Annotated in this window: 49 protein-coding genes (2 of these 49 only partly in view); 22 read left to right on the top strand and 27 right to left on the bottom strand. The window is 72.8% G+C overall.

Annotated elements, in window-relative coordinates; translation table 11 throughout:
- The 3 genes from C4T42_RS08115 to C4T42_RS08105 all read left to right on the top strand — a co-directional run.
- Nucleotides 1-1932, top strand: partial view of an AI-2E family transporter gene (locus C4T42_RS08115; protein WP_042674354.1) — the 3' portion only. It extends 42 nt beyond the left edge of the window; only the last 1932 of its 1974 coding nucleotides appear in the window; its start codon lies beyond the left edge, outside the window; the stop codon is at nucleotides 1930-1932.
- A gap of 132 nt (nucleotides 1933-2064) precedes the next feature.
- The gene (locus tag C4T42_RS08110) at nucleotides 2065-3684 is read left to right on the top strand and encodes a hybrid sensor histidine kinase/response regulator (protein WP_020092559.1); all 1620 of its coding nucleotides are present in this window, start codon (nucleotides 2065-2067) and stop codon (nucleotides 3682-3684) included.
- Between the two features lie 17 nt (nucleotides 3685-3701).
- The gene (locus C4T42_RS08105; protein WP_020092560.1) at nucleotides 3702-4016 is read left to right on the top strand and encodes a hypothetical protein; all 315 of its coding nucleotides are present in this window, start codon (nucleotides 3702-3704) and stop codon (nucleotides 4014-4016) included.
- Nucleotides 4017-4067: 51 nt separating this feature from the next.
- Here C4T42_RS08105 and C4T42_RS08100 read toward each other — a convergent pair whose 3' ends face one another.
- Nucleotides 4068-4958: a 2-dehydropantoate 2-reductase gene (locus C4T42_RS08100; protein ID WP_026604834.1), complete on the bottom strand. Its 891-nt coding sequence runs from the start codon at nucleotides 4956-4958 to the stop codon at nucleotides 4068-4070.
- A gap of 20 nt (nucleotides 4959-4978) precedes the next feature.
- Complete coding sequence (locus C4T42_RS08095) at nucleotides 4979-8062, bottom strand: FAD-binding and (Fe-S)-binding domain-containing protein (RefSeq protein WP_020092562.1); 3084 nt, start codon at nucleotides 8060-8062, stop codon at nucleotides 4979-4981.
- A 124-nt stretch (nucleotides 8063-8186) separates the two neighbouring features.
- Here C4T42_RS08095 and C4T42_RS08090 point away from each other — a divergent pair, with 124 nt between their 5' ends.
- The 6 genes from C4T42_RS08090 (at nucleotide 8187) to rpmG (ending at nucleotide 13627) form a co-directional block, all read left to right on the top strand.
- Nucleotides 8187-8525, top strand: coding sequence for a hypothetical protein (locus tag C4T42_RS08090; protein WP_020092563.1), 339 nt, complete (start codon nucleotides 8187-8189; stop codon nucleotides 8523-8525).
- Nucleotides 8526-8662: 137 nt separating this feature from the next.
- Complete coding sequence (gene rnr, locus C4T42_RS08085; RefSeq protein WP_103984974.1) at nucleotides 8663-10984, top strand: ribonuclease R; 2322 nt, start codon at nucleotides 8663-8665, stop codon at nucleotides 10982-10984.
- Nucleotides 10985-11007: 23 nt separating this feature from the next.
- Complete coding sequence (locus C4T42_RS08080) at nucleotides 11008-11472, top strand: DUF983 domain-containing protein (RefSeq protein ID WP_042674345.1); 465 nt, start codon at nucleotides 11008-11010, stop codon at nucleotides 11470-11472.
- Nucleotides 11429-12172, top strand: coding sequence for an NUDIX domain-containing protein (locus C4T42_RS08075; RefSeq protein ID WP_042674347.1), 744 nt, complete (start codon nucleotides 11429-11431; stop codon nucleotides 12170-12172). Before C4T42_RS08080 ends, C4T42_RS08075 begins: the two co-directional genes overlap by 44 nt.
- The gene (locus C4T42_RS08070) at nucleotides 12169-13353 is read left to right on the top strand and encodes an MFS transporter (protein WP_244603186.1); all 1185 of its coding nucleotides are present in this window, start codon (nucleotides 12169-12171) and stop codon (nucleotides 13351-13353) included. The genes C4T42_RS08075 and C4T42_RS08070 overlap by 4 nt, the downstream gene beginning before the upstream one ends.
- 106 nt (nucleotides 13354-13459) lie before the next feature.
- The gene (rpmG, locus tag C4T42_RS08065) at nucleotides 13460-13627 is read left to right on the top strand and encodes a 50S ribosomal protein L33 (RefSeq protein ID WP_020092568.1); all 168 of its coding nucleotides are present in this window, start codon (nucleotides 13460-13462) and stop codon (nucleotides 13625-13627) included.
- A 390-nt stretch (nucleotides 13628-14017) separates the two neighbouring features.
- Here the strand turns inward: rpmG and C4T42_RS08060 are convergent, their stop codons facing one another.
- From C4T42_RS08060 to C4T42_RS08040, 5 genes are all read right to left on the bottom strand, one after another.
- Nucleotides 14018-14935 (bottom strand): LysR family transcriptional regulator, encoded by a 918-nt coding sequence (locus C4T42_RS08060; RefSeq protein ID WP_020092569.1) that lies wholly within the window; start codon nucleotides 14933-14935, stop codon nucleotides 14018-14020.
- 76 nt (nucleotides 14936-15011) lie between these two features.
- Nucleotides 15012-16673, bottom strand: coding sequence for an OFA family MFS transporter (locus tag C4T42_RS08055; RefSeq protein WP_051123735.1), 1662 nt, complete (start codon nucleotides 16671-16673; stop codon nucleotides 15012-15014).
- A gap of 217 nt (nucleotides 16674-16890) precedes the next feature.
- Nucleotides 16891-17577, bottom strand: coding sequence for a hypothetical protein (locus tag C4T42_RS08050; RefSeq protein WP_020092571.1), 687 nt, complete (start codon nucleotides 17575-17577; stop codon nucleotides 16891-16893).
- 311 nt (nucleotides 17578-17888) lie between these two features.
- Nucleotides 17889-20588 carry an aconitate hydratase AcnA gene (gene acnA / locus C4T42_RS08045; RefSeq protein WP_103984973.1) on the bottom strand — a complete coding sequence of 900 codons (2700 nt, stop codon included), beginning with the start codon at nucleotides 20586-20588 and terminating at the stop codon, nucleotides 17889-17891.
- A 436-nt stretch (nucleotides 20589-21024) separates the two neighbouring features.
- Nucleotides 21025-21846, bottom strand: coding sequence for a hypothetical protein (locus C4T42_RS08040; protein WP_103984986.1), 822 nt, complete (start codon nucleotides 21844-21846; stop codon nucleotides 21025-21027).
- Nucleotides 21847-21972: 126 nt separating this feature from the next.
- Between C4T42_RS08040 and C4T42_RS08035 the strand changes: the two genes are divergently transcribed.
- Entirely contained in the window at nucleotides 21973-23373 is a 1401-nt protein-coding gene (locus C4T42_RS08035; RefSeq protein WP_020092574.1) for a leucyl aminopeptidase family protein, read from the top strand.
- A 107-nt stretch (nucleotides 23374-23480) separates the two neighbouring features.
- On the opposite strand, the gene C4T42_RS08030 is transcribed toward C4T42_RS08035, so the two are convergent.
- The 3 genes from C4T42_RS08030 to C4T42_RS08020 form a co-directional block, all read right to left on the bottom strand.
- Nucleotides 23481-24653, bottom strand: coding sequence for a M20 aminoacylase family protein (locus C4T42_RS08030; RefSeq protein ID WP_020092575.1), 1173 nt, complete (start codon nucleotides 24651-24653; stop codon nucleotides 23481-23483).
- Between the two features lie 99 nt (nucleotides 24654-24752).
- Complete coding sequence (cueR, locus tag C4T42_RS08025) at nucleotides 24753-25214, bottom strand: Cu(I)-responsive transcriptional regulator (protein ID WP_020092576.1); 462 nt, start codon at nucleotides 25212-25214, stop codon at nucleotides 24753-24755.
- Nucleotides 25211-27685, bottom strand: a complete 2475-nt coding sequence (locus C4T42_RS08020; RefSeq protein ID WP_103984972.1) for a heavy metal translocating P-type ATPase — start codon at nucleotides 27683-27685, stop codon at nucleotides 25211-25213. Before C4T42_RS08020 ends, cueR begins: the two co-directional genes overlap by 4 nt.
- 174 nt (nucleotides 27686-27859) lie before the next feature.
- On the opposite strand from C4T42_RS08020, the gene C4T42_RS08015 reads away from it, so the two are divergent.
- Nucleotides 27860-28471, top strand: a complete 612-nt coding sequence (locus C4T42_RS08015) for a glutathione S-transferase family protein (RefSeq protein ID WP_020092578.1) — start codon at nucleotides 27860-27862, stop codon at nucleotides 28469-28471.
- Here C4T42_RS08015 and C4T42_RS08010 read toward each other — a convergent pair.
- The 11 genes from C4T42_RS08010 to C4T42_RS07955 all read right to left on the bottom strand — a co-directional run bounded on the left by C4T42_RS08010 (nucleotide 28453) and on the right by C4T42_RS07955 (nucleotide 40798).
- Nucleotides 28453-29724 (bottom strand): ATP-binding protein, encoded by a 1272-nt coding sequence (locus tag C4T42_RS08010; RefSeq protein ID WP_020092579.1) that lies wholly within the window; start codon nucleotides 29722-29724, stop codon nucleotides 28453-28455. The genes C4T42_RS08015 and C4T42_RS08010 overlap by 19 nt on opposite strands.
- Before the next feature lie 19 nt (nucleotides 29725-29743).
- Entirely contained in the window at nucleotides 29744-30832 is a 1089-nt protein-coding gene (locus tag C4T42_RS08005) for a lysylphosphatidylglycerol synthase domain-containing protein (protein ID WP_103984971.1), read from the bottom strand.
- 152 nt (nucleotides 30833-30984) lie between these two features.
- Entirely contained in the window at nucleotides 30985-31614 is a 630-nt protein-coding gene (locus C4T42_RS08000) for a uracil-DNA glycosylase (protein ID WP_020092581.1), read from the bottom strand.
- Nucleotides 31604-32362, bottom strand: coding sequence for a PIG-L family deacetylase (locus C4T42_RS07995; RefSeq protein WP_020092582.1), 759 nt, complete (start codon nucleotides 32360-32362; stop codon nucleotides 31604-31606). The genes C4T42_RS08000 and C4T42_RS07995 overlap by 11 nt, the downstream gene beginning before the upstream one ends.
- Before the next feature lie 40 nt (nucleotides 32363-32402).
- Entirely contained in the window at nucleotides 32403-33641 is a 1239-nt protein-coding gene (locus C4T42_RS07990) for a glycosyltransferase family 4 protein (protein ID WP_026604838.1), read from the bottom strand.
- Nucleotides 33642-33726: 85 nt separating this feature from the next.
- The gene (locus tag C4T42_RS07985; protein WP_020092584.1) at nucleotides 33727-34599 is read right to left on the bottom strand and encodes a sugar phosphate isomerase/epimerase family protein; all 873 of its coding nucleotides are present in this window, start codon (nucleotides 34597-34599) and stop codon (nucleotides 33727-33729) included.
- Complete coding sequence (locus C4T42_RS07980) at nucleotides 34596-36197, bottom strand: YcaO-like family protein (RefSeq protein WP_020092585.1); 1602 nt, start codon at nucleotides 36195-36197, stop codon at nucleotides 34596-34598. Before C4T42_RS07980 ends, C4T42_RS07985 begins: the two co-directional genes overlap by 4 nt.
- Nucleotides 36198-36416: 219 nt before the next feature.
- Nucleotides 36417-37412 carry a Gfo/Idh/MocA family oxidoreductase gene (locus C4T42_RS07970; protein WP_020092586.1) on the bottom strand — a complete coding sequence of 332 codons (996 nt, stop codon included), beginning with the start codon at nucleotides 37410-37412 and terminating at the stop codon, nucleotides 36417-36419.
- Complete coding sequence (locus tag C4T42_RS07965) at nucleotides 37412-38593, bottom strand: methyltransferase domain-containing protein (protein ID WP_103984970.1); 1182 nt, start codon at nucleotides 38591-38593, stop codon at nucleotides 37412-37414. The genes C4T42_RS07970 and C4T42_RS07965 overlap by 1 nt, the downstream gene beginning before the upstream one ends.
- Nucleotides 38594-38637: 44 nt before the next feature.
- A complete protein-coding gene (locus tag C4T42_RS07960; RefSeq protein WP_020092588.1) occupies nucleotides 38638-39567 on the bottom strand; it encodes a hypothetical protein in 930 nt (309 codons plus the stop codon).
- A 40-nt stretch (nucleotides 39568-39607) separates the two neighbouring features.
- On the bottom strand, nucleotides 39608-40798 hold the full coding sequence (locus C4T42_RS07955; protein ID WP_020092589.1) for an inositol-3-phosphate synthase: 1191 nt from the start codon (nucleotides 40796-40798) through the stop codon (nucleotides 39608-39610).
- Between the two features lie 349 nt (nucleotides 40799-41147).
- Here C4T42_RS07955 and C4T42_RS07950 point away from each other — a divergent pair, with 349 nt between their 5' ends.
- From C4T42_RS07950 to C4T42_RS07920, 7 genes are all read left to right on the top strand, one after another.
- A complete protein-coding gene (locus C4T42_RS07950) occupies nucleotides 41148-42404 on the top strand; it encodes a transglycosylase SLT domain-containing protein (RefSeq protein WP_103984985.1) in 1257 nt (418 codons plus the stop codon).
- 294 nt (nucleotides 42405-42698) lie between these two features.
- Nucleotides 42699-42935, top strand: a complete 237-nt coding sequence (locus tag C4T42_RS07945; RefSeq protein WP_020092591.1) for a hypothetical protein — start codon at nucleotides 42699-42701, stop codon at nucleotides 42933-42935.
- A 141-nt stretch (nucleotides 42936-43076) separates the two neighbouring features.
- On the top strand, nucleotides 43077-44138 hold the full coding sequence (locus C4T42_RS07940) for an MBL fold metallo-hydrolase (RefSeq protein ID WP_103984969.1): 1062 nt from the start codon (nucleotides 43077-43079) through the stop codon (nucleotides 44136-44138).
- Nucleotides 44139-44291: 153 nt separating this feature from the next.
- On the top strand, nucleotides 44292-45911 hold the full coding sequence (locus tag C4T42_RS07935; RefSeq protein WP_042675622.1) for an ABC transporter substrate-binding protein: 1620 nt from the start codon (nucleotides 44292-44294) through the stop codon (nucleotides 45909-45911).
- Between the two features lie 98 nt (nucleotides 45912-46009).
- Nucleotides 46010-46255 carry a hypothetical protein gene (locus C4T42_RS07930; RefSeq protein ID WP_042675621.1) on the top strand — a complete coding sequence of 82 codons (246 nt, stop codon included), beginning with the start codon at nucleotides 46010-46012 and terminating at the stop codon, nucleotides 46253-46255.
- Nucleotides 46256-46449: 194 nt separating this feature from the next.
- Entirely contained in the window at nucleotides 46450-46863 is a 414-nt protein-coding gene (locus C4T42_RS07925) for a histidine kinase (protein WP_042675620.1), read from the top strand.
- Nucleotides 46864-47213: 350 nt separating this feature from the next.
- Nucleotides 47214-47528, top strand: a complete 315-nt coding sequence (locus tag C4T42_RS07920; protein ID WP_020092596.1) for a hypothetical protein — start codon at nucleotides 47214-47216, stop codon at nucleotides 47526-47528.
- A 58-nt stretch (nucleotides 47529-47586) separates the two neighbouring features.
- Here the strand turns inward: C4T42_RS07920 and pcaD are convergent, their stop codons facing one another.
- Both pcaD and C4T42_RS07910 read right to left on the bottom strand, forming a co-directional pair.
- A complete protein-coding gene (gene pcaD, locus C4T42_RS07915) occupies nucleotides 47587-48384 on the bottom strand; it encodes a 3-oxoadipate enol-lactonase (RefSeq protein ID WP_020092597.1) in 798 nt (265 codons plus the stop codon).
- A gap of 89 nt (nucleotides 48385-48473) precedes the next feature.
- Nucleotides 48474-48746 (bottom strand): DUF2061 domain-containing protein, encoded by a 273-nt coding sequence (locus C4T42_RS07910; protein ID WP_020092598.1) that lies wholly within the window; start codon nucleotides 48744-48746, stop codon nucleotides 48474-48476.
- Between the two features lie 206 nt (nucleotides 48747-48952).
- Here C4T42_RS07910 and C4T42_RS07905 point away from each other — a divergent pair, with 206 nt between their 5' ends.
- A complete protein-coding gene (locus tag C4T42_RS07905) occupies nucleotides 48953-49222 on the top strand; it encodes a hypothetical protein (RefSeq protein ID WP_026604840.1) in 270 nt (89 codons plus the stop codon).
- On the opposite strand, the gene C4T42_RS07900 is transcribed toward C4T42_RS07905, so the two are convergent.
- Complete coding sequence (locus C4T42_RS07900; RefSeq protein ID WP_020092600.1) at nucleotides 49209-49589, bottom strand: hypothetical protein; 381 nt, start codon at nucleotides 49587-49589, stop codon at nucleotides 49209-49211. The genes C4T42_RS07905 and C4T42_RS07900 overlap by 14 nt on opposite strands.
- Nucleotides 49590-49702: 113 nt before the next feature.
- Between C4T42_RS07900 and C4T42_RS07895 the strand changes: the two genes are divergently transcribed.
- Nucleotides 49703-50131, top strand: coding sequence for a DUF1810 domain-containing protein (locus tag C4T42_RS07895; RefSeq protein WP_020092601.1), 429 nt, complete (start codon nucleotides 49703-49705; stop codon nucleotides 50129-50131).
- 4 nt (nucleotides 50132-50135) lie between these two features.
- On the opposite strand, the gene C4T42_RS07890 is transcribed toward C4T42_RS07895, so the two are convergent.
- Together C4T42_RS07890 and C4T42_RS07885 are read right to left on the bottom strand one after the other, a co-directional pair.
- On the bottom strand, nucleotides 50136-52595 hold the full coding sequence (locus C4T42_RS07890; RefSeq protein WP_103984968.1) for a PBP1A family penicillin-binding protein: 2460 nt from the start codon (nucleotides 52593-52595) through the stop codon (nucleotides 50136-50138).
- Between the two features lie 160 nt (nucleotides 52596-52755).
- Entirely contained in the window at nucleotides 52756-53418 is a 663-nt protein-coding gene (locus C4T42_RS07885) for a DUF308 domain-containing protein (protein ID WP_020092603.1), read from the bottom strand.
- Between the two features lie 194 nt (nucleotides 53419-53612).
- Between C4T42_RS07885 and C4T42_RS07880 the strand changes: the two genes are divergently transcribed.
- Together C4T42_RS07880 and C4T42_RS07875 are read left to right on the top strand one after the other, a co-directional pair.
- The gene (locus C4T42_RS07880) at nucleotides 53613-54890 is read left to right on the top strand and encodes an HlyD family secretion protein (protein ID WP_020092604.1); all 1278 of its coding nucleotides are present in this window, start codon (nucleotides 53613-53615) and stop codon (nucleotides 54888-54890) included.
- Nucleotides 54891-54895: 5 nt separating this feature from the next.
- On the top strand, nucleotides 54896-56566 hold the full coding sequence (locus tag C4T42_RS07875) for a DHA2 family efflux MFS transporter permease subunit (protein WP_103984984.1): 1671 nt from the start codon (nucleotides 54896-54898) through the stop codon (nucleotides 56564-56566).
- Nucleotides 56567-56632: 66 nt separating this feature from the next.
- On the opposite strand, the gene rimM is transcribed toward C4T42_RS07875, so the two are convergent.
- Nucleotides 56633-56840 carry the final stretch of a ribosome maturation factor RimM gene (rimM, locus tag C4T42_RS07870; RefSeq protein ID WP_020092606.1) on the bottom strand. The gene runs 488 nt beyond the window's last position, so the window shows 208 of its 696 coding nt (coding positions 489-696); its start codon lies off the right edge, out of view; it ends in the stop codon at nucleotides 56633-56635.

Raw genomic sequence — 56840 nt, 5'->3', positions numbered from 1 at the left:
CTGCCGATCTTCGTGGCGCTGGCGTCGCTCCTCCTCGTGGTCGCCACGATGGCGGCCCTCTACCTCGGGCGCGAGATCCTCGTGCCGGTGACGCTGGCGATCCTCCTGAGCTTCGTCCTCGTGCCGGCGGTGCGGATGCTGCGGCGGCTGCGCGTGCCCCGCGCGCCCGCGGTCCTGCTGGTCGTGGTGATCGTCTTCGGCGCCCTGTTCGGCATCGGCAGCCTGATCGCCAGCGAGGCGTCCCAGCTCGCCTCCGACCTGCCGCGCTACACCCAGGTGATGCGCACCAAGATCAAGGATCTGCGCGGGGCGACGGCCGGGACCGGCACGCTCTCGCGGATCGTCGACATGGTGCAGGATCTCAGCGCCACCCTGCAGCCGCCGCCGGCCGCCGAGGTCCGCGGCGAGCCGGGATCGCGCACGCACCCGCTCACGGTCGAGCTCACCCCCGCCCGCGCGAGCGTCGTCGACACGCTCCAGACCTTCGCGGGCCCGATCCTGCACCCGCTGGCGACGACCGGCCTGATCCTGATCTTCACGATCTTCATCCTGCTCCAGCGCGAGGACCTGCGGAACCGGGCGATCCGGCTCGCCGGCGGCTCGGGCGATCTGCGGCGCACGACGGCGGCGATCGACGACGCCACGAGCCGGCTGAGCCGGTTCTTCCTGGCCCAGCTCGCCCTCAACATCGCCTTCGGGCTGGTGATCGGCATCGGCCTCTGGCTGATCGGCGTGCCGAGCCCGACCCTGTTCGGCGTCCTCGCCGCGATCCTGCGGTTCGTGCCCTATATCGGCGCGGCGATCAGCGCCCTGCTGCCGCTGATCCTCGCGGCCGCCGTCGATCCCGGCTGGAGCATGGTGATCGCCACCGCGGCCCTGTTCCTCGTGGTCGAGCCGATCTGCGGCCACGTCATCGAGCCGCTGCTCTACGGGCACTCCACCGGCCTCTCGCCGGTCGCCGTCATCCTGGCCGCGACGATCTGGACGTTCCTGTGGGGCCCGATCGGCCTCGTGCTGGCCACGCCCCTCACCGTCTGCCTCGTGGTGCTCGGCCGGCACGTGGAGCGGCTCTGGTACCTCGACGTGCTGCTCGGCGATCAGCCCGCCCTGTCGCCGCCCGAGATCTTCTACCAGCGCATGCTGGCCGGCGACCCGGTCGAGGCGATCGACCAGGGCTGGCAGTTCCTGAAGGAGCGCGCCCTCGTCACCTACTACGACGAGGTCGCCCTCGCGGGCCTCCTGCTGGCGCAGGAGGACCTGTCCCGCGGCACCCTGGATCGGGAACGGCAGGCGGAGGTCGGTGCCGCGATCGGGACGGTGGTGGACCGCCTCGGCACGGCGCCGGTCGGGCGCCGCGCCCGGCGGGGATCCGGCCGCGGCCCCGACACCGAGACCGCGGCGGCGCTCGCCGCCGTCGGGCCCGACCGGCAGGTGGCCGGCATCGTCCTCGAGCGCGAGGATCTCGCGCCCAACTGGCGCGGCGAGACGCCGGTCCTGTGCGTGTCGAGCCGCGGCCCGTTCGACGAGGCGGCGACGCTGATGCTGAGCCAGATCCTCGCGCGCCACGGGCTGGCCTCGCAGATCCTGTCCATGGCGGCGATCCGCGCCGGCGAGCGGCCGCAGAACCCGGACGGCCTCGCGCTGATCTGCTTCTCCTACCTGGAGCCGGTGAGCCTGTCGCAGATCCGGTTCACCGTCCGGCAGGCCCGGGCCGCGGTGCCGGGTGTCCGCATCCTGGTCGGCTTCTGGCGCGAGCGCGATCCCGCGACCCTGGAGCGGCTGCGCCGGGCGACCTCGGCGGACTTCCTGGTGACGTCGCTGAACGAGGCGCTGTCGGCGGTGCTGGGCGCCTGCCGTGAGGCCGCGCCGCCCCGGCTCGTCCCGGCCCCCGTGGGCGCGCCTTCCGAGGCGGCGCGGCCGGCCGCGGCATGAGCCCTTCGCGCGACACCGCCGCTGGGGATACAAGGTCGACTTCGGCCGTCCGGCCGCTAGTCTCGCGCACGCCTCGCGTGATCGACCGGGCGCAGAGGTCTTTCCCGGCCAGGAAGGTGACGACCGCCTCGCATGTCTGAGACGCCAGAAACACCGCCCTCCGGGCCGAGTCCCCCGATCCGGGACGGCGCCCCGAGCGACATCACCGATCGCAAGAGCGACATCTTCTTCGCGGCCGTCGAGACGACGCGGATGCCGATGATCGTCACCGATCCGCGCCAGCCCGACAACCCGATCATCTTCGCCAACCGGGCGTTCCTGGCGATGACCGGCTACACGCCGGAAGAGCTGATCGGGCGCAACTGCCGCTTCCTCCAGGGTCCCGACACCGACCGCGAGAGCGTCGCGCAGGTCCGCGCGGCGATCGCCGAGAAGCGCGAGTTCGCCACCGAGATCCTGAACTACCGCAAGAACGGCTCGACTTTCTGGAACGCCCTGTTCGTCTCGCCGGTCTACAATGCCGACGGCGAGCTCGTGTACTACTTCGGCTCGCAGCTCGACGTCTCGCGCCGCCGCGACGCCGAGGAGGCGCTGGGCCAGGCCCAGAAGATGGAGGCGCTCGGCCAGCTCACCGGCGGCATCGCGCACGATTTCAACAACCTGCTGCAGGTGATCGTCGGCTACGTCGACATCCTGGCGGCCGGCCTGGAGAAGCCCGACGCCGACCGCGCGCGGCTCGGCCGCGCCACCGAGAACATCCGGCAGGCGGCCGAGCGCGCCACGACGCTGACGCAGCAATTGCTGGCCTTCGCCCGCAAGCAGCGGCTGGACGGCCGCGCGGTCAATCTCAACACCCTGATCGAGGGGATGGGCGAGATGGTCGCCCGCTCGGTGGGCGAGGCCGTGAAGGTCGAACTCGACCTCGCGCCCGATCTCTGGAACTGCCGCGTCGACCCGACCCAGGCCGAGGTCGCGATCTTGAACGTGCTGATCAACGCTCGCGACGCGATGCCGGAGGGCGGCACCGTCCGGATCTCCACCGAGAACAGCGAGATCGCCGCGCGCGGCCGGGAGATCGGGCCGCTGCGCGACGGCCGCTACGTCAGCATCGCCATCAGGGACAGCGGCACCGGCATCCCGCCCGCCGTGCTCGCCCGGGTGATGGACCCGTTCTTCACCACCAAGGAGGAGGGCAAGGGGACGGGTCTCGGCCTGTCGATGGTCTACGGCTTCGCCAAGCAGTCGGGCGGCGCCGCGCAGATCGAGTCGGCGGTGGGGTCCGGCACGACGGTGCGCCTGTCGTTCCCAGCGACCGACGGCGACGTCAACGCCCCCGCGAAGGTCTCGCTGCGGGCCGTGGACCGCCAGGGCACCGAGACGATCCTGATCGTCGACGACCGCGAGGACGTGGCCGAACTCGCCCGCACCATCCTGCGGGACTTCGGCTACACGACGCTGGTCGCGAGCAATGCCCGCGAGGCGCTGGAGATCCTGGACTCGAGCGGGAAGGTCGATCTGCTCTTCACCGACCTGATCATGCCGGGGGGCATGAACGGTGTGCTCCTGGCCCGCGAGGCCCGGCGCCGCCAGCCCAAGCTCAAGGTGCTGCTCGCCACGGGCTACGCGGAGGCGAGCCTGGAGCGAACCGATATCGGCGGCTCGGAGTTTGATCTCCTGAACAAGCCCTACCGGCGCACGGAGCTGGTCCGCCGCGTGCGCGCGATCCTCGACGGTCCGACCGGGGTGGGCTGAGCTTCGGGAGACGGCCCATGTCCCAGGGCGACAAGTCGAAATACACCGACAAGCAGAAGCGCAAGGCCGAGCACATCGCCGACTCGTACGAGTCCCGCGGCGTGCCGGAGAAGGAGGCGGAGGCCCGGGCCTGGGCCACCGTCAACAAGGACGACGGCGGCGGCAAGAAGCCGGGCGGCTCGGGCCGCGGCAAGGCCACCGGTCACCCGGCCGCCCACAAGGGCGGCGCGTCCGGCGGCAAGGCCTCGGCCGGACGCACGGCCGCGGAGCGCTCCGCCTCCGCCAAGAAGGCCGCCGCGACCCGCAAGGCCAACGCCGCCGCGCGGGCCTGACCGCCCGTCGCGAGCCGGACCGCCGGCCTCCGTGCCGGTGCGGGGCCGATCTCAGTCCCGCCGCTCGGCGAGCTTGACCAGCGCGTGCAGCAGCCGGTTCGCCGGCGTCGGGATTCCGTGCGCCGCGCCCCGGCGCACGATGGTGCCGTTGAGGTGGTCGATCTCGCTCGGCCGGCCGCGGGCCAGGTCCTGGGCGGTGGACGAGCGCTGTCCGGCCATGGCGGTGCTGAGCGCCATCACGTCGTCGAGGATGCCGGGCGACACGGACACACCCTCGGCCTCCGCGACGCGCGCGCATTCCTGGACGACGTCCGCGATGACCGCGGCCACGCCCTCGCCCTCCACCAGGCGGCCGTAGGGCAGCTGCGTCAGGGCCGACAGGGCGTTGTAGGCGCAGTTGATGATCAGCTTCGCCCAGAGCGCGTCGACGGCCTTCGCCGAGACGGTGGTCGGGATGCCGGCCGCCGCGAACGCGGCGGCGACGTGCCCGCTCGTCTCGGACGCGCCGAGGATCAGGTCGCCGCGCCCGTTGTGCCGGACGTGGCCGGGGCCGGCCATCGCGGTGGCGACGTAGACCGCCACCGGCACCACCGGCCGGCCCAGCACGGCGGCGAGCCGCTCGGCGTTGTCGACGCCGTTCTGGAGGCTGAGGACCGTGGCGGCCGGATCGAGGTGGTGGGCGATCATCGCGCCCGCCGCCTCGGTGTCGCCCGACTTCACGCAGACCAGCACGAGGTCGGCGCCCGACACTCCCGCCCCCGTATCGGTCGCCCGGACGGGCACGGAGGCCGTCCCGGCCGCGCTCTCCAGCACGAGACCGTCCTTCTCGACCGCCTCGACCAGGGCGGGACGGCCGATCAGCGTCACCGCGTGGCCGGCCCGCGCCAGGAGGAACCCGTAGTAGCAGCCGACCGCGCCGGCCCCCACGACGGCGACGGTCATGGCGGGGCTCACGGCGGCGCTCACGGTGCCACCGCCGCGGCGCGCTCGGGGTGGAAGGGCGCGGCGCCCGCGTCGGCCGCGCGGACATGCTCGAGCAGCGCCTGGGCCGGGTGCCGCAGCCGCACGCCGTCGATAAGCTTGGCCTGCGAGCGGCAGGAATAGCCGTCCGCCAGCAGGGTGCAGCCGGGCGCCTCGGCGACGTGGCGGGCCCAGCTCAGGCCGTAGATCGCCTCGGAGGTGGCGCGGTGGCGCGCCTCGTGACCGTAGGTCCCCGCCATGCCGCAGCAGCCGGCGGCCGGCACCTCAAGCCGCAGGCCGAGATGGGCGAACACGACCTGCCAGTCCCGCACCGCGCCCGGCGCGTTGGTGCGCTCGGTGCAGTGGGGCAGCAGCCGCATCGTGCGCCCGCCCTGCCCCGGCGCGATCCGGTCGAGCCGGGCGGCGAGCCATTCCTGCAGGAGCTGGACCTTCGGGAGATCGCCGCCCAGCGCCTGCGCGTACTCGGACCGGTAGGTCAGCGTCATCGACGGGTCGATCCCGACCAGGGGCACGCCGTGCCCGGCGAGGTCGCGCAGCAGCGCGGCGTTCGAGCGGGCGACGGCGGCGAACCGCGCCAGGAAGCCGTGTACGTGCAGCGGCTTGCCGTTCGGCCGGTAGGGCACCAGCCAGGGCCGGAAGCCGAGGGCGGCGAGGAGGTCGCAGCTGTCGGCCACGACTTCCGCGTCGAAGTGGCTGGTGAAGGCGTCCTGCACCACCAGCACGGACCGCGCGCGCTCCTGCGGGTCCAGCCGGGCCAGGGCGTCCGGAGTCGAGACGGCGACGCCGCGTTCCGCCAGCCGCGCCGTGAGGTCGACGGGCGACAGGGCCGGGATCGCCACCAGCCCGGCCCGGGCCAGGATCAGCCGGGCCAGCGGGTTGGCGAGGACCGCGTTGCTCAAGCGCGGCGCCCGCGCCGCCAGCGGCAGCAGCGGCTCCAGCGCCGCCACGAGATGGTCCTTCAGCGGCCGCGCGTAGCGCGTGTGGTAGAGCGCCAGGAACTTCGCCCGGAAGGTCGGCACATCGACCTTGATCGGGCAGGACCCCGTGCAGGACTTGCAGGCGAGGCAGCCGTCCATCGCCTCCTTGACGGCGTGGGAGAAGTCGTCGGCCTCGGACCGGCCGCGGAGGCGGCTCCGCAGGGTCGCCGCCACGTCGGAGAGCCACCCGGCGGGCTGCCGCGCCAGCTCGGCGGCCGGGTCGATCCCGGCCTCCGCGGCGCGGCGCAGCCACTCGCGCATCAGCGAGGCGCGGCCCTTGGGGGAGTGGCGCCGCTCCCGCGTCGCCTTCCAGGACGGGCACATGGCCTCGTCCGCGTCGAAGCTGAAGCAGGCGCCGTTGCCGTTGCAGTGGAGCGCTTCGTCGAAATCCTCCCGGACCGGCGCCGGGATGGTGCGGTCCCGCTCGCCCCGGCGCGGCACGCCGTCGATCCGGGTCAGGCCCGCACCCATGGCCGAGGCGATCTTGCCCGGGTTCATCCGGTCGTCCGGGTCGAAGGCGCGCTTGACCGCCTCCAGCGCGGGCATCAGCGGCCCGAACGTCGCCGGCACGAATTCCGACCGGAAGCCCTTGCCGTGCTCGCCCCAGAGCAGGCCGCCGTACTTGGCGGTGAGCGCGACCACCCCCTCCGTGACCTCGCGGATCAGGCCGTTCTGCGCCGGGTCCTTGAGGTCGATGGCCGGCCGCACGTGCAGCACGCCGGCATCGACGTGGCCGAACATGCCGTAGCGCAGCCCCTTGCCGTCGAGGAGCGCGCGGAACTCCGCGATGTAGTCGGCGAGCCGCTCCGGCGGGACCGCCGTGTCCTCGACGAACGGGATCGGGCGCGCGTCGCCCTTGGCGGCGCCGAGCAGGCCCACCGCCTTCTTCCGCATGGTCCAGAGCCGCTCGATCGCGTCGCCCCGGGCGATGGTGAAGCCGGTGCGCCTCGTGTCGGTGCCGCGCTCGGCCTCCAGCGTCCCGGTGAGCCGCGCGAGGGCCGCCTCCACGGTCGCGGCGTCGTCGCCGACGAACTCCACGAGGTTGATGCCGTCCACCGGCCGCCCGGCCGGATCGTCGGGGAAGAAGGCCCGCACCTCGGCCCAGATCGGGTCCTTGCGGGCCAGCGCCAGGACCGTGGAATCGATCGTCTCCACCGAGGCGGCGCCGAACGGCAGCAGCGCCTGCGCGTCGCGCAGCGCCGCGTCGAAGTCGATGTACGAGAGCGCGATCAGCACGGCGGCCTTGGGGATCGGCAGCACGTTCAGCCGCGCCTCGGCGATCAGCGCCAGCGTGCCCTCGGAGCCGCAGATCACGCTCTTGAGGTCGAACCGGCCGCCCGCGTCGCGCAGATGCGCGAGGTCGTAGCCGGTGAGGCAGCGGTTGAGCTTGGGGAAGCGCTCGGCGATGAGCGCGGCGTTCTCGGTGACGACGGCGTCGACGGTGCGGTGGATGGCGCCGACGCGGTCGTCGCGGCCCTTGGCGGCGTCGAGCCCGGCCGGGTCCAAGGGCTCGGCGGTCCAGACCGTGCCGTCGGTGAGCACGCAGGTCAGCGCGAGGACGTGGTCCCGGGTCTTGCCGTAGAGGCACGAGCCCTGCCCGCAGGCATCGGTCGAGATCATCCCGCCGATCGTGGCGCGGTTCGAGGTGGAGAGCTCCGGCGCGAAGAACAGGCCGTGCTTGGCGAGCTCCCGGTTGAGCTGGTCCTTCACCACCCCCGGCTCGACCCGGACGACGCGGTTCGCGACGTCGATCTCCAGGATGCGGTTCATGTGCCGCGAGGTGTCGACCACGAGGCCGTGGCCCAGCGACTGGCCGTTGGTGCCGGTCGCCCCGCCCCGGGGCCGGATCACGATCTCGGCGAAGCGCGGATCCGCGAGGAGCTTGGCGACGCGCACGAGGTCGTCGCGGGTGCGCGGAAAGGCCACGGCCCCCGGCGCCACCTGGTAGATCGAGTTGTCGGTGGAGAAGACCGTGCGGTCGGCGTCCGAGAGCGTCAGGTCGCCCTCGAAGCCGCGCAGGCGCAGCTCGGCGCAGGCCGCGGCGTAGAGCGGCACGGCCTCGGTGTGGCGGGTCAGGACCGGGATCATCCGCGCCTTCTACACCCGGCGGATCGCGGGAGACCATCGGCGGCGGGACGGGGCGCGCTGGCATCCGGCTTGCCACGCACCCGCGACCTCCTGCGACCTCCCGCAATCTCCGGAACGGATGCCCATGAACGCGAGCCTCGAACGGGTCAGGGACGCCCTGGCCGAGCTGATCAAGGCCGCCCTCCTCTCGGACGACGGCCTGAGCGACGCCTGCCGCGCGGCCGGCCGCGCCAGGCTCGCCGCCCTCGCGGGCGATCTGCCCGAGCCCGAGAGCCTGCGGATGGACGGCGCCTGGACGCTCGCCGTCCAGGCGGCGGAGAGCCCGGAACTCGCGCCGCTAGAGGGACGGGTGAACCTGACCCTGCCGCGCGCCTGCCCCTTCACCCTGGACGAGCTCCTCGCACCCGGCCTCGACGTGGATCAGGCCGTGGCGCGCATCCGCAAGAGTGCCTCGACCGGCTGATCGCGCCTGTTGAGGAGTGCCGGCACGGCGTTGCCGCGCGCGGGCCGGACACCCATGTTAGCCTCACAGGACCGACGCCTCGGTCCCGCGCCCGCACGCGGGTCCCGTCTATCGCAGAACTCTCCGGCACCCCCCTTTTGGCACGACGCACCACCGCCCCGGCGGCCGAGCCCGCCGCTCCGCAGCCCTTCCCCACCCGTGAGCAGATCCTCGCCTTCGTGGCCGAGTCGAAGGAGCGCGTCGGCAAGCGGGAGATCGCCAAGGCCTTCGGCATCAAGGGGGCCGCCAAGATCGACCTGAAGCGCGTCCTCAAGGAGATCGAGGAGGACGGCGCCCTCGACCGCGGCCGCGGCGGCCTCGCCCCGGCGGGTCACCTGCCGCCGGTCGTGCTGGCCGACATCCGCTCCCGCGACCGTCACGGCGATTTCCTGGCGGTCCCGGTGGAGTGGACCGGCACCGGCAAGCCGCCCGCCATCGTGCTGACGCAGCCCCGCGGCCCCCGGAAGGGCAACCGCCCGGCCCCGGGCATCGGCGACCGCGCCCTGATCCGGGTCGAGCGCGACGCGGAGGGCGGCTACACCGGCCGGGTCGTCAAGGTCATCGGGAAGAACAAGGCCGAGATCATCGGTGTCTACCGGGCCGGCGCGCAGGGCGGCCGGATCGTGCCCGTCGAGAAGCGCGCGCAGGGCCGCGAGATCCTGATCCCGCCCGGCGAGGAGGGGCAGGCCCGCGACGGCGACCTCGTCAGCGTCTCGCTGGAGCGCGAGACCCGGTTCGGCCTGCCGAAGGGGCGTGTGCGGGAGCGGCTCGGCTCGCTCGGTTCCGAGAAGGCGGTGAGCCTGATCGCCCTGCACCTCCACAACATCCCGCACGTCTTCGCCGACGCGACGCTGGCGGAGGCGGATTCCGCCAAGCCCGCCACCCTGAAGGGCCGCGAGGACTGGCGCGACCGGCCGCTCGTGACCATCGACCCGCCGGACGCCAAGGACCACGACGACGCCGTCATGGCCGAGGCCGATCCCGACCCGGCCAATCCCGGCGGCTTCGTCCTCACCGTCGCCATCGCGGACGTGGCCGCCTATGTCCGGCCGGGCTCCAGCCTCGACCGGGAGGCGCTGGAGCGGGGCAACTCGGTCTACTTCCCCGACCGGGTCGTGCCGATGCTGCCCGAGCGGATCTCGAACGACCTCTGCTCGCTCCGCGAGGGCGAGGACCGGCCGGCGCTGGCGGTGCGGATGGTCATCGCCGCCGACGGCGAGAAGCGCCGCCACGGGTTCCACCGGGTGATGATGCGCTCCCGCGCCAAGCTCGCCTACGCGCAGGCGCAGGCCGCCATCGACGGGCAGCCGGACGACGCGACCGGGCCGCTGCTGGAGACGGCGCTCCGCCCCCTCTGGGCGGCCTACGCGGCCCTGCGCGCGGCCCGCGACCGCCGCGGGCCCCTGGCCCTCGACCTGCCCGAGCGCAAGGTCGTCCTGAGCCCCGAGGGCGCGGTCGACCGGGTGATCGTGCCGGAGCGCCTCGACGCCCACCGGCTGATCGAGGAGTTCATGATCCAGGCGAACGTCGCCGCCGCCGAGACCCTGGAGCAGGCGCGCCAGCCGCTGATCTACCGCGTCCACGACGAGCCCGCCCTGGAGAAGATGCGGGCGCTCGGCGAGGTCCTGGCCTCGGTCGGCATCAAGCTGCCCAAGGAGGGGGCGCTGCGCCCCGCCCTGTTCAACCGGATCCTCGCCACGGCGGCCGAGACCGAGCACGGGGTCTTCCTCAACGAGGTGATCCTGCGCAGCCAGGCCCAGGCCGTCTACGCCCCGGAGAATCTCGGGCATTTCGGCCTGAACCTGCGCCGCTACGCGCACTTCACCTCGCCGATCCGGCGCTACGCCGACCTGATCGTGCACCGGGCGCTGATCACCGCCTGCCGGCTCGGCTCGGACGGGCTCGCGAGCGACATCTCCCTCGGCGAGCTGGCGCAGATCGGCGAGCAGATCTCGGCGGCCGAGCGCCGCGCCATGGCGGCCGAGCGCGAGACGATCGACCGGCTCATCGCCCACCACCTCGCCGACCAGGTCGGCGCGACCTTCGCGGGCCAGATCGCCGGCGTCACCCGGGCCGGCCTGTTCATCAAGCTCGACGAGACCGGCGCGGACGGCTTCGTGCCGGTCTCCCAGCTCGGCGCGGACTATTTCCGCCACGAGGAGGGCCGCCACGCCCTGGTCGGCGAGCGCACCGGCGAGACGTTCCGCCTCGGGGACCGGGTCGAGGTGCGGCTCGTGGAGGCCGCGCCGGTGGCCGGGGCGCTGCGCTTCGAGCTGCTCAGCGAGGGCCGGACCCGCTCCGGCGCCCGGTCCGCCGGGCCGGGGAAGAAGTCCGGCGGGCGGCCCTTCAAGGCCGCGCCGCCCGGCCGCCCCGCCGGCATCCGCAACACCGGGTCGCGCCACCGCGGCTCGCGCCGCTGACCCGGGCGGTGTAGAGCCAGGGCATGGCCGCCGACGCGATTCCCGAGCGCACCCGCCTGATCCCCGCGATGGCCCGCGGCTTCGTCGGCCGCTGCCCGCATTGCGGCCAGGGCCGGATCTTCGGCCGCTTCCTCAAGGTGCGGCCGGAATGCGACGTCTGCGGCCTGGAGTTGCACCACCACCGGGCCGACGACCTGCCGCCCTACGTGGTGATCTTCATCGTCGCCCACATCGTCGGCTACCTGATCCTGGAGACCGAGAGCGCCTACGACGTGCCGCTCTGGGTCGAGATGGGCGTGTGGCCGGTCTTCACCCTCGTCTTCGCGCTGGCCCTGCTCCAGCCCGTGAAGGGCGCCGTCGTCGGGCTGCAATACGCCCTTGGCATGCACGGCTTCGCCACGCTACCGCGGAGCCGCCCCGCAGCGGGGCTTGAGGAGACGCGCCTTGCCGGAGCCGCAGCGGGAGCCCCCGATCGTCACAGCTCCTGAGCGGAAGCCCGCCGCGGCGCGCCTGCGGCCGCGCGACGCCGCGACCATGATCGTGATCGACCGGCGCGGACGGGGCGGCCCGAAGGTCCTGATGGGCCGGCGCAACCCCAACCTCGCCTTCATGCCGGGCAAGTTCGTCTTCCCGGGCGGCCGGATCGAGCTCGGCGACCGCCACATGCCGGTGGCCGGGGCGCTCCCGGACTACGCCGAGGCGGCGCTGACCCGGCAGGTGTCCCGGCCCCCGCACCATCTCGGCCGGGCGCTGGCGCTCGCCGCGATCCGCGAGACCTACGAGGAGACCGGTCTGCTCCTCGGCACGACCGAGCACGGTGCGCCCGAGGACGTCCCGGCGGGCTGGGAGGGGTTCGCCCGGCACGGCGTCCTGCCCGACCTCGAGGCGCTGCACCTCGTCGCCCGCGCGATCACCCCACCGAAGCGCGTTCGCCGCTTCGACACGCGCTTCTTCACCGTCGACCGCCGGATGGTGGCGGCCGAGGAGCCGGGGCGGGTCGAGGCCGACGCCGAGTTCACCGAACTTGCCTGGGTGCAGCTCGACGCGGCCCGCAAGCTCGACCTGCCCTACATCACCCGCGCGATCCTCGACGAGCTGGAGGCGCAGATCGCCGTCGATTTCGCGCCCTACCGGATGATCCCCTTCCATTACGAGCGCTACGGGCGGCGCGAACGGGTGGCCTTGTGAGCGGTCCGGACGGATTGCAGGACGGGCGGCGGGGGATCAGTTCGGAGGACGTGGCGGCGATCTCGGCGGCCGTGACCTGCGTCACCGTCGTCGGCATCGGGCTCAGCCTGTCGATCCCGCTCCTCTCGATCGAGATGGAGCGGCGCGGCGCGTCGAGCACGCTGATCGGGCTCAACACCGCGGTGGCGGGCATCGCCAGCATCTGCACGGTGCCGTTCGTGCCGCGCCTCGCCGCGCGGGTCGGCGTCGCCCCGCTGCTCGGCCTGGCGCTCCTCGTCGGGGCGATCAGCCTCGCGCTGTTCCCGATGCTGCCGGGCATCGCCCTGTGGTTCCCCCTGCGCTTCGTCTTCTCGGCAACGCTCGGGGCGCTGTTCGTCCTCTCCGAGTACTGGATCAACGCCGCCGCCCCGCCGGAGCGGCGCGGCCTGGTGATGGGCATCTACGCCACCGTGCTGGCGGCGGGCTTCGCGGTCGGACCGCTGCTGCTGGCCCTGGTCGGGACCGAGGGGCTGGCGCCCTACGCGACGGGGGCCGCCCTCATGCTGGCCGGCGGCCTGCCCATCGCGCTGGCCCGCGGCCTGTTGCCGACGATCGAGACGGGCTCCGGCCGCGGCATCCTCGGCTACGTCCGGCTCGCCCCCGGCGCCCTGGCGGCGGCCCTGGCCTACGGGGCGGTGGAGACCGGCATCTTCGCCATCCTGCCGCTCTACGGCCTGCGCCTCGGCTACGACGCGCAAGGGGCGGCCGGCCTCGTCAGCCTGATCGCGCTGGGCAACGTGCTGTTCCAGATCCCGTTCGGCTGGCTCGCCGACCGCCTCGACCGGGGCGCGGTGCTTCTCGGCGCGGGCCTCGCGGGGGCGGCGGGCTCGGCCCTGATCCCGCTCGCGGCCGGACATCCGGCGGCGTTCGGCCTGCTGCTCCTCGTCTGGGGCGGCATCGCCGGCACCCTCTACACGGTCGGCCTCGCGATGCTGGGCGACCGCACGCCGCCGAACGACCTCGCGGGCGCCAACGCGGCCTTCGTGGTGCTCTACAATGTCGGGCTGATGCTGGGGCCGCCGGTGATCGGCGGCGGGCTCGATCTGGTGCCGCCGAACGGGTTCGCGCTGGCGCTGCTCGCCCTGTTCCTGGCCTTCGCGGGCTGGCTCGCCGTCACGGAGCGCCGGCGCGTCCGCTCTTGACCTGTCGGGCCTGATCGGGCATTCACCCGCCCGTATTCGGCCGGGCTCTCCCGGCCATTTGCGTTTCGCTCACGCGGAATGCCGCACCCTGCAGGAGCGCCGCGCCATGGCCAAGGCCGTCACCGTCAAGATCAAGCTCGTCTCCACCGCCGACACGGGCTATTTCTACGTCACCAAGAAGAACTCCCGCACGCAGACCGAGAAGCTGACGATGCGCAAGTACGACCCGGTCGCGCGCAAGCACGTCGATTTCAAGGAAACCAAGATCAAGTAAGGCCGCGGGCCGCTTCGCGGCCTGACCGCCCACGGGAAGCCGCTCCGGAGACGGGGCGGCTTTTTCCTTGCCCGGCGCGTTCCCGCGCACGGCGTCGCCGGGATCTCCCGAACCGCGACCTGACCGGCCGACAGCCCGGCGCCAGCACGACTCGTTAACCGTCGCTCGTCCCGGACGCTGCCCGACCCGCCGGCCGATCACCGGCCCGCGTTCTCGGCCAGCTCGGCGGTTGGAGGGCGGGTTCGATGCAGCGGATCCTGCTGGCGATTCTCATCACCGCGGCAATCCTCGCGCTCTGGCGCGTCCTGACGCTGCCGGTGTACGCGCTCCGGGCGACCCGCGGCTTGCTCGCGGAACGCCGCGTTCCGGCCCGCGCCCGGAGCCGACCGCTCAGGAAGGGCCCGGCGCGGCCAGATCCGGATCGAGCGTCCGTGCCAGGGACCGCGCGATAGCCACGAGCGCCGTCACCATCGGCGTGGACGGCTCGCGCCGCGGGGCGACGAGGCCGATCGTGTGCTCCAGGTCGGGTGCGGTGATCGGGATCGTGCGCACGCCCTCCATGGGGCCCAGGGCGTCGACCAGGATCTCCGGCATGATCGAGGCCCAGCGCAGGGTGCGCACGTGGGTCAGCAGCACGATCATCGAGTTCGACTCGAGGGTCGCGGCGGGATCCGCACCCGCCTCGCGGATCTGCTGGTCGATGATCCGCCGGTTCTGCATGTTCGGCGTGAGCAGGCAGAGGGGCAGGCGGCTGGTCTCGGCCCAGGTGACGCTGGTGCGACCCTCGAAGGGCCCGCCGATCGCCGTCACGAGGCGGTAGCGCTCCCGGTAGAGCGGGACGGAGATCACCCGCCCGAGGGGCTCGTTGTCGAGGTAGGTCAGGCCCGCATCCGCCTCCAGGTTCTCGATCAGCGAGAAGATGTCGGCGGAGGTGGCCGATTCGACCGTCAGCCGCACGTCCGGGTGCCGCTCGCGGTAGGGCGTCGTGAGGTTCACGATCATCGGCAGCGCCGTCGGGATCGCCGCGATGCGGAGATGGCCGGTCAGGCCCCGGCGCAGGCCCGTGACCTCCTCGTGCATGGCCCGCGCGTCGGCCACGATGCGCCGCGCCCATTCGAGGACCCGCTCGCCCTCGGGGGTGAAGCCCTGGAAGCGGGAGCCGCGCAGCACGAGCTGCACGCCGAACCGGTTCTCCAGCTGCTTCACGCCGGCCGAGAGAGTCTGCTGAGTCACGCCGCAGGCTTCGGCGGCGTGCCCGAAATGCTGCTCGCGGGCGAGCGCGAGCAGGAAGTCCAGCTTGTCGATCACGACGAAGGCATCCCGGCACGGCGAGGCGCCGGAAACCTAGCGGCCCGCCGGGCCCGCCACAACCGAGCGTGCCCGCTCAGCGGAACAGGATGAACGCCTTCGACAGGGTGATGCCGATGCCCCAGACGATCGGGATGCCGACCACCGCCCAGGCCAGCGCGGCCCCCGCGCTGAAGCCGCCACGGCCGATCCCGAAGGAGCCGGACGGCCCCGAGGCCGTGGCGCCGGCGCGGACGTCCAGGGAGGCCCGCTCGGAATCGGACATGAACCAGCGTTGCGCCAGGGGCCGGACGAGCAGGTTGCAGAGGAAGCCGACCGCCAGGAAGCTCGCCAGCACGTACATGGTCCGGCCGTAGAGATCGGCCCCCTGCACGCCCGCGGCGACCTGCGCCTCGCGGATCTTGGTGATGACGAAGGGCCCGACGATGCCGGCCATCGACCAGGCGGTGAGCAGGCGCCCGTGGATGGCGCCCACGAACTGCGTGCCGAACACGTCGGCGAGATAGGCCGGCACGGTCGCGAAGCCGCCGCCGTACATGGACAGGATCACGCAGAAGATCGCGACGAACAGCGCCTGCGAGCCGATGCCGGCGGCCCAGGGTGCCGCCGCGTACAGGAGGCCGCCCAGGGCAAAGAAGATCGCGTAGGTGACCTTCCGCCCGATGCGGTCCGACATCGAGGCCCAGAAGAACCGGCCCAGGATGTTGAAGAGTGAGAGCAGGCCGACGAAGCCGGCCGCGATGGCCGCGACCTGCGCCTTCTGGCCGGCGTCGAGGGCCGAGAAGCCGGTGCCGGGCAGGCCGATCAGCTCGCCGCCGAAGATCTCTTGGAGCATCGGCGAGGCCAGCGCCAGCACGCCGATGCCGGCCGACACGTTGAGGAACAGGACGAGCCAGATCATCCAGAACTGGACGGTCTTGTGGGCGTCGCGCAGGTGGACGTGCCCCGAAGCGATCATGGCGTTCTTGGCGGTCGGGCTGGTCCAGCCGTCCGGGCGCCAGCCGGCCGGCGGCACCCGGTAGCCGAACGCGCCGCCCAGCATGAACAGGATGTACCCCACGCCCATCACCGCGAGGGTCTGCCAGACGCCGGCCGAATCGGCGGTCCGGAAGCTCTTGATCAGGCTGTCGGCCAGGGGCGAGCCGATCATCGCGCCGCCGCCGAAGCCCATGATCGCCATGCCGGTCGCCATGCCGCGCCGGTCCGGGAACCACTTGATCAGGGTCGAGACCGGCGAGATGTAGCCGAGCCCGAGGCCGATGCCGCCGATCAGGCCCATGCCGAGCCAGACCAGCCAGAGCTGGTGGATGTAGACGCCGAAGGCGCCGATCAGGAAGCCGCCGCCCCAGCAGAGGGCCGCCGCGATGCCGGCCTTGCGCGGTCCGGCTCGCTCCAGCCAGCCGCCGAACAGGGCGGCCGAGAGACCGAGCACGACGATGCCGATGGAGAAGACCGTGACGAGGTCGCTGACCCGCCAGTCGCAGGTGGTGGTGAACAGGGCCGTCATCACGCCCATGTCGGGGCAGGCGGCGGGCGCCGGCTTGCCCACGGAGAGCGCCCGGGTCAGCGGCAGCCAGAACACCGACAGGCCGTAGGCCATCCCGATGCAGAGATGGATCGCCAGCGCCGCCGGCGGCACCAGCCACCGGTTGAAGCCCGGCTTGGCGACGATCCGCTCGCGCGACAACAGACTCGGCGTTCCCTCAGGCGCGATCGCGCCTGCCACTCCAGCACCCATGATGGACTCCTCCGCCGCGGCCTCGTTGGCGGGCCTCGCGGCGGCGGACGATGCGCGATTTGTGTGCAGGGTGCCAGCGCGCGACACGCTGAGACGTCGATTTTAATCCAGTCCGGCGCCGACTGTATGCGGATTCCTCGTCAACGCGCCGTCCGGAGGCCGTATGGACCGCCGCTGCGGGCGCCGGTCTGTCCGGCGCCCGCAGCGGCTGCCGCCCTCACATGGGCGGGGTCAGGCCGTCCTTGCCGACCGCCACGAGCTTGCCCTCGGCCTTGCTGCCGTCCTTGGCGACCACGGCGAACACCTTCGACCCGGGGGTCAGGATCGCCTTGTCGGCGGGCTCGAAGGCCACGATCGGCGCCGAGGCCGGCACCACGATCTCCTTGGAGCCGTCCTTGCCGTAGCTCACCGTCAGCGTGCGCTCGCCGCCCGAGGCCGCCTTGTCGGCCTTCACGGTGCCGTTGGTCATCGCGCTCTTCACCTTCGGGGCGTTCGGCGACTCGGCCTTCACGGTGCCGTTGGTCATCGCGCTCTTCACCTTGGCGCCGGCGCCCGCGGTGTGGTCGGTGATCGAATCCCAGCCGTAATGGCCCTCGCCCGTGCCGCGCATCGACTCGGGGAAGAGCACGACCTCCAGGGCGGTCATCGGGTTCTCGCCCTTGGTGGCGGTGCCGATGAAGACGCCGTCCTTGATCGCGTCGAGGCTCGACGGGACAACCCAGGCGAACTTGGCGCCGCTCACGTCGACGGTCTCGGTCTTGCCGTCGTCGGTCTTGATCGTGACCGTGCCGCCGTCGGCCTTGTCGACGGTCCCGCGGACGCGCTCGACCTGCGCGGCGAAGGCCGCACTCGACAGCAGGGCCGTCAGGCCGGCGGCGACGAGTGTCTTGCTGAGGTGCTTCATCGGGGTCCCATCCTGGCTTCAGGAGCCGGGTTATGGGGCGGCCCGCGCGCGAAACAAGGTTGCGCGCAAGCGAAACGACCTGCTCGGCGACAGAAGCGAGGTTATCAGTCACCACCGTTTTTGCGAGCGGAGCGAAGCAATCCAGCCGGCGCAAGGACTTCCTCCGTCGCGCTGCCCTGGATCACTTCGCTGCGCTCGCGATGACGGGGTGGCGCGTCGGACGACGGCACCGACCGAAAACGAGTCAGGCGGCACCCGGTGGGCGCCGCCTGATTACCGCGCGGGCAGCGGGGACGCTGCCCTCCGGAGGCTCACGCCGCGAGCGAGCGCAGCACGTAGGGCAGGATGCCGCCGTTGCGGAAGTACTCGAGCTCGTCGAGCGTATCGATGCGGCAGGTCAGCGGGACCTGCTTCACCGAGCCGTCGGCGGACTTGATCTCCGCGGTGAGCGTCTGGCGGGGCTTCAGCTCGCCGGCGAGGCCCTTGATGGTGACGGTCTCGTCACCCTTCAGGCCCAGCGACTGCCAGCTCGTGTCGCCCTGGAAGACCAGCGGCACCACGCCCATCCCGACGAGGTTCGAGCGGTGGATGCGCTCGAAGCTCTCGGCCACCACGGCGCGGACGCCGAGCAGCTTCGTGCCCTTCGCCGCCCAGTCGCGCGACGAGCCGGTGCCGTACTCCTTGCCGGCGAAGATCACGAGCGGCGTGCCCTGTTCGGCGTACTTCATCGCCGCGTCGTAGATGAACATCTTCTCGCCGGACGGCTGGAAATGCGTCCACCCGCCCTCGACCACGCCGCCGGAGGCGTCCTTCACCATCTGGTTCTTGATGCGGATGTTGGCGAAGGTGCCCCGCATCATCACCTCGTGGTTGCCGCGCCGCGTGCCGTACTGGTTGAAGTCCTGCACGCGCACTTGGTGCGACTGCAGGTACTCGCCGGCCGGCGAGGCCGCGCGGATGTTGCCCGCCGGCGAGATGTGGTCGGTGGTGATCGAGTCGAGGAACAGGCCGAGGATGCGCGCACCCTCGATGTCCTCGACGGGCTTCGGGGTCTTCTCCATGCCGACGAAGTAGGGCGGGTTCTGCACGTAGGTGGAGCCCGGGTTCCACGCGAAGGTCTCGGCCTCGGTGACCTCGACGTCCTTCCAGTTCTGGTCGCCGCCGAACACGTCCGCGTAGCGGGACTTGAACAGCGCGGAGGTGATGTTCTCCTCGATGAACTGCTGGACCTCGGCCGAGGACGGCCAGATGTCCTTGAGGTAGACGGGCTTGCCGTCCGAGCCCTGGCCCAGCGGCTCCGTGGTGATGTCGATCTGCAGCGAGCCGGCCAGCGCGTAGGCCACCACGAGCGGCGGCGAGGCGAGGTAGTTCGCCCGCACGTCAGGGTTCACGCGGCCCTCGAAGTTGCGGTTGCCCGAGAGCACCGCCGCGGCGACGACGTCGTTGTCGTTGATCGCCTTCGAGATCGCCTCCGGCAGCGGGCCGGAATTGCCGATGCAGGTCGTGCAGCCGAAGCCCACGAGGTTGAAGCCGAGCGCGTCGAGCGGCTCCTGCAGGCCGGACTTCTCCAGGTACTCGCCGACCACCTGCGAGCCGGGCGCGAGCGAGGTCTTCACCCACGGCTTGGAGCGCAGGCCCTTGGCGACGGCGTTGCGGGCGAGCAGGCCCGCGCCGATCATCACCGAGGGGTTCGACGTGTTGGTGCAGCTCGTGATCGCGGCGATCACCACGTCACCGTGCCCGATGTCGAAGTTGGTGCCCTCGACCGGGTAGCGGCGCGCGAGGTCGGCGGCCTTCTTGAACTCGGTCTCCATCGAGGCGGCGAAGCCGGGCTTGGCGCCGTCGAGCAGCACGCGGTCCTGCGGGCGCTTCGGGCCGGCGAGCGAGGGCCGGACCTGGCCCATGTCGAGCTCCAGCGTGTCGGTGAAGACCGGGTCGGGTGTCCGGGCGTCGCGCCACATACCCTGCGCCTTGGCGTAGGCCTCGACCAGGGCGATCCGGTCGTCGGAGCGGCCGGTGACCTTCAGGAAGTCGATGGTCTTCTGGTCGACCGGGAAGAAGCCGCAGGTCGCGCCGTACTCGGGGGCCATGTTGGAGATCGTGGCCCGGTCGGCGACCGCCATGTCGTCGAGGCCGGGGCCGTAGAACTCCACGAACTTGCCGACCACGCCCTTCTTGCGCAGCATCTGGGTGACGGTGAGCACGAGGTCGGTGGCGGTGGTGCCCTCGGGCAGCTTGCCCGAGAGCTTGAAGCCCACGACCTCGGGGATCAGCATCGAGAGCGGCTGGCCGAGCATGGCCGCCTCGGCCTCGATGCCGCCGACGCCCCAGCCCAGCACGGCCATCCCGTTGACCATGGTGGTGTGCGAATCGGTGCCGACGAGCGAGTCGGGATAGGCGACGTCGGCGCCGTTCTCCGACTTCGTCCAGACGGTCTGGGCAAGGTATTCCAGGTTCACCTGGTGGCAGATGCCGGTGCCCGGGGGGACCACCGAGAAGTTGTCAAAGGCCGACTGGCCCCATTTCAGGAAGGTGTAGCGCTCGCCGTTGCGCTCGTATTCGAGGGCGACGTTGTCGGCGAGCGCCTTCGGGGTGCCGAACTCGTCGACGATCACCGAGTGGTCGATGACGAGGTCCACCGGCACCAGCGGGTTGATCTTCTGCGGGTCGCCGCCGAGCGCCACCATGGCGTCGCGCATGGCCGCGAGGTCGACCACCGCCGGGACGCCGGTGAAGTCCTGCATCAGCACGCGGGAGGGGCGGAACGCGATCTCGACCTCGGCCTTGCCCTTCTGGTCGAGCCAGGCGACGGCGGCCTCGATGTCGGCCTTCTTGACCGAGCGGTCGTCCTCGTAGCGGAGCAGGTTCTCCAGGATCACCTTCATGGAGAAGGGCAGCGCGGCCGCCGAGGCGAGGCCGTTCTTCTCGGCCGCGGGAATGGAATAGTAGGTGTAGGTCTTGCCGCCGGCTTCGAGCGTCTGGCGGGCCTTGAAGCTGTCGAGTGAGGGCACGGCTGGTTCTATCCTCGCTGCGGGTTGTCGAACACGCGCAGGCAAGACCTGCGCTACGAGATCCGTGTTCGGCCTGTGTAGCGCCCGACGGGCGCGCGCCGCCCCGGGAGTGCCCGGGCAGGACGATGCGCGGGGGCGATTTGGACGCCCGTGATGCCGCGCGGCGCAGCCGCGGAGGGATATAGAACTTTTCGAATCTGACTGCTACCGGGTCGTCATGACAGGTGCGTTTTCCTGTCGGGGACCGTGGCGGCGACTGGGCGCGCGCCGCGGAGGCCTGCGCGACTCGCGCATCTCCAGCGGGCATCGACGGTGGCGGCCGAGCGCGACAGGCCCCCTCTCCCGAGCGGGAGCGGAGAGCCGCACGGGTGTTGCCGGTGCTGCTGCGTACGTCCGCGAGCCCGCAGAAGGGCGGGAGTCGCGGGGCGCGGGCGCCCTACCCTTGCCCGGGCACGCCCGCGACGGACAGGGCCTTCGATCGATTCGGCTGGGCCGCGAGCCTGCGCAGGGACGCGACGTTCGTGGCCGCCTCCTCGGCGCTCATGTCGCGGCGCAGGACGGCCTCGGCATCGGCGAAGCGGCCCTTGAGGCCGAGCACCATGGCGAGGTTGGCGCGCACCCGCGCGTCGGCGCCGGGCTGGTCGGCGGCGAGGCGGAGGGTCTGCTCGGCCTGATCGAGGTTGCGCGACAGCGCGTAGGACAGGCCGAGATTGGACAGGAGCGAGGGCTCGTTCGGGCGGATCTTGAGGGCGGCCTCGTAGAAGCCCTGGGCGCGGGCCTGCTCGCCGAGCTGGGCGGAGGCCGAGCCCTGCGCCGACAGGATGCGCCAGTCGGGATTGGCGGGCGTGTGCGCGTTGGAGAGCACGTCGATCGCCTCGCGGAAGCGGCCCGCCTCGACCAGCGACTTTCCGTAGGCACCGAGCAGGGCCTGGTCGCGCGGGTTGCGCAGGGCGGCCTGCTGCAGCACCGCCGAGGCCTGGCCGATCTGGTCTGTGGCCCGCAGGGCGCGGGCGTAGGCGATCGCCGTGCGCCCGTCGGCGGGGTCGGCGTTGTAGCGCTCGGCCAGCCGGTCGATGTCCTGCCGCGAGGGCGCTGCGGCGGCCGCGGACGGCCCGCCGAGGGGGCCGATCGACCCGGTCGTCTCGGGCGAGCGGGTGTTGCAGCCGGCCAGGCCCAGCGCGACGACGGCGGCCGCGAGGGCGGCGCGGCGTCCGGGGCGTGCCTGGGATCGGGTGACCCGGAACAGGGCCGTCATCATGGTGCGCTCCGCCGGCATCGGGACCGGACGCGATAGCACGCGCTTCACGCTCCCGGCCGGCCGGTGATAGAGCGTTAACCCTAATCACCGGTTAAGCCGCCGGTCCGGGCGGCACGCGAGAGGCACATGACCCAGGCCGAGATTCCGGCGACGACCCGCGGGCTCCTGCCCGGCGACACCCAGGCCGTACCGGTGACGCTGGTCACCACCGGGGGCTGGGCGGCGGTCGAGTCCGGCCTGGAGCCCGCCCAGCGGAGCTTCGCCAGGGCCATCGGCTTCAAGCCGAAGGCGGGCAGCCTCGCGCTCCTGCCCGGCCCGGACGGCGGCCTCGCGCGCGTCCTGTTCGGCCTCGGCGATCCGGAGGCCGCGGCCTACGACAGGCTCCTCGCCGGCAAGCTGCCGGGGCTGCTGCCGGAGGGGACCTTCCGCCTGGACAACGCTCCCGAGCCGGCCGAGGCCGCCCTCGCCTGGCTGATGGGGAGCTACCGCTTCGGCCGCTACCGGACCGGCGGCGGCACGAAGGCCCGGCTCGCGGCGCCCGCCGGCATCGACGCGGCCGAGGTGGAGCGGATCGCCGCCGCGGTGGCGCTGGGCCGGGATCTCGTCAACACGCCGGCCAACGATCTCGGACCCGCCGAGATCGAGGCGGCCGCCCGGGCGGTGGCCGCGCGCCACGGCGCCTCCGTCGCCGTCACGGAAGGCGGGGCCCTCGCCGAGGGGTACCCGCTGATCCACGCGGTCGGCGCCGCGTCGCCCCGGGCCCCGCGGCTGATCGACCTGACCTGGGGGCCGGCGGACGCGCCGCGCGTGACCCTGGTCGGCAAGGGCGTCGCCTTCGACACCGGCGGCCTCGACCTGAAGCCGTCGGCCGCGATGCTGCTGATGAAGAAGGACATGGGCGGCGCCGCCGCGGCGCTGGCCGCCGCCGACATGGTCATGGGCGCGGGCCTGAACCTGCGCCTGCGCCTGCTGATCCCCGCGGTGGAGAACGCGGTCGCGGGCAACGCCTTCCGCCCCGGCGACGTGCTGCCGAGCCGGGCCGGGCTCAGCGTCGAGATCGGCAACACCGACGCGGAGGGCCGGCTGATCCTCGCCGACGCGCTCGCCCTCGCGGACGCGGATTCCCCCGACCTGATCCTCGACTTCTCGACCCTGACCGGCGCGGCCCGGGTGGCCCTCGGGCCGGACCTACCGGCCTTCTTCACGGAGGACGACGCGCTGGCCGAGGCGGTGGCGCGGGCCGGCCGGGCGGCGATCGACCCGGTCTGGCGCATGCCGCTGCACGCGCCCTACGCGAGCCTGCTCGATTCCAAGGTGGCCGACCTCAACAACGTCTCGGGCGGGCCGTTCGCGGGAGCGATCACCGCGGCCCTGTTCCTGCGCCGCTTCGCGCCCAACACGAAGGCGCACGGCCATTTCGACCTCTACGGCTGGAACCCCTCCGCCAAGCCCGGCCGGCCGGAGGGCGGCGAGGTCCAGACGGCGCGGCTGACCTACGCGCTGCTCAAGGCCCGCTACGGCAGCTGATCGCCTCCCGTCATCGCGAGCGCAGCGAAGCGACCCAGGGCTGCGCAACCTCTAACGGCGTGGGCTGGGTCGCTGCGCGCGCGATGACGGTGCGGCTGGGGGCGCGCTCAGGCGGTGCGCGGCAGCCCGGTCTCGATCAGGCGCGCCCACAGGGACGCCCCGTACGGCGCGGCCGCGTCGTTGAAATCGTAGTGCGGGTGGTGGAGCGAGGCGCTGTCGCCGTTGCCGATGAACATGTAGGCGCCGGGACGGCGGGCGAGCATGTAGGAGAAGTCCTCGGCGGTCATCATCGGCGCCACCGTCCGGTCGACGTTCTCCTCACCCACCAGCGCCTCGGCGACGCCGGCCATGAAATCGGTCTCGGCGGGATGGTTCTCGGTCACCGGGTAGCTCGCCCCGTACGCGACCCCGCCCCGCGCGCCGAAGCCGCCGGCGATCTCGGCCACCAGGGTCTCGATCCGCGCCTTGATCTCGCCGCGCACGGCCTGGGACAGCGTGCGCATGGTGCCGCGCATGGTGACGGTCTGCGGCAGGACATTGAAGGCCTCGCCGGCCTCCAGCGCGCAGACCGAGACCACGGCCGACTGCACCGGGTCGAGGTTGCGCGACACGATGCTCTGCAGGGCGATGATCACGTGGCTCGACACGAGCACGCTGTCGACGGCGTTCTGCGGCAGGGCCGCATGGCCGCCCCGTCCCTCGATCGTGATCGTGAAGCGATCGGTCGAGGCCATGATCGGCCCCGGCCGGATCGCGAAGGTGCCGACCGCCATGCCGGGGATGTTGTGCATCCCGTAGACCGACTCGACCCCGAACCGCTCCATCATTCCGTCGTCGACCATCGCCTCGCCGCCGCCGCCACCCTCCTCGGCGGGCTGGAAGATCAGCACGGCCGCCCCGTCGAAATCCCGGGTCTCGGCGAGGTACTTGGCGGCGCCGAGGAGCATGGTCGTGTGACCGTCGTGGCCGCAGGCGTGCATCTTGCCCGGCACGGTGGAGCGGTAGGGCAGGTCGCGCACCTCCTGGATCGGCAGGGCGTCCATGTCGGCGCGCAGGCCGATGGCGCGGTTGGAGCTGCGTCCCCGGCCGCGGATGACGCCCACCACCCCGGTCCGACCGATGCCGGTGACGACCTCGTCGCAGCCGAAGGACCGCAGCGTCTCGGCGACGAAGCCGGCGGTGCGGTCGACGTCGTAGAGCAACTCGGGATGGGCGTGCAGGTCGTGCCGCCACGCCGTCATCGTGTCGGCGAAGGCGCGGATCCGTTCGAGGACGGGCATCGGGGCGGGGCTCTCGTGGCCTTGGCTGGTGGGCCGGACCAGCAAAGCCGGGGCCAGAGCCGCCGTCAACGGCCAAGCTCGGTATCCGCGGCGCCCCGCTCACGCCGCACCCGGCCCCGTGATCCCGCGCCCGCGCCGCCGCGGCGCGGGTGGATGGTCGCCCGCGGCGAGGTCGTCCAGGATCGGGCAGTCCGGCCGCGCGTCGCCGCAGCAGGCCTCCGCCAGGTGCTCCAGCGTCCGGGCCATGCCCTCCATCTCGGCGATGCGGCGGCGCAGATCGGCGATCTGCTCCTGCGCGATCGCCTTCACCCCGGCGCTCGGCCGGGCGCGGTCGCGCCAGAGCGCCAGGAGATCCGCGATCGCGTCCACGCTGAAGCCGAGATCGCGGGCGCGGCGGATGAAGCGCAGCGTGTGCAGGTCCGCCTCGCCGTAGTGGCGGTAGCCGGATTCGGACCGGGCGGCCGGCGGCAGCAGGCCGGTCGCCTCGTACCAGCGGATCATCTTGGCCGAGACGCCGGTCCGGCGCGCCGCCTCGCCGATCGTGAGGGTCGCCGCGCTCATGCCGGCCTCGCGGCCAGCGCCGGCCCCTCGGCCGCCGCGGGACGCCCGCCGGCCCGGCGCAGCCGCAGGGCGTTGCCCAGGACGAACACGCTCGAGAAGGCCATGGCGCCCGCGGCCAGGATCGGTGACAGGGCCGGGCCGCCGAACGGCACCAGCACGCCGGCCGCCACCGGGATCAGCGCGGCGTTGTAGGCGAAGGCCCAGAACAGGTTCTGGCGGATATTGGCCATCACCGCCCGCGACAGCGCCAGGGCCTCGACCAGGGCCTCCAGATCGCCCGACATCAGCACCACGTCGGCGCTCTCGACGGCGATGTCGGTGCCGGTGCCGATCGCCAGTCCGACATCGGCCTCGGCCAGCGCCGGCGCGTCGTTGATGCCGTCGCCCACGAAGGCCACCGGCCCGTGTTCCGCCCGGAACCGCTGGACCGCCTCGACCTTCCCGCCGGGCAGCACCCCGGCGGCCACGGCGTCGATGCCGAGGCTCCGCGCCACGCCGGCGGCGGTGACGGGATCGTCGCCCGTGACCATCGCCACCGCGAGGCCGCGCGCCTTCAGGGCCGCGACCGCCGCGCGGGCGCCCGGCTTCACGGGATCGGCCACCGCCAAAATCGCGGCGTGGCGGCCGTCGAGGACGAGGTGGATCGGGCTCCGTCCCGCGCCCGCCAGCGCCTCGGCCCGGGCGGCGAGATCCGGGTCGAGGGCGACGCCGAGGCGCTCCAGGTAGCGCGGCGCGCCGAGGGCCGCGGCCCGGCCCGCGACCCGTCCGGCAATCCCGAAGCCCGCCACCGCCTCGAAGCTGTCCGGTTCCGGCAGGTCCAGGCCGCGCTCGCGGGCCGCCGCCACGACGGCGCCGGCCAGCGGGTGCTCGGAGCGGGTCTCCAGAGCGGCGGCGAGGGCCAGCACCGCGTCCTCCGCGACGCCCGCGGCCGGGACGATCTCGGTGAGCCGGGGGCGGCCCTCGGTCAGGGTGCCGGTCTTGTCGAGGGCCACCACCCGCACGTCGCGCAGGCCCTGCAGCGCCGCGCCGTCGCGGAACAGCACGCCGCGCGCCGCCGCGCGCCCGGTGCCGACCATGATGGCAGTCGGCGTCGCCAGCCCCATGGCGCAGGGGCAGGCGATGATCAGCACCGCGACGGCGTTGACCAGGGCCGGACCCAGCGCCGGGGCCGGCGCCAGCGCCAGCCAGGCCAGGAAGGTCACCGCGGCGATGCCGATCACCGCCGGGACGAACCGCCCGGTGACGCGGTCGACCAGCGCCTGGATCGGCAGCTTGCCGCCCTGGGCGCGCTCCACCATGGCGGCGATTTGCGCCACCACGGTGGCGCCCCCCACGGCCTCGACCCGCAGGTCGAGGCTGCCGCGGCCGTTGAGCGTCCCGCCGACCACGGGATCGCCCGGGCCCTTGCGCGCCGGCGCCGGCTCGCCCGTCACCATGCTCTCGTCGACGTGGCTGGTGCCGGAGACCACGGCGCCGTCCGCCGCCACCCGCTCGCCCGGACGCACCCGGACGACGTCGCCGAGGCGCAGGGCGTCGAGGGGAACCTCGGTCTCCGCGCCGTCGCGGATGACCCGGGCGGTCTTCGGCGTCAGGTCCATCAGCCGCGCGATCGCCTGGCCGGTGCGCCCCTTGGCGCGGGCCTCCAGCGTCCGGCCGAGCAGGATCAGCGTGACGATCAGGACGCTCGCCTCGAAGTAGAGGTGCGCCGCGCCGGCCGGCAGGAGGTCCGAAGCCAGGGTCGAGACCAGCGAGTACAGGTAGGCGGCGCCGGCCCCGAGGGCGACCAGGGCGTTCATGTCGGGATGGCCGCGCAGGAGGCCCGGGACGCCGCGCAGGAAGAAGCGCCGCCCCGGGCCGGCGAGGACCAGGGTGGCCAGCGCGGCCTGGACCAGGGCCGTCACCGGGCCGCCGTGCAGCGCGGGCAGGAGGTGGCCGCCCATGTCGAGGACCACGACGGGCGCCGACAGCAGGGCGGCGACGATCAGGTCGCGGCGCAGGGCGCGCCCCTCTTCCGCCTGACGGGCGGAAGGGTCGACCGGGTGGCCGGCCTCGACCGGCCGGGCCTCGTAGCCGGCCGCCTCCACGGCCGCCACCAGCGCGTCCATCGGCACCACCCCCTCGGGATGGCGGATCGCGGCCCGGCCGGCGGCGAGGTTGACGCTGGCGCCGGTCACCCCCGGCACGGCGGCCAGCGCCCGCTCGACGCGGCCGACGCAACTCGCGCAAGACATCCCGTCCACGGCCAGCAGGCTCTGCGTCTCTGGGACGGGGTAGCCGGCATCCGCGAGCGCCGTCGCGACGTCGCCCGGGCTCGTCGCCCCGTCGAGGACGAGGCTGGCGCGGTGGGTGGCGAGGTTCACCGCCACGTCACGGGCGCCGGGCAGCGCCGCGAGGGTGCGCTCGACGCGGCCGACGCAGGAGGCGCAGGACATGCCCTCGACGGGGAGGGTCAGGGCGACGGATCTCGACATGGCGGTGGTCCGGTTGGAAGCATCCATGCCCGGTCAGATGGAGCTTCCCATGATGGGAAGGTCAAGGGTTCGCGGGCAAGGCTCCGGATCCGGCCGGTCGATGCGGGCCGCGGCCGTTGTAGAATCGCGCCCGTCCGGCCAAGGTCACCGCCCACCGGAGCGACGGGGACACCGATGAGCGAGCCGCTGACGATCTACGGCGACCCGGGTTCCGGCAACTGCCTCAAGGTCAAGTGGGTCGCGGCGCATCTCGGCATCCCGGCGGTCTGGCGCGACGTCGACGTCCCGGGCGGCGGGACGCGCAAACCCGAGTTCCTCGCCCTGAACCCCGCCGGCCGCGTGCCGATCGTCGTCCTGCCCGACGGCACCGTGCTGTCGGAATCGAACGCGATCATCGTCTACCTCGCGGAAGGCTCCGCGCTGGTCCCCGCGGAGCCCCTGCCCCGCGCCCGGATGCTGCAGTGGATGTTCTGGGAGCAGTACAGCCACGAGCCCTACATCGCGGTCCGCCGCTACCAGCTCCACTACCTCAAGCGGGCGCCCGAGGATCTCGACCCGAAGCTCGCGGAGCGCGGCGCCGACGCCCTGCGGCTGATGGAGGACACCCTCGGGCGCTCGGCCTTCATGGCGGGCGAGATCCTGACCCTCGCCGACGTGGCGCTCGTCGCCTACACGCGCATGGCCCACGAGGGGGGCTTCGACCTCACGGACTACCCGGCGATCCGCGCCTGGGTCGGGCGGGTCGAGACCGGGCTCGGGATCGGCTCCTATACCGGGCCGGCCTGATCGGCCGCGAACCGAGGCGGCGCGGCGCCGTACTCGGGCAGGCTGACCCGCACGGTCGTCCCCTCGCCGGTCGCGCTCTCGATGGCGAGGCGGCCGCGGTGGCGATTGAGGCTGTGCTTGACGATGGCGAGCCCCAGCCCGGTGCCGCCGCGGGCGCGACTCGAGGTGACGTCGACCCGGTAGAAGCGCTCCGTCAGCCGCGGGATGTGCTCGGGCGGGATGCCCGGCCCGTCATCGGCCACCGACAGGACGACGCGGCGCCCGAGGCGCGGGTCGTCCTCGCGGGCGAGCCCGACGCTGATCTGGCCGCCGCCGTACTTCACGGCGTTCTCGATCAGGTTCTCGATCACCCGCGCCAGCTCGTCGGCGTCGCCGGGGACCGCGTAGGGGCCCGCACCCTCCTCCAGCCGGATCGTGGCGCCCCGCGCCTCGGCGGGCGGGCCCTGGGCGTCGACCATCTGGCGGGCGAGCGCCCCGAGATTGACCACCGCGGTGGGGGCGACGTGCTCGCGCAGCTCGATCCGCGACAGCGACAGCAGGTCGTCGATCAGCCGCGTCATCCGCAGGGCCTGGACGCGCATGATCTCTAGGAAGCGCTCCCGGGCCTGCGCGTCGTCGCGGGCCGGCCCCTGCAGGGTCTCGATGAAGCCGATCAGGGTGGCGAGCGGCGTGCGCAGCTCGTGGCTGGCGTTGGCGACGAAGTCGACCCGCATCGCCTCCAGGCGCCGGGCCGCGGTGAGGTCGCGCAGGAACAGCAGCGCGCTGACGCCGGACCCGTCGGGCATCGGCAGGGCGCCGATCTGGACATCGAAGGTCCGCTCCAGCGGCACCCGGGTCGACAGCGCGACGCGGCGCGGGAGGCCCGAACTCAGCACCGCCTCGATGCCGTCGAGGACCTCCGGGTCGCGGAGCGCGAAGGACAGCGGCCGGGCCTGGTGGAGGGCCGGCAGGAGCGCCCGGGCGGCGGGATTGGCCTCCAGCACCAGGGTGCGCCGGTCGACCAGGATGACCGGGTCCGGCACGTGGGCGAGCAGCGCCTCGGCGACGGCGTGGCGCGGCGTGGTGGTGGCCGGGCGCGGCACGGGCGCCTCGCGGCCGCGTCCGCCGAGCCAGCCGCCCAGGCAGACCGCCGCGAGGCCGATCAGGATCAGCGGGAGATCGAGCCGCCCGGCCAGGGCGGTGGCGAGCCCGAGCAGGCCCGCGGCGATCGCGGCGCCGGTCCAGGCGGGGGAGCTGCGCAGGCGGCCGGACATGGCGGGCGCGGCCGGCCGATCAGCGGGGCTCGGACTCGTCGTGCCACGCCCGGCCGGACGGGCCGGCGGTGCCCTCCGGAGGCCCGGGATCGCGGGCGCCGCCCGCGCGCTTGACGATCTCGTACAGTCCGAGCATCGCCAGGGCGGTCACGAACGGCACGACGTAGTAGCAGCCCCGGAACAGCAGCAGCGAGGTCAGCACCTCGTTGCGCGGCAGGCTCGACAGGGCGAGCAGGATCGTCGCCTCGAACACCCCGATCCCGCCCGGCGCGTTCGACGCGATCCCCAGCATGGCGGCGAGCACGTAGATCGCCAGGAAGGTGGTGAAGCCGAGCGTCGTCTCCTGCGGCAGCAGGACGTAGAGCACCGCCGCCGCCGCGCAGACGTCGCCGATCCCGACGATCATCTGGCCGATGGAGACCGAGGCGCCCGGCAGTTCCAGGCGCCACTGCTTGACGGTGATGCTGCGCTTCTTGGCCGAGACCCAGGCGAGGTAGCCGAGCACCAGGGCGAGCGCCGCGAGGCCGACGCCCTGGTTGATCCGGATCGACGTGAAGGCGAGGCCGGCGAGCTGGCCGGCCTCGATGATCAGGCTCAGGCCCAGCACCACGCCCATGCCGAGCCAGAAGGTGAAGCCGGCGATGACGGTGAGCGCGGCGACCTTGGCCGTCGAGAGCCCCTGCCGGGCGTAGATCCAGTAGCGGATCGTCCCGGCAGTGAGCAGCGGGAAGCCGAGAGTGAAACTCACCGCGTAGCTCGTGAAGGAGGCGAGCGCGGTGATCCGGTACGGCACCTTGATCTTGAGCTGGCGCAGGGCCAGCGCGTCGTAGCCGGTCAGGAACAGGTAGCTGATGCCGACGAACAGGAAGGCGAGCCCGAGCTGCTCGGCGGTCGCCGCCGCGATGGCGCTGCGCACCTCCGCCCAGCTGACGCTCTGCACGAGCTTCCACAGGACGCCGAGGGAGACGGCGAACAGCACGATGCTGGCCGCCGTGCCGATCCAGGCATAGCGGCTGCGCCGGCTCTTCCGCTTCGAGCCCGCTTCGGCATCGTGCTGGACCGGCTCGACCGGCTCGGCCGGGCTCCGGTGCTGTCCCTGAAAATTCATGCCGATCGGCGTCCGCCCTTCCGGCTGCGCGGCCCGGCCCGAAGGCCGTCAGCCCGTGCCGGAATTTCCCGGACCGCGGCCCGTTGCCCCGCATGTAGGCCGAACCGGGGCGCAAGGCCAGGGAAGGCAGGCCCGTGACGGGCGATCTATCCTCAGCCGGAGGTCCGATCGAGGATCGCGGCCGCTTCCGCGAGGCCGCGCCGGATCCGCTCCGGCACCTCCGGCGCGGTGCAGACATAGGTCGGGCTCGGGTGCGGCACCCGGATCACCGGAAGGTCGGGGCGGAGCGCCGCGAGGGCGGGCGCGGCCTCGCCGGCGAAGCGGCCGGCCAGCACCGCCACGGCGAGGCGCGGCAGCAGGTCGAGGAGCGGGGCCAGATAGGGCGCGGCCGCCGCCACCTCCGCCCGGCGGGGCGCCCGGTTGCGGGCGCCCTCGGCGTGGATGAGCCAGGGGACCGCGTTCCAGATCAGCGTGTCGGCCCGGCTGAGCCCGGCCTCGGCGAGGAAGCGGAACAGGTTCGCGGCCGTGCCGTTCGCGCTGTCGCGGGTGACGAAGCCGGTGCGCAGGACCGCCGGGCCGGGGGTCTCGAGGAGGAGGAGCATCCGCGCGCCGACGCCGCCGTCCAGGGGGTCGGGCGCCGGGACCGGGGCGCCGCGCTCGGCCGCGACGCGCGCCGCCAGCGCCCGGATCGGTGCGATGTGGGGGCTGTCGATCAGGGCGCGGCGGGCCGCGAGGGCTTCCGGATCGGCCAGCGCCTTCGGCGCCCGCGGCTCAGCCGGCATCGAGGCCGGGGATCGTGAGGCCGAGGCGGCCCGACCGGCGGAAGCGCTCGGTGCCCTCCTCCCGGGCTAGGCGCGCGTCGAGGCCGGCCACGCCGCCGAACTGGAAGCCGATCTGGCTGGCATAGGCCGCGCAGGCGGCGCGCTTCCGGGCCTGGGCCTCCGGGGCGAGGCGCATCGCCGGCTCGGCGAGGTCGGCGAACAGGTCGGCGAGGGGCGCCTTCGGGGCGGCCTCCCGCACCGTATAGGGAAAGTCGCGCCACCACAGGATCGGCTGGGCCGGCGCGAGGCCGCGCAGCGCCCGCACAGTCTGGACATGATCGACGTGCCCGCCGATCGCCTGCGGAGCCAGGAGGAGATCGGGACTCCCGGCGGCGATCAGCCCCGCGATGGCCGGTGCGAGCTCGGCCGCGACGCCGTCGTCGGCGCGCGTGTCGGCGAAGAGCTCCGGCGCCGAGCCGTAGCCCCGGTGCGGCGCCTCCCGGAACGGCAGGTGGACGGGCGGCGCGATGCCGAGCGCCGCGGCAGCCCGGACATCCTCGTCCCGGCGCAGGGCCATGTAGTCGACCTCCGGTCCGAGCCCTTTGTCCAGCTGGCAGGCGAGCGCGAAGCCCCTCGGCTCGGCGACGCTGCCGGTGAACAGGGTCGCCATCACAACGCGCCAGCCAGCTTGCGCGAGGCTTGCCAGGAGGCCGCCGCACGAGAAGGCCGCGTCGTCGAGATGGGGCGAGAGGGCGAGCGCGGTGGGCATGGTCCGGGGTGCGACGGTCTCGATGGGTTCCGACCCGCGCTCAGAGCAGGTGCGGCTCGGCGCGGAAGCGGCAGGTCGGATCGTGGGGCAGGTCCGGCGAGAAGCCGGTGGCCGGTCGCTCGCCGCGCACGCGGGCGTAGACGTCCATGATCTGCCGCCCGACCGCGTGCCACGAGTAGACGCGGCGGCACTCCTCCAAGCCGGCCGTCGCGATGCGGCGGCGCAGATCCGCGTCCGCGATGACCCGGGTGAGCGCGGCGGCCAGCGCCGGGACGTCGCCCGGGTTCACCAGCAACCCGTTCTCCCCGTCGCGCAGGCAGTCCGAGACGCCGACCGCGTGGCACGAGACGGTGGCGAGCCCTGCTGCGAGCGCCTCCAGGATCGTGTTGGAGAAGCCCTCCGCGTAGGTCGGCGAGACGAACACGTCGGCGCGGCGGTAGAGGTCGGGCACGGTGGCGTACTCGGCGTAGCCCGTGAAGGCGATCTCCCGCTCCGAGAAGGCGCGCTCGGCGGCGAGCGCCTTGGCCGGATCCACGTCGGGCCCGATCCCCGAGATGGTGGCGGCGAACGGCCTGCCCTGCGCGCGCAGGATCGCCAGGGCCTCGATGAAGTCGAGGACGCCTTTCCGGCGGTCGACCCGGCCGTGGTAGAACAGCCGCACCGGGCCCGGATGGGGCGCGGGCAGCCCGTCGGGCGTGCCCTGCGCGAACCGGTCGGTGTCGACCGCGCCGGGCACGATGGTGAAGCGGGCGGGGTCCGACCCGAGCCGCTCGCAGACCTCGTCCACGAAGGAGGCGCCGCCGATCAGCAGCGCGTTGGCGTGGGCCAGCACCTCGCACATGGCGACCCGGTGGGTCTCGCAGCAGGAGCCGACCCAGTGGCCGTCGCCGCCCTGGATCGAGACGACGCTCGGCACGCCGAGTTCGCGCGCGGCGAGCAGCACCGCCCAGCCGGTCGGGTAACCGTATTGCGCGTGCAGGATGTCGAAGGGTTGTCGGGCGTGCTCGCGGCAGATCGCGTCCACCATCGCGGCGATGTCGCGCTCGAAGTCGCCCGACGCCTGCTCGCCGAGCTGCTCCAGGCCGATCACCCGAACGCCCGGCACCGGCGGGGGCGGCCCGCCCCCGTAGACCCGGGTGCCGAAGGCGTCGCCCCGGTACTGCGAGATCATCGTGACGTCGTGGCCGGCGCCGACCAGCTCGCGCAGCAGGTTCTGCGCGTAGACGCTCATGCCCGATATCGCCGGGAAATAGCGGCGGCTGAGGAAGAGGATTCTCATCGCGCCGCACCTTCGCATTGACCGGGCGAGGCGCCGAGGCGCCCCCTCTCCCGTGCCCGATCCTCGCCTCGCCGCGGTTCGGCTCTCACTGCCATTGCCGCCGCGTCTCCTGCTCGCCGGCCAGGACCGGGCCGGGGCGCCGACAGCCGCGGAGATAGTCCAGCGCCTGCGGGATCATCACGTCGGCCCGGTGGCTCTCGCGGGACAGCTCGACGCAGATCAGCTTGCCGAAGCCGACCGCCTCCAGGGCCTCCAAGACACCCGGCACGTCCATGTCGCCCTCGCCGAACGGCAGGTGGATGTGGCTGCCGCGCTTCATGTCCTCGATCGCCACGGTGCCGATCCGGTCGGCGAATTCCCGCACGGCGGCCGCCGGCTCGCGCTCGCCCGTGACGAGGCAGTGACCGGTGTCGAGGGCGAGCTTCAAGCCCGGCACGGAGAGGGAAGCGTAGTCGTCGAGCGTCTCGATCAGCATGCCGGGCTCGGGCTCCAGGCAGGGCACGACACCGGCCTCGGCGGCGAACGAGGCGACCTCGTGCAGCCCTTCCTCCAGCCAGCGCCGGGCCTCGCCGGGATCGACGCCGGGCTTCGGAACGCCGGCCCAGAACGAGACCGCCTCGGCGGAGAGCATGGCGCCGATCTCGATCGCCCGCTTGAGGAAGCCGACCCGCCGGGCGCGGCCCGCGGCGTCGGCGGTCACCAGCGTCGGCTCGTGCTTGGCGGACGGATCGAGGAGGAAGCGGGCGCCCGTCTCGATGACGCAGGTCAGCTCCAGCTTCTCCAGCAGGCTGGCCACCCGGCCGGCTTCCGCCGCCCAGGTGTCGGCGAAGGGGTCGAGATGGTGGATGTCGAGGGTGAGCGCCACGCCGTCGTAGCCCGCCGCCTTGATCAGGTGGATCGCGTCGTCGAGGCGGTGGTTGGCCGCGCCGTTGGTGTTGTAGGCGAACCGGAGCGTCACGCCGCCCTCCCCTTCCGCTGGGCGAGGCGGAACGGCGCGTGGTGCGATTCCGGCTCGCGGTAGAGCGGATAGTGCCGCCCGACGATCCGCTCGGCCAGGGCCACGTCGAACAGCGGCTGGCCGCCGAACCGCTCCAGGGCTTCAGGGGTCAGACGCACCGGCCGCAAAGTCTCGCTCTCGGTGCCGAACTGGATGAGCGGATGGTCGCGGTCGAGAAGCTTCTTCGTGTTGCGCTCGCCGATCCGGTAGTAGCTCATGGTCTCGACCTCGAGCCCCGGCACGATCGCCTTGACCACGCCGACCCCACCCCCGGGCGGTGTGCAGTCGACGTAGAGCACGTCGAACCCGGCTTCGAGCAGCCGGTCGCAGGCGATCTTCCCCCGCGCGTGGCCGTCGGCGGCCGGAGTGGAAGGCAACTCCGTAAATCGCTTCGTGCTGCGCTCGGAATAGACCGTGTCGGCCAGCACGCCGCGCAGGTCGGCCGCCGGCATCTCGATCCATTCGAGCATGGCCTGGAGTGCGCGGCTCTCCTCGAGGTCCAGGCTGGGCAGCGCCTTCTGGATGAAGGCGTCGACGTAGCCGGGCGGCGTCACCGTGGCGGCCATGTCGAGGGGGCCGTGCCCGAAGGTCTTGCGCACCCGCGCGGCCTGGAACTCCAGCAGCGCCTTGCGGAGCGCCCGCTCCCGGTCCGGGTCGCAGGCCTCGCCGCAGGCCGAGAGGGCGATCGGCGCCGGGGTGCGCGCCGGATCCTCGTCGTAGCCGACGACGTAGAGGTTGGTCAGCCCGAACTGGTCGGTGGCGAATTTCGGCAGCGCCCGGATGCCCAGCGCCTTCAGCCGGGCCAGCATGGCGGCGTTCTCCGGGCCGATGCCGTCGAGGTCGAGCATCACGCCCTGGTCGAGGGCCCGGAACAGCAGGCCGTTGCCGTCCCGCTGGAGCAGCTCCAGCACGCCGTGGCCCAGCGCGAAGGGCACGTCGGGCCCGGCGCCGAGGCCGTTGGTGATCAGGTTGGTGAAGGGCTTGTAGCCCTCCGACAGCTCGAAATAGTCGGTGGCGGCGACGTCGAGCGGCATCAGGACGATCTCGCCGGTGGCGTGGCGGATCGCGGGCGTCCACTCCAGCACCGTGTCGCGGCCGACCGGGGAGCCGGCGGGCAGGCACAGGGTCAGCGGGTCGGCGACCGACTTGGCGCCGTAGACGCGGGCGAGATCGGTATAGCTCGCCCGCTCCTTCGCGCGGGGCAGCACCGCGAGGGACGGCATCAGGTTCTCGGCAATCTCCGCCACGGCGCCGATCAGCGCCTCGTCGTCGGTGGCGCCGTAGCCGATCCCAGACGGCATCGCGCCCACGAAGAACGGGTCGTCGAGGAACAGGGCCACGAACCAGACCGGGATGCCGGTGCGATCGAGCGGTGCCAGCGGGAAGCCGACGACGCGCCCCTCCGGCAGCACGTCGAGATAGGCCTTGACCGGGTCGGGCAGGGTCTCGGGCAGGCCCTCGATCGGCCGCTTGGCGCCGAAACGGTAGGGGCGCGGCGCCTTGATCCGCTCGTGGCGGGCGCGGTCGTCCTGGTCGTGGAAGGCGTCTGCGTTGGTCACGTCGTGTTCCCGTCTTCCTCGAACCGTGCGCCGCACTCCCTCCCATTCATCCCCTCATCCCGAGGTGCCGAAGCGCAGCGGAGGCCTCGAAGGAGGGCTCCAGCCGGACGCGCGATCCCTGGAGCCCTCCTTCGAGGCCCGCTGACGCGGGCACCTCAGGATGAGGGCGTGGGTGGGAGATGCCGGGGTGTGGTTCCGTGGCTGCGTATCCTGTGTCCGCTACCCCTGCCCGTAGGCGCGGGCGACGAGCCGCATCGTGTGAAGGTCCCGGGACGCCGCGTACGCGGCCCGCTCCTCGGGCCGGCGCAGGGCCGAGCCGAAGGCGCGCACCTGCTCGGTGAAGGGCGAGCTGTCGGCGTCGAAGGCGAGCGGTTCCCCGCGCCCGCTGGCGCCGTCGACGAAGGTCAGCGAGCCGCCGGCCGTCTGGCCCATCGTGTTCTCGGCGACGAGCAGACCCTTCGTGCCGACCACCTCCAGGCGGCGGCGGGGCAGCGCGTCGGGGCAATTGTAGGCGACGTGCAGGCTCGCCAGTGCGCCGCTCCGCGTGCGCCCGATCAGCAGGGCGCCGTCGTCGACGGCGTAATCCTGGGCCTTGGTCTGGGTGAGGGCCGCGAGGTCGGCGATCGGCTCGCCGAGCAGGTAGTCCACGAGATCGAGCCCGTGCGGAGCGAGGTCCATCAGGGCGCCGCCGCCGGCCTGGGCGGCGTCGATCCGCCAATTGGGCTGCCCGGCCTCCGACCAGTCGCGACCGAGCCAGCAGGCGTAGACGATCCGTACGGTCGTCACGGTGCCGAGCCGGCCGGCCTCGACCTGCGCGCGGATCGTCCGGTGGGCCGGGTGGTGCCGCTGGTCGAAGGCCGTCCCGTAGAAGATCTTCTGGGAGTCGACGGCGTGCGCGATGGCTTCGGCATCCGCCAGCGTCGCCGCCATGGGCTTCTCGCACAGGATCGCCTTGCCGGCAGCGGCCAGCGCCTCGACGGCGCCGCGGTGCAGGTGGTTCGGCGTCGCCACGTAGACCGCCTCGACCGCGGGCTCGGCGATCAGGCCGGCGAGATCGGCGTGGACGCTGGCACCGGCCCGCTCGGCGGCCGCGCGGCTCTCCGGGTTCGGATCGCTGACCGCCACCAGCCGGTGTCCGGCCGCGCGGATGCCGGGCTCCATGTAGTCGCGGGCGACCCAGCCGTAACCGACGATGCCCCAGCCGACCGCGTCCATCACCACCGCTCCGGCAGGTCGACGAACTCGCGCACGCGCACGCGCTGCGTTTCCGACGCATCGAGGCTTTCGTCGAAGGTCAGCGACTCCGGTCCCGGGGAGTGCAGCGGGTACGTGGCGCGGGGGGCATACTCCGCCTCGTAGCGCTCCGAGGGCCAGCGGATGACGTAACCGCCGCCCTCGGGCACGTAGAGCGGGTTGAGCCGCAGCACGGTGCCGGGCTTCGGCAGGGTGAGGCCGTCGAGCAGGGCGCGCGGCGCCGGTCGCATCCCGGGACCGCACACCACCGAGAACGCCTCGCAGCTCCGCAGGGCGGCGGGGTCCTGCGGGCCCGGCGCCCGCGCCTCGACCAGCGCCCGGGTCAGCTCCGCGTCGTCGTAGACCAGGGCGTCGGGGAAGAACTCGGCGATCTCCTCGGCCGTCACCGCGCGTCCGGCCGCGAAGCCCGGGCAGTCGCGGTTGTGGATGTGGCTCAGCGCCAGCCAGCCGTCGTCGCCGGCGTTCTGGCGGAGGTTCTCGAGGAGCGCCGCCTTGTCGTCGAGGAAGTAGAAGGCGTCGTTGCAGACGACGAGGTCGACCGGCGCCCCAGGGATCGGCCAGTGGGGCGAGCCGGCGTCGAAGCAGACGAGCTGCGCCTTCTCGGCCACGACCCAGTGGCGCGCGACCCAGAGCTTGGCGAAGACTACGTCGGCGCCGGCGACCTTGCAGCCGCGCCGCTGCAGCTCGCGCAGGTAGTGGCCGATGCCGCAGGCGAACTCGAAGACGCAGACCGGCTCGTTCCAGTGCGCCTCCAGCAGCGACAGGCCGGCCAGGAAGGTCGGGTCGCTCCAGCGGTGCAGGAAGTAGTCGCCGACGCGGCCCCAGCCGAGGAGCTCGACCGCGTCGCGGAGGGTCGCCTCGCGGCGCGTCTTGATCAGGCGGATGATCCCGGCGGGATCGGCCGGCGGCCCGTTCCACCAATCGTCCTGATCGACCAGCAGCGCGGCCAGCGCCTCGTCGGGCTCGCCGGCGTCGAGATGGGCGAGCACCCGCTCGACCAGGGCCGCGCGGTTGATCCGCAGGTACGGGATGCCGTCGATCACGGGCCAGCGCGCGCCGGTCTCCGCGTCGCGCAGGGCGTGCGGGCCATCGGCCTTCAGCGGGTTGCCGGTGTCCGGCGATCTGAGTTCGAACGGGATCATGGTTCTCGGGGCCGCCCGGGCAGATGGGCGACCGGGTCCGGCGATCAAGGGATGCGCATGTCGGCGAGGACACGATCGTGGAAGCCCTTCACCGGGCCGGCATGGACCAGCTCCCACTCGTCGAGCACCATCCCCATCGTGGTCGAGGCCCCGCGCAGGTGCTGGGCGATCTGGAGGACGCGGTCGATGCAGTCGGCCGCGTGGAAGGCGCGGCCCTCGGCGGTGGCGTCGTCGGGCAGCACCGCCCGGGCGCGCTCGACCTGGGCTCGCAGGGGCGCGTCGAGCTCGGCGAGGGCCCACGCGGTGGTGGTGGCCATGATCGGGCCGAGATGGTCGCCGAGCAGCATCTCGCCGGTGAAGCCGGCATCCGGCATGGCGGCGTTGTGGAAGTGGTGGGCCATCGCGGCCAGGAACACGGTGCCGGGATCGGCCCGGTAGAACGGGCTGAGGCAGACCCCGTAGACCGCCACGATCAGGCAGTGCTCGGCGTGGTTCTCCGGCGGCTCCAGCAGGATCCGGGCGCGGCTGGGGCAGGTGACGCCCGCCCGCGGCTGCTGCGCCAGGGCGCCGACGAAGCCCGGCAGCGGCCCGGGCCGGCCGGCCGGACGCGGCGCGAGCCGCGCGCGCAGGCGGTCGCGGAGGTCCGGATCGAGCTCTCCGGTAACGGCGTCGAACCCCGCCACGAGCACCGCGGAGGCGGCCTCATCCGAGAGCCCCGCCGCGGTCAGGAAGGCCGCGTCGAGGTCGCAGAGGCGCGTCGCGGCCAGCGTGACGGCCGCGATGTCGAGGGCGACGTCGTCCGGCGCGGCGCCGCCGGTCAGCAGCCCCCAGCCCTGCGCGAACAGCCGCTCGGCGATCGAGCCCGTACGGCCCGCGGAGCGGACGCGCTTGAGGTCGTTCATCTCGACCAGAAGGTCGCGCAGCGCTTCCGGCGCGGCGGCGCCGGAACGGGGCGGCTCAGTCTCGCTTGGCATCGTCTCGTTCCGAAAAGCCGCCCCCTGGTTCTGACGAAGCCTAGTGCACGCCCAGCCAGTCGCGGAGCATCTGCTCCTGCTTGCCGAAGGCGTGCTCCGGACCGTGGCCGTTCTTGACCATCGGCGCCTTGAAGAAGGTCGAGAGCTGCTCCTGCACGCCGCCGTCGCCGCGCTTGCTCGCGAGATCGAGGACGCGGGCGATCTCGATGACGAGCGGCGCGGCCAGGATCGAGTCCTTGCAGAGGAAGTTCACCTTGATCTGCATCCGCTGGCCCATGAAGCCGGTGACGTCGATGTTGTCCCAGGCCTCCTTGTCGTCGCCGCGCGGGCGGTAATAGTGGATGTGTACGAGGTGGTCCTCGACAGGGTAGCCGAGGATCGAGTCGAGCACCGTGCCCTTGGTGTTGAGCTTCGACTGCAGCGAGTTCGGATCGTTCAGGGCGAGGCCGTCGCGGTTGCCAAGGATGTTGGTCGAGAACCAGCCGTCGACGTGGAGGGCGCGCGCCTTGAAGGCGGGGGCCAGCACCGTCTTCATCATGGTCTGACCGGTCTTGCCGTCCTTGCCGGCCACCGGGACGTTCAGCTCCTTGGCGAGGTCGAGGAGCGCCGGGACGTCGGCGGCGACGCTCGGGGTGAAGTTGGCGTAGGGGATGCCGCTCTTGATCGCCGCGTAGGCGTAGAGCATCGCCGGCGAGATCGCCTCGTCGCTCGAATCCAGGCCCTTCTCGAAGGCGGCGGTGGAGTTCAGGGTCGGGTCGTTGAGGTCGGGCCAGCGCTCCGTGGAGGCGAGGTTCACCACGACCACGTCGTCGAGGTTGCTCTCCTTCTGGAAGCGGCGGAGATCGTTGGCGATCACCGAGACCGCCTCGCGGTGGTCCTTGGCGACGATCCGGTTCTGACCGTCGATGTTCTTGCAGAACTTCGCGCTGCCGACCGCCGGCCAGGGCGTGATGCCCTTCAGGACCTGGGCGCCGTTCTCGATGTCGTCCTTCGAGAGCACGCCGTGCCCGCTCGCCGCGGAGGCGAGGTCGTCGCCGTTCAGGTCCCAGCCCCCGAAGACGAGGTCCTTGTAGTCGGCCATGCCGGCCACGGAGAGACCGGCGAGCGGCAGCCCGTCGAGACGGTTGGAGCCGGATTTGATCATCTCGATGCCGGCGATGGCGGTGGTGGCGACGGCGCCTCCCATGCCAACGAAGGCGACACCGACGCGGCGACCGGACTGCATGCTCATCGGAAACTAATGTCCTTGTGCGGACGCGGGTGGCGTCTTGAAGGGTCCGTCCTGGGACGGAAATTCACCCCCCCGGGGCCGTACCTAACTGGCTCGGCGGTGCTCCGTTCCAACCCGAATGCGACAACATCGCCCCGCCGTCGTCCCGCGCGCGGCCGGTCGGCCGCCGGTCGGCGGCGTTAACGGGACCCTAAGCGGGAGGGTTAACCCTTCCTTGACCGTGCCACGCTTGGATCACGGGGCCGTCCCATTCTGGTCACGGCCGGCGTCGATAGGGCCGCCGCTTCCAGAAAAAACCCGGCCGTCAGAGCCGGGCGGACGCAAGGACCGATCTAGAAGAGGACCGATGATGGGGGTTTTCCCGGAGCCGGCGCGTTGCGCCGACGACGTGAACCGACTCGTGCCGCAGACCCTGACCGGCACGGGGCATTTCGAGGATGAAGCCGTGGCGTGGCTGCTGCGGGCCGGTCGCGACGCAGGGCGCCGGTCACTTCGCCGCACCGGCCTCGGCCGGATCTCCGGGACGCTGGCCCTCGGGCTCGTCGCCGGGTTCGGCCTGCCGCAGGCCGCCTTCGCGCCCGCCTACTTCGCGCCGGCTGCCCAGGCCCACGACCGGGTCGACACCAGCCCGCGCGCCGCTCAGGAACTCGCTCAACGCGCGTTCGAGCCCGCGGTTCCCGCCGAGGCGCCCGCGGCATCGGCAGACGCACCGGCACCGGCACCGGCACCGGCGAAGGATGCCTGGAACGGCCTGCCCTTGCCGGAGCAGGAGCCCGCCACCACGGCCCTGATTCAGGACGACCTCGCGGCCCTGCCGCGGGTGACGCAGGAGCAGGACGCGGTCAAGTTCGGCGAGCGCAGCGTGCCGCGCAAGGTGGTCGACACGATCGTCAAGGCCTCTGACGAGGCCGGCGTCGATCCCGTCTACATGATGGCGCTCGCCGACAAGGAATCGAGCTTCGACACCGCGGCGAAGGCCGCGACCTCCTCGGCGCAGGGCCTGTTCCAGTTCGTTGCCCGCACCTGGCTGGAGATGATCCGCGACTACGGCGCACGCTACGGGCTCGCCGAGGAAGCCGCCGCAGTGAAGGGCCGGGGCGCCGCGATCACCGTGACGGGCAGCATGCGCGCCCGGGTGCTCGGCCTGCGCAACGACCCGCGCGTCGCCGCCCTGATGGCGGCCGAGCTGATCAAGCGCGACCGTGACCGGATCGAGGCCCGGGTCGGGCGCGCGCTCACCACGACCGAGCTGTACCTCGCCCATTTCCTCGGCACCGCGAGCGCCGGGCGCTTCCTGTCGCTCTCCTCCGAGAAGCCCGACGAGGTCGCCGGCCGCGAGTTCCGCACCGCGGCGCGGGCCAATCGCGGCCTGTTCACCGAGAAGACGGGCGGCAAGCGCCGCAGCCTGACCGTGTCCGAGCTGCACGACCGGATCGACGGCATGATCGACCGGCGGCTGACCCGCTATCAGGGCGTGGCGGCGGTCGCCGAGGCGCTCGACAGGGCGCCGGCTCAGAGCGACGTCGCCGCCACCGAGGAGACGGTTCCGGTGGCCGGCAACCGCCGCGTCGAGGTGACGGAGGCGCTGCCGCCGGACGGCGTGTGAGAACCGGATCGCGGCGCCGGCCCGCCTGAGCGGGCCGGCTCGCAGCATCGACCCGCCGGATCCGCCGGCCGGGCGGCTCTCCCGGCCGCGGCCGCCGAGGAAGACTCCCGCGCCGGGCCGCGCCGGCCCGCGGCGTCCCGAAACGCCGGGGCGGGTCGGGCGCGGCGCAGCGAGGCCGGAAGCGGCTTTCGCCCGACCGTGGAGCCGCCTCAAAGCCCGGCTTTTAAGGCACTGTTAACCATAGCAAGACCAATCCTGTCGGCAGACTACTTCTCTTAGAGATGCTTGGCGCCGATGCCCCGCTACTTCATCGACCTGCACGACGGCTCCCAGCCGATCCACGATGAGGTCGGATTCGACCTGCCGGACCTTCCGGCGGCCCGCGCCAAGGTCACCCGGATCATGTCGGCGATCGCCCGCGACATGCTGCCGGAGGTCGAGCGCCAGGATTACGTGGCCTGCGTCCGCGACGGCGTCGGCAAGGTGGTCTACCGGGCGCGCCTGTCCCTCGCTGCCGAGATGGTGGAGTGAGCCGGCGCGCTCCGGCCGCCTGATGCGTCCCTGCAGACGTCGCTGAGCGACGTCCCTGAGACGGCGCCGAAACCGCCCTGAGGCTCCCCGCCGCGCCGCGGCAGTGCTTGACCGGCCCCCGGTTCCGGCCATCTCGGACCCATGAAACGGCGCAGCCTGCTCACGGTCGCGAGTGCGGCCACGGTCATGACGCTCGGCGGCGTCGGCTACGCCGCGCACCGGCGCGGCCGGAACCCGTACTACCGCGGCCCGACCTCCGACCATTTCGACGGGTTGCGGTTCTTCCTGCCCGGTCAGTCCACCGACAAGGCGCTCCCCGACGTGCTGCGCTGGCAGGCCAAGCGGCAGCGCGAGCCCTGGCCCAAGAGCTTCCCCAGCCCCTACCTGGCCGACCGGCCGCCGGAGCGCGTCGAGGGCCTGCGGGTCGTGCTGATCGGCCACGCGAGCTACCTCGTGCAGGTCGCCGGCCGGAACATCCTGATCGACCCGGTCTTCGCCAAGCGCGCGAGCCCGGTCCGCTTCGCCGGGCCGAAGCGCGTCAACCCGCCGGGCATCGCCTTCGCCGACCTGCCGCCGATCGACGCGATCCTGGTCACCCACAACCACTACGACCATCTCGACGGGCCGAGCCTCGCCCGGCTCTGGCAGGCGCACCAGCCGCTGATCGTGGCGCCGCTGGGCAACGACACGATCCTGCGCGGCTACGACGACACGATGCATGTCGAGACCCGCGACTGGGGACAGTCGGTCGATCTCGGCGACGGGCTGCAGGTCCACCTGACGCCCGCGAACCACTGGTCGGCCCGGGGCGTCAACGACCGGCGCATGGCGCTGTGGTGCGCCTTCGTGATCACCTCGCCCCGCGGCGTGCACTACCATGTCGGCGACACCGGTTTCGGCGACGGCGCCCTCTTCTCCGACGTGCGGGCGCGGTTCGGGCCGCCGCGCCTCGCGACGCTGCCGATCGGCGCCTACGAGCCGCGCTGGTTCATGCAGGCGCAGCACGTCGACCCGGCCGAGGCGGTGAAGGTCTTCGGCCTGCTCGGCGCCGAGCAGGCGCTGGGCCACCACTGGGGCACGTTCCAGCTCACCGACGAGGGCGTCGAGCGCCCCGCCGAGGCGCTGGCGGCGGCCCTCGGCGGGGCCGGCATCCCGGCCGAGCGCTTCGTCGCCCTGAGGCCCGGCCAAGTCTGGGAGGCCTGACCCCCGGGCTGTCCGGGGGACGCCGGCGGCCATCGGGCACGATGCGTGCATCATTCTGTATGCAGCATGGGGTGGAGGCCCGGGCCGCGCCGCCGCGCGCCCGAGGGCAGGTGCCGTTCCGTGCGGCGCCCGCGCCTTCAGCCGAGAGACACGATGAACCCGATCAAGCCGACACGCCGATCCCTGATGGCCGGGGGCGTCGCCCTGGCGGCGCTCGGGGCGGCGGGCCGCGCCGGCGCGCAGGGCGCGGCCCCCGGCACCCTGACCTACGGCATCTCCATGACCGACCTGCCGCTCACGACCGGCCAGCCGGACCGGGGCGCGGGTGGCTACCAGTTCACCGGACTGACCCTCTACGATCCCCTGGTCGCCTGGGAACTCGACGTCGCCGACCGGCCGGGCAAGATGGTGCCCGGCCTCGCCACCGCCTGGGAGGCCGACCCGGCCGACCCCAAGGTCTGGACCTTCCACCTGCGGGAGGGCGTGGCCTTCCACGACGGATCGGCCTTCGATGCCGACGCGGTGATCTGGAACTTCGACAAGGTGCTGAACAAGGAGGCGCCGCATTTCGACCAGCGGCAGGCGTCCCAGGTCCGCCCGCGCCTGCCCGGCGTCGCGAGCTACCGGAAGGTCGACGCCAAGACCGTCCAGGTCGTCACCAAGACGCCCGACAGCCTGTTCCCCTACCAGATGCTCTGGTTCCTGATCTCGTCGCCGGCGCAGTACGAGAAGGTCGGGAAGGACTGGGCGAAGTTCGCCTTCGAGCCATCGGGGACCGGGCCGTTCCGGATGGGGCAGCTGGTGCCGCGGGTGCGCCTCGAGCTGCTGCCGAACATCGGCTACTGGAACCCGAAGCGGGTCCCGAAGCTCGCGAAGCTGACCCTCGCCTGCGTCCCCGAGGACCTCGCCCGGGTGAACGCGCTCCTGTCCGGCAGCGTCGACCTGATCGAGACGCCCGCGCCCGACGCGGTGCCGCGCCTGAAGGCCGCCGGCATGCGGGTCGTGGGCAACGAGACGCCCCATGTCTGGAACTACCACCTGTCGATGGTGGAGGGCTCGCCCTGGCGCGACGTGCGCCTGCGCAAGGCCGCCAACCTCGCCATCGACCGCGCGGGCGTCGTCGAGCTGATGGGCGGCCTCGCCCAGCCCGCCGTCGGTCAGGTCCAGGAGTCGAGCCCGTGGTTCGGCAAGCCGGGCTTCAAGATCCGGACCGACGTCGAGGCGGCGCGCAAGCTCGTCGAGGAGGCCGGCTACTCGGTGAAGAACCCCGTGAAGGCCACGGTCCTGATCCCGACCGGCGGCACCGGGCAGATGCTGTCGCTGCCGATCAACGAGTTCGTCCAGCAGAGCTGGGCCGAGATCGGCATCCAGGTGGCGTTCAAGACCGTGGAGCTGGAGGTGGCCTACACGGCGTGGCGCCAGGGCGCCGCGGATCCGAGCCTCAAGGGCGTCAGCGCCGGCAACATCGCCTACGTCACCTCCGACCCGTTCTACGCGATCCTGCGCTTCTACGATTCGCGGCAGATCGCGCCGAACGGCGTGAACTGGAGCCACTACCGCAACCCCGAGGTCGACGCCCTCTGCGACAAGGTGAAGGCGAGCCTCGACGTGGCCGAGCAGAACCGGCTGCTCGCGCGCATCCACGAAATCGTCGTGGACGATGCCGTGCAGGTCTGGGTCGTTCACGACACCAATCCGCACGCTCTGTCATCGCGGGTGAAGAACTACGTCCAGGCGCAGCACTGGTTTCAGGACCTGGCGACGCTGGCCTGATCAGCCCGGATCTGTGTCGGCTCCGGGAAGAACGGGAGAACATCGGGAACGATCGGCGCGAGGATGGGTTGGACCCCGAACGCACGAAGGAGAGTCCCATGAAGACCCTGCTTGCCGGCGCCGTCCTGGCCGCCTCCCTGACGAGCGTCGTCCCCGCTGCGGCGCAGCGAATCGATATCGGTCCCGACGGGCCGAGTGTCGACCTGCGCTCCCGCGCCCAGCGGGATCGCGACTTCCGCCGCGAAGAGTATCGGCGCGACCGCGCCTATGACGAGGATCGTCTCTACCGGCGCCAGCGGTTCGACGACGACCGCCCGGTGACGCGACGCGGCTACGGATACTGAATCACCGCGCGAATCGCCTGCCGGCGATTGTGCGCTCTCTTCGGGGGTCGGCTCGCGCCGGCCCCTTTTTCTATGCCGCGTCTCCGAAGCGCGACCCGGGACAGCACGCAACCCACAGGGTCGAATTTCGCACTTGCGGCACGGTGAGTCGGAGACTAGGAAGATCGAGCATTAAATTTCGGGAGCATCTGGCAATGACCTCACGTTTCATCAGTGGCTTCGCGGCGGTCACCCTCGCGGTGTGCGGCCTCTCCGCTCCGGCCGCTTTCGCCAAGCCGATGAGCGGGGCGAGCGCCGTCAAGATGATCGACACCGACAACGACGGCACCGTCGACATGAAGGAAGTGGAGGCGGTGGCCTCGGCGACCTTCGACCGTCTCGAGAAGGACGCCGACGGCACCCTCGACGCCAAGGAGCTGAAGGGCCGCCTGAGCGCCTCCGGCGTGAAGCAGGCCGATCCGGACAGCGACGGCACGCTCGACAAGAAGGAGTACCTCGCGGCCGTCGGCGAGCGCTTCAAGCTGGCCGACCCGGACAACGACGGCACCCTCGACGCCAAGGAGCTGAACTCCAAGGCCGGCAAGGCTCTCCTGGCCCTCATCAAGTAAAACCGTCCGCGCGCTCCTGATGGAGCGTGGATGAGCGAGGCCTCCGCGGTGCTGACCGCGGGGGCCTTGCTGCGTTCATGGCGACCCTGAACCTTCGCCCGGACGGGCCGATCCATGGGATCTGCACGTAAAAGTTGTGGATCGCGGCGATTGTTCTGCGGGCTCCGGCCGCTCCCGCGGCCTGCGGAACATCCGACACCCCGTCCGACACCCCGTCCGACACTCAGTACGACACCCAGTCCGGCCGCCGCCGCGGCTGCGACGCTCGACCGCTCGCCGGGCGCGATCGGAGGGAGTTGACGGTCCGCAACCTGTAGGTGCACCCTCGAGGTGGTTGAGGGACCAAGACGATGCGGAACGGCTCACCAGAGGACGACGGCAACGCGAGACGCCGCGCGAGACCGGTCGCGCTGACCGAGGGACCGCACGGCGCGGCGGCGGCGGACGGACGCGACCGGATTGCCGAGAGCCGGCCGGAGCGCGCGGACGCGGAGCCGACGGCAACGCTCGGCGATCTCGGCGACGCCCTGCTCGCGGCCTATCGGCTGGCCGAGCAGGACGGCGACGCGCTGACCGTGTCGCTGCTCGGGCAGGCGCTGCTGCGGACCGGGCGGCGCTTGGCGCGCGGGATGTCGCCCGCCGATGTCGGGATCGCCTGCCACTGAAGCGGCGCGCGGTCCCGGACGCTCGGGCGACTGACGGGACGGCGCCGCCGCGGCCCGCCTACGCGCCCGGCGCGGCGCGGTCGAGGAAGGCGCGCAGGTAGCCGCCGACCGCCTCGGCGCGCTCGACGGCGAGCAGGTGCGCCGCCCGGGGCAGCACGACGAGTTCGGCCTGGGCGATGCCGCCGCAGATCTCCTCGGCCATGGCCGGGGGCGTCGAGGGATCGTCGCGGCCGGCGATCACCAGGGTCGGCGCGGTGATGGCTCCGAGCGCCGGACGGAGATCCATGCGCCCGATCGCCCCGCAGCACACCGCGTAGCCGGCCGGATCGCAGGCCAGGAATCGCTCGCGGACAGCCCGCACCGTCTCGGGGGCGCGCTCCGCGAAACCCGGCGTGAACCAGCGCCCCAGCGTCGCCTCGACCACGGCCGCCGTCCCCTGGGCGCGCACGGTCGCGGCGCGCTCGTCCCAGCTCTGCAGGCTCGGCAGGAAGGCCGCCGTCGCCATCAGGGTGGCGCTGAGCGCGCGTCCGGGATCGGCGCTCGCCAGCGCCTGCACGGTCATCCCGCCGAGCGAGAGGCCGACGAGATGGGCGCGTCCGATGCTGAGGGCGTCCAGAAGGCCCGCGAGATCGCCGGCCAGATCCGCGATCGCGACCGGCCGGTCGCGCGTCTCCGACCCGCCGTGGCCGCGCGTGTCGTAGCGCAGCGTCCGGTAACGCCCCGTCAGCGCGGGCACCAGCGCGTCCCACATCTCCAGGGTCGCCCCCAGCGAGTTCGAGAAAGCGACGACCGGGGCGTCCTCCGGGCCCGCGAGGTGGTAGCGGAGGCCGAGTCCTCCGACGGTGATCTGCGGCATGCGGCTCTCTCCGGTTCGGGCTCTCGAGGATGTCAGGCCGCCGGGCGGCGGGGCGGAGCTGGCGGGCAACGCGGCCTCCCGGACGGATCTCAGGCGCGACCGAGGGGAATCAGGCCCCAGCCGCGCTCGTGGAGGTAGTACAGCACGGTCTTGGTCACGGTCTCGGTCGAGGCGATCGAGCCGGCGACCAGCACGCTGCCGGTGAACAGGTAGGACAGCAGCAGTGTGTCGAGGCTCCCGACGACGCGCCAGCTCACGGCCTTGGCGATCGAGCGGAGGCGGCTCTCCCCGGCCGGGGGCGCGCGCGTCCGTGCGGGCTCGGGTGCGCGGGCATCGCGGGTTGGGACGTCGTCGGCGGGCATGCGGGCTCCCTGCGGTCGATCCGAAACGCGCGCGGTGGCGCGGTCCATTATGGGGCGGCGCACCGGATGCTGCCCCGCCGGATCGCCCGGCGCGCGGATGACGATGCCGCGAGCCCCGCGCTCCGGAGGAGCGTCTTCAACATGGGTCAATGCGCCGGCGGCCGAAACGCTCGACAAGAGTGGTGCGAGCACAGCGGAGACCGGGGATGCACGAGCCTGCGATGGGCGACGCCGCGATCCAACCGGCGGAGTTCTGGGACACGGTCGGCGGCCTCGTGACCGCCAAGGTCGAGCCGGTGATCGGCCGAGCCGACAAGCAGCGTGGTCCCCTCATCGACTACCTGCGCGACCTGGAGGCCCTGGCGCGGCGCCAGTGCTCCAGCCGCGAGACGGTCCAGATCATCGCCTCGGGCCGGCGGCTCCTCGGAGACCGGAGCGAGATCGGGCCGTCGGACGGACCGTTCACCCGCGCCTGAGCCGGGCACCCGGCGGAGCCGCCCGCGCCATCCGCGACCGGACCAGATAGATCGCGGCCGCGACCGCCCAGGCCGCGCAGGTCGGCGCCACCCACTGCTGCAGATTCGGCAGGGACCAGCCGTACAGGAACTCGGCGCCGAGATGCGCCTGAACGGCGTCCCAGCCCGCGTGTTTGAGGACGTGTTCCCGCTGCCCGGCCTCGCGGCCGTAATAGTAGGTCGAGACCACGAGCGCCGCGACGCCTTCCGGTCGGGGACTGCGCAGCAGGATCAGAACGGCCGCCATTCCGGCGGTCTCGGGGATCGCCGTCAGGGCGTGGCTCATCGCCGGGTTCGCGACCATGAAGGCGACGAGCGTTGCGAGCATGGGCGGCGCTTACACCAATCCCGGCGCGGCGTCAGCGGCACTCCGGACCCGCGCCTGCATCCCCGCGGGCGCCGCGCGGTTGACGGTGCGGGACCGGAACAACGGAGCCGCGCATGAGCGACACCTACGACCTCGGCCGCTTCGTCGCCGCGCAGGAGGGCGTCTACGGGCGCGCCCTGGCGGAGTTGCAGGCCGGCGACAAGCGCAGCCACTGGATGTGGTTCATCTTCCCGCAGATCGCCGGGCTCGGCGCGAGCCCGATGGCGCAGCGCTACGCCATCGGGTCTCTCGCGGAGGCGCAGGCCTACGCGGCGCACCCGGTGCTCGGCGCGCGCCTGCGCGCCTGCACGGCGGCCGTCAACGCCGTCGCCGGGCGCTCGGCCCACGCGATCTTCGGCTCGCCCGACGATCTGAAGTTCCGCTCCAGCATGACGCTGTTCGCCCGCGCCGTGCCGGGCGAGCCGGTCTTCGCCGACGCGCTGGCGCGCTACTTCGACGGCGTCCCCGACCCGCGGACGCTGGCGAAGCTCGGGGCAGGCTAGCGCCTCACCGGCCCCACAGCCCGACCCGCTCGGCGCGCGCCTGCTCCTCCGCGCCCAGGAGGTCCGGCGGGGCGTCCTCGGAGGCGCGGGCGCCGCCCGCGGCCAGGATCAGCCCGGCGAGGTCGTCGCCCTCGATGCGGCAGCGGGCCGTGGCCCCGTCGGACAGGCCGGTGCAGACCACCTCGCGGCGGCGCAGGTAGCTGGCGAGCTGGCGGGCGAGATGGCCGCGCTCGCCGACCACGCCGAGGAGGCGCACGACCCGCCCGCGCAGGTTGAGGGTGCCGGTATCGATCACCTCCGGCACGCCGCGGACCTCGCCGGCCGCGACGGGTTCGGCCGCGGGCGCGGCGGCGGCCCGGGCCGGCTCGGCCCGCTCCGCCGAGAGGCGGGCCTTGCCCTTCGCGAGCTTCTCGGCGGCCCGCTGGACGAAGTCGTGGAAGATCCCGGCCGGCATCTCGCCGCCGAACATGCGGTTCATCGGGCTGTCGTCGTCGTTGCCGACCCAGATCCCGACCACGAGGTCGGGGGTCATGCCGACGAACCACGCGTCGCGGAAATCCTGGCTCGTGCCGGTCTTGCCGCCGATGATCTGGCCGGGCACCCGCGCGGCGCGGCCGGTGCCGGATTCCACCACCGCCTGCAGCGAGTCGAGCATCATGGTGCGCGGCTCCTGCGCCAGCATCGGGCCCGGGGCCGCGTCGGCGCGGACGTAGAGCGGCTGCGGCGCGGCCCCGCGGATCGCCTGGATGCCGTAGGACTGGAGCGGGGTGCGCCCGGACAGGACCGAGCCGTAGGCGCGGGTCATCTCCAGGAGGCTCACGGCGCCCGAGCCGAGGACGAGGCTCGGCACGTTGGGCAGGTCCGACTGGATCCCGAGCTTGCGGGCGGTGGCGATCACCGCCGGGATGCCGACATCCTGCCCGAGCTGGGCCGCCACGGTGTTGATCGACAGCGCGAAGGCGGTCCGCAGGGGCACGGGCCCCCGGTAGCGGCCGTCGTCGTTCTCGGGCTGCCAGTCGCCGATCTGGACCGGGCGGTCGACCATCACGGATTCCGGCGTGTAGCCCTTCTCGTAGGCCGTCAGGTAGGCGAGGAGCTTGAACAGGGAGCCGGGCTGGCGCTTGGCCTGGACGGCGCGGTTGAACTGGCTGTCCTCGTAGTCGCGGCCGCCGACCATGGCGAGGATCGCGCCCTCCTTCGACAGCACCACCATGGCGGCCTGGCCGACCTTGCGGCGGGCGCCGTCCTTGTCGAGGCGGCGGGCCACGACGCCCTCGGCGAGGCTCTGCAGGTCGAGGTTGAGGGTCGAGCGCACCGTCATGTCGCCGTCGGTGCCGGCGAGGCGCTTCACGTCGCCCGCGATCATGTCGAGGAAGTAGTTGGTGCCGGGCGGCGCCTCGGGGGGCGATTTCAGGGTCACGCTCTGCTTGCGCGCGGCGTCGGCCTCGGCCTGCGAGATCGCGCCGGTCTCGACCATGGCCTGGAGCACCACGTCGGCGCGCTCCTTGGCGCCCCCGAGGTTGCGGGTCGGGGCGAGCTGCGATGGCGCCCGCACCAGACCGGCCAGCATCGCCGATTCCGGCAGGTTCAGCGCCTTGGCGGGCTTGCCGAAGTAGCGCCGCGCCGCCGCGTCCGCCCCGTAGGCGCCGGCGCCGAAATACGCGGAGTCGAGGTAGCCGAGCAGGATCGCGTCCTTGCTCATGGTCGACTCGACCCGCAGCGCCAGGAAGGCTTCCTGCACCTTCCGCCAGAGCGTCTTCTCCTGGTTGAGGGAGGTCAGGCGGACATATTGCTGGGTGATGGTCGAGCCGCCCTCGCGCACGCCGCCGCCGCGGAGATTGCGCCACGCCGCCCGGGCGAGGCCGCGCAGGTCGATGCCCCAGTGGCTGTAGAAGCGGCGGTCCTCGATCGCTACGATCGCCTGGGCGAGGTGCGGCGGCAGGTCGGCCGCGGTGAGCTTCTGGCCGCGGAAGCTGCCGCGGGTGGCGAAGACCCGGCCGTCGTCGGCCTCGACGGTGATCGCCCGCTGGCCGGTCTCGACCACGGCGCCGCCCAGCCGCGGCAGGCTCACGAAGGCCGCGAACAGGTAGATCGCCAGCGCCAGGGCCGGCAGCAGGACCACCAGGGCGGCGGCGAGCAGGGCCGGGTGCCGGCGGCCGAGGATCGGCCGGGAACGCCGGTTCAGGGCGCGCGCGTCCGTCTCCTCGACGGCGGGCGGGCGCTCCGCCGGTGCCCGTCGCGCCCGCGCCGCGCGCTCCGCCGCGCGCGCCGACAGGGCCCGGCCGGTCCGCGCGAGGCCGAGCCCGGCCGCGGCAAGGAGGGTCCGGAGATGGCGCGCGAGGTCGCGCGCGGCCCGCCCGGCCTCCCGGGCGGCGAGCCGCGGGTCCGGGGCGTCGGCGGCAGGGTCCGGCTTCGGCGGTTTCGGCCCGTCGGCCGGGGCGCGTTCCGGCGCGTCGGGCGTCATCGTGGTGCGTGTTCCGGGACCGGCCGATCCGGCCGACCGAGCCTTCTAAGCCGCATCCGTCGCGGTGTCCCGCAGCCGTTGGGTCGCGGGACGGGCGGCGCGTCGATCGCGCCGCCACCGTGTGGATCGGGCCACGGGGCACGATCCGGTCCCGGCCGGCTCACCGGCCGAGCGGCGCTCCCGGACCGACGGCGCCGTGCTGGGCGCGCAGCTTGAAGGCCAGGATCAGCAGGAGGATGCCGAAGGCGAAGGTGTAGGAGCCGATCCACCACGTCAGCACCAGGGCCGACATGCCCGGGTTGATGAGCAGCGCGAGGCCGAACAGGATCGACACCACGCCGCCGAGGCCCAGCCACCAGCGCCCGTAATGGAGGTGCAGGCGGAAGGCGGCGGCGATCATCAGGCCGCCGGTGACCAGCGCCCACGCGGCGAGCAGCAGCACGAATGCCCAGACGGCCGCAGCCGGCACCAGCACCGCAGCGACGCCCACCACGATGTCGACGAGGCCCTCGACCAGCATGAAGCCCCAGCGCTCGTGGCGCTGCGCGGCCCGGACCGCGCCGACGACGGCGACGACGCCGTCGACGAGCATGTAGGCGGCGAAGAACAGGACCAGGGACAGCACGAAGGCGCCCGGCGCGATGAACGCGATCGCCCCGAACAGGACCGCGATGACGCCGCGCAGGGCGACGAGCCACCAGTTCCGCGCCAGGGCCGCACTCATGGCGTCGAGGCGCGCCGCGCCGACGAGCGGGATGCCGGTGGGGGTGGTCGCGGGGCCGGAACCGGGGCGGTTCGGCGTCGGGGATGGGCTGCTGGTCATGGCGAACTCCTGGGCCTTGAGGCCGGGAACGGCAAAGGTTCCGGGCGCAGAACGCCGCAGTGCGGCATGCGTTCCTAGGCGGGCTGATCCGCGCGTGGAACCTTGGGCCTGCGGCCGGCTTTTGCTGCCTGAGGCGGGCGATGCGACAAGCCCGGTCACCCCCGGGTGGCCGGCCCATCGGGCGACGACTTTCCATGTTCGACGATCAGCGGCACCTCTCCGAGGACGAGGCGCGCCCGCGGCCGGCCGACGGCCGGGCCGTCGCGCGCGAGCGCGACGTGCTCGATCTCAACCGCGCCGCGCCGGCCGCGGACCTCGAGACCGACCGCGAGACCGCGCGCAAGCCCGGCGCGGACGAGGCCGACGGCGCGCCCGAGGCGCAGGACGGGCAGGCCGGCGACGACGCGGCGGATTCCGACGACGACGGGGACGAGGCGCGGCGCCCGAGCGTCCTGCGGCGCCACCCGCTCGCGTTCCTGCTCGGCGGGCTCGCGGTCGTCGCGCTCTGCGTCGGCGTGTTCTTCTACTGGCTGCTCTACATGCACCCCTACGAGAGCACCGACGACGCCTTCGTCGACGCGCGCAGCATCTCGATCCAGCCGAAGGTCGGCGGCTACCTCGTGGACGTGCCGGTCACCGACAACCAGCACGTCGAGGCCGGCCAGATCCTCTTCCAGGTCTTCCAGCGCGACTACGACATCGCCCTCGACCAGGCGAAGGCGCAGGTCGCCGCCGACGAGGCCGGCATCAAGAACATCGACGCGCAGATCCAGGCGCAGTACGCCAACATCGAAGTGTCCAAGGCGCAGGTCGCCACCGCCGAGGCGGCGCTGAAGTTCGCCCAGGAGGACGCGGCCCGCTACAAGGACCTCGCCGAGCGCGGCTCCGGCTCGGTCCAGCAGTCGCAGTCGGCGACCTCGACGCTGCAGCAGCGGCAGGCGGCGGTCCAGAGCGCCAATGCCAGCGTGGTCGCCGCGCAGAAGCAGGTCGGCTCGCTCCAGGCTCAGAAGGCCTCGACCCAGGCGCAGCTCGGCCGCGACCGGGCGCAGGTCGAGCAGGCCGAGCTGAACCTCGGCTACACGACGGTCCGCGCCGTGCAGGCCGGCCGCGTCGTGCGGCTCACCGGCGGCGTCGGCCAGCTCGCCCAGGCCGGCCAGACCCTGGCGATGTTCGTGCCCGACGACATCTGGGTGACGGCGAACTTCAAGGAGACGCAGATCACCGACATGCGGCCGGGCCAGCCGGTCGACATCGAGATCGACGCGTATCCCGGCCGCAAGATCCAGGGCACGGTGGCCTCGGTGCAGCCGGGCTCGGGCACGGCCTTCAGCCTGCTGCCGGCGCAGAACGCCACCGGCAACTACGTGAAGGTGACCCAGCGCATCCCGGTCAAGATCGTGGTCAAGACCTGGCCGACGGACGTGTCGATCGGCCCGGGCATGTCGATCGTCCCGACCGTCACGGTGCGGTGAGCGCGGTGGCCGGCCGGGGGAGCGCGGCCGCGCCCGGGCGTAGGCCGGGTGCGGGCAAGGCGGCAGGCGGCAAGGCGGCAGGCGGCAGGGCCGCGTCCGGGAAGGCGCCGGGCGGCCACAATCCGTGGCTGATCGCCGGCGTGGTCGCGCTGGCGACGTTCATGGAGGTGCTCGACACCACCATCGCCAACGTGGCCCTGCGCTACATCTCGGGCGGCCTCGCGGTCGGCCCCGATGAGGCCGCCTGGGTGGTGACGAGCTATCTCGTCGCCAACGCGATCACCCTGACGGCGTCGAGCTTCCTGGCCAAGCGCTACGGCCGCAAGGCGTTCTTCATGTGGTCGGTGGCGCTGTTCACCGTCTCGTCGATCCTGTGCGGCTTCGCCTGGAGCCTGGAATCGCTGCTGCTGTTCCGGGTGATGCAGGGGCTCGGCGGCGGCGGCATGGCACCGCTCGCGCAGTCGATCCTGGCCGATTCCTTCCCGCCGGCGAAGCGCGGCCAGGCCTTCGCGCTCTACGGGGTCGCCATCGTGGTGGCACCGGTGATCGGCCCGACGCTGGGCGGCTGGCTCTCCGACAACGCCTCCTGGCACTGGTGCTTCCTGATCAACGGGCCGGTGGGCGTGATCGCCCTCGGGCTGATGTACTGGCTGATCGAGGACAGCGACGCGGCCAAGAAGGAGCGCCGCGCCCTGGTGCGCAAGGGCATCCGCTTCGACATCGTCGGCTTCGTGCTGGTCGCCCTGTTCCTCGGCTCGCTGGAGGTGATCCTCGACGAGGGCCAGCGGAAGGACTGGTTCGGCACCTCGACGCTGATGAACGTGTCCGGCGTGCTGATGGTCGTCTCGTTCATCGCCATGATCCCGTGGCTGCTGACCCGCGAGAACCCGGCCGTCGATCTCCGCCTCATCGGCAACCGGCAGTTCGGCTCGTGCTTCCTGGTGATGATGTTCACCGGAGCGATCCTGATCGCGACCACGCAGTTCATCCCGCAGATCACGCAGGAATATTACGGCTACACCGCCACCCTGTCGGGCCTCGTCCTCGGCCCGGGCGGCATCGTCACGGTGGTGATGATGTTCCTCACCGGCCGGGTCTCGTCCTACGTCCAGCCGAAATGGCTGATCGCCATCGGCATGACCATCGTGGCGCTGGGCATGTACGACCTGACGCGGATCGACGGCAGCACGACCTTCGCGTTCTTCGCGTGGTCGCGGGTCTATATCGGTATCGGCCTGCCGATGGTGTTCCTGTCGATCACCTCGGCCTCGTACGAGGGGATCCGCAAGGACCAGACCGATCAGGCCTCGGCGCTGATCAACGTCGCTCGCAACGTCGGCGGCTCGATGGGCGTCTCGCTGGCGCAGAACATCCTGGCCTACCGGAGCCAGTTCCATCAGAGCCGCCTGGTGGAGAGCGTCAACCCGGCCGCGCCAGCCTACCAGGAGACCATGCGGCAGGCGACGCAGTACTTCTCCGAGCACGGCTACGCCGGCGTCGAGGCCCAGAACCAGGCGACGGCGTGGATCGGGAGCGTGCTCAGCACGCAGGTGGCCTACTGGGCCTATATCGACGTGTTCTGGGTGCTCGGCCTCGTCGCCGCCTGCGCGGTCCCGCTGGCCCTGAGCCTGAAAAGTGTCAAGCTCGGCGGCGGGGCGCCGGCCGGGGGGCACTGAGGGCGGTCGCGGCCGGGGCACTGCCCGGACGCCGGACGCCCCGCCTGCGCGACGGGCCGGCCGCCCCTAGCCCGGATCGTCGGCGGGCTTCTCGCCCGGCGCCGCGAACAGGTCCTCCGGCGCGGCCACGGTGACGCGGCGCTGCGCCACGTCGAGGACCGGCACGAAGGCCTTCGTGAAGGGCAGGAGCGCCGTGGCGCCGCCGTTCGGCGGTCGCAGTTCCAGGAGATCGCCGCCGCCGTAATTCGGCACGGCCACGATCGTCCCGATCAGG

It is taken from the genome of Methylobacterium sp. 190mf (genome assembly GCF_900107945.1).
Taxonomy (GTDB): domain Bacteria; phylum Pseudomonadota; class Alphaproteobacteria; order Rhizobiales; family Beijerinckiaceae; genus Methylobacterium.
The sequence above is the reverse complement of the archived record's forward strand: the minus strand, read 5'-3'. Positions and strand labels throughout refer to the sequence as shown.

Bases quoted from the DNA above. Each gene is read 5' to 3' on its own strand.
- C4T42_RS08040 (WP_103984986.1), bottom strand. From the start codon at position 21,846: ATGATGACGGCCCTGTTCCGGGTCACCCGATCCCAGGCACGCCCCGGA.
- C4T42_RS08010 (WP_020092579.1), bottom strand. From the start codon at position 29,724: ATGTCCGGCCGCCTGCGCAGCTCCCCCGCCTGGACCGGCGCCGCGATC.
- C4T42_RS08050 (WP_020092571.1), bottom strand. From the start codon at position 17,577: ATGAAGCACCTCAGCAAGACACTCGTCGCCGCCGGCCTGACGGCCCTG.
- C4T42_RS07935 (WP_042675622.1), top strand. From the start codon at position 44,292: ATGAACCCGATCAAGCCGACACGCCGATCCCTGATGGCCGGGGGCGTC.
- C4T42_RS07990 (WP_026604838.1), bottom strand. From the start codon at position 33,641: ATGAGAATCCTCTTCCTCAGCCGCCGCTATTTCCCGGCGATATCGGGC.
- C4T42_RS08015 (WP_020092578.1), top strand. From the start codon at position 27,860: ATGAGCGAGCCGCTGACGATCTACGGCGACCCGGGTTCCGGCAACTGC.
- C4T42_RS08055 (WP_051123735.1), bottom strand. From the start codon at position 16,673: ATGGGTGCTGGAGTGGCAGGCGCGATCGCGCCTGAGGGAACGCCGAGT.
- C4T42_RS08095 (WP_020092562.1), bottom strand. From the start codon at position 8,062: ATGATCCCGGTCCTGACCCGCCACACCGAGGCCGTGCCGCTCTACGCC.
- C4T42_RS07930 (WP_042675621.1), top strand. From the start codon at position 46,010: ATGAAGACCCTGCTTGCCGGCGCCGTCCTGGCCGCCTCCCTGACGAGC.
- pcaD (WP_020092597.1), bottom strand. From the start codon at position 48,384: ATGCCGCAGATCACCGTCGGAGGACTCGGCCTCCGCTACCACCTCGCG.
- C4T42_RS07945 (WP_020092591.1), top strand. From the start codon at position 42,699: ATGCCCCGCTACTTCATCGACCTGCACGACGGCTCCCAGCCGATCCAC.
- C4T42_RS08005 (WP_103984971.1), bottom strand. From the start codon at position 30,832: ATGAATTTTCAGGGACAGCACCGGAGCCCGGCCGAGCCGGTCGAGCCG.
- C4T42_RS07885 (WP_020092603.1), bottom strand. From the start codon at position 53,418: ATGACCAGCAGCCCATCCCCGACGCCGAACCGCCCCGGTTCCGGCCCC.
- C4T42_RS08000 (WP_020092581.1), bottom strand. From the start codon at position 31,614: ATGCCGGCTGAGCCGCGGGCGCCGAAGGCGCTGGCCGATCCGGAAGCC.
- C4T42_RS07900 (WP_020092600.1), bottom strand. From the start codon at position 49,589: ATGCTCGCAACGCTCGTCGCCTTCATGGTCGCGAACCCGGCGATGAGC.
- C4T42_RS08110 (WP_020092559.1), top strand. From the start codon at position 2,065: ATGTCTGAGACGCCAGAAACACCGCCCTCCGGGCCGAGTCCCCCGATC.
- C4T42_RS07950 (WP_103984985.1), top strand. From the start codon at position 41,148: ATGGGGGTTTTCCCGGAGCCGGCGCGTTGCGCCGACGACGTGAACCGA.
- C4T42_RS07880 (WP_020092604.1), top strand. From the start codon at position 53,613: ATGTTCGACGATCAGCGGCACCTCTCCGAGGACGAGGCGCGCCCGCGG.
- C4T42_RS08090 (WP_020092563.1), top strand. From the start codon at position 8,187: ATGAACGCGAGCCTCGAACGGGTCAGGGACGCCCTGGCCGAGCTGATC.
- C4T42_RS08020 (WP_103984972.1), bottom strand. From the start codon at position 27,685: ATGTCGAGATCCGTCGCCCTGACCCTCCCCGTCGAGGGCATGTCCTGC.
- C4T42_RS08035 (WP_020092574.1), top strand. From the start codon at position 21,973: ATGACCCAGGCCGAGATTCCGGCGACGACCCGCGGGCTCCTGCCCGGC.
- C4T42_RS07955 (WP_020092589.1), bottom strand. From the start codon at position 40,798: ATGAGCATGCAGTCCGGTCGCCGCGTCGGTGTCGCCTTCGTTGGCATG.
- C4T42_RS07895 (WP_020092601.1), top strand. From the start codon at position 49,703: ATGAGCGACACCTACGACCTCGGCCGCTTCGTCGCCGCGCAGGAGGGC.
- C4T42_RS07910 (WP_020092598.1), bottom strand. From the start codon at position 48,746: ATGCCCGCCGACGACGTCCCAACCCGCGATGCCCGCGCACCCGAGCCC.
- C4T42_RS07965 (WP_103984970.1), bottom strand. From the start codon at position 38,593: ATGATCCCGTTCGAACTCAGATCGCCGGACACCGGCAACCCGCTGAAG.
- C4T42_RS07970 (WP_020092586.1), bottom strand. From the start codon at position 37,412: ATGGACGCGGTCGGCTGGGGCATCGTCGGTTACGGCTGGGTCGCCCGC.
- C4T42_RS07905 (WP_026604840.1), top strand. From the start codon at position 48,953: ATGCACGAGCCTGCGATGGGCGACGCCGCGATCCAACCGGCGGAGTTC.
- C4T42_RS07920 (WP_020092596.1), top strand. From the start codon at position 47,214: ATGCGGAACGGCTCACCAGAGGACGACGGCAACGCGAGACGCCGCGCG.
- C4T42_RS07995 (WP_020092582.1), bottom strand. From the start codon at position 32,362: ATGCCCACCGCGCTCGCCCTCTCGCCCCATCTCGACGACGCGGCCTTC.
- cueR (WP_020092576.1), bottom strand. From the start codon at position 25,214: ATGAGCGCGGCGACCCTCACGATCGGCGAGGCGGCGCGCCGGACCGGC.
- C4T42_RS08105 (WP_020092560.1), top strand. From the start codon at position 3,702: ATGTCCCAGGGCGACAAGTCGAAATACACCGACAAGCAGAAGCGCAAG.
- C4T42_RS07940 (WP_103984969.1), top strand. From the start codon at position 43,077: ATGAAACGGCGCAGCCTGCTCACGGTCGCGAGTGCGGCCACGGTCATG.
- C4T42_RS08030 (WP_020092575.1), bottom strand. From the start codon at position 24,653: ATGCCCGTCCTCGAACGGATCCGCGCCTTCGCCGACACGATGACGGCG.
- rpmG (WP_020092568.1), top strand. From the start codon at position 13,460: ATGGCCAAGGCCGTCACCGTCAAGATCAAGCTCGTCTCCACCGCCGAC.
- C4T42_RS08100 (WP_026604834.1), bottom strand. From the start codon at position 4,958: ATGACCGTCGCCGTCGTGGGGGCCGGCGCGGTCGGCTGCTACTACGGG.
- C4T42_RS07925 (WP_042675620.1), top strand. From the start codon at position 46,450: ATGACCTCACGTTTCATCAGTGGCTTCGCGGCGGTCACCCTCGCGGTG.
- C4T42_RS08080 (WP_042674345.1), top strand. From the start codon at position 11,008: ATGGCCGCCGACGCGATTCCCGAGCGCACCCGCCTGATCCCCGCGATG.
- C4T42_RS07890 (WP_103984968.1), bottom strand. From the start codon at position 52,595: ATGACGCCCGACGCGCCGGAACGCGCCCCGGCCGACGGGCCGAAACCG.
- C4T42_RS07960 (WP_020092588.1), bottom strand. From the start codon at position 39,567: ATGCCAAGCGAGACTGAGCCGCCCCGTTCCGGCGCCGCCGCGCCGGAA.